Source organism: Flectobacillus longus, assembly GCF_030056705.1.
GTDB classification, from domain to species: Bacteria; Bacteroidota; Bacteroidia; order Cytophagales; family Spirosomataceae; genus Flectobacillus; species Flectobacillus longus.
The window spans coordinates 288,357-346,027 of the sequence record NZ_JASHIC010000001.1 but is presented as its reverse complement, the minus strand read 5'-3'; the positions used below and the strand labels follow the sequence as shown (position 1 = coordinate 346,027).

Annotated in this window: 40 protein-coding genes (1 of these 40 only partly in view); 27 read left to right on the top strand and 13 right to left on the bottom strand. The window is 36.3% G+C overall.

Annotation, left to right across the window (positions count from 1 at the left end; genetic code table 11):
- The 4 genes from QM491_RS01355 to QM491_RS01340 form a co-directional block, all read left to right on the top strand.
- On the top strand, positions 1-519 hold the 3' end of the coding sequence (locus QM491_RS01355) for a DNA primase family protein (protein ID WP_283325459.1). Its footprint begins 1,038 nt before the window's first position; the window shows 519 of its 1,557 coding nt (coding positions 1,039-1,557); its start codon lies off the left edge, out of view; it ends in the stop codon at positions 517-519.
- Between the two features lie 72 nt (positions 520-591).
- Positions 592-1,677 (top strand): DUF6371 domain-containing protein, encoded by a 1,086-nt coding sequence (locus QM491_RS01350; protein ID WP_283325458.1) that lies wholly within the window; start codon positions 592-594, stop codon positions 1,675-1,677.
- Between the two features lies 1 nt (position 1,678).
- Entirely contained in the window at positions 1,679-2,266 is a 588-nt protein-coding gene (locus QM491_RS01345) for a peroxisomal biogenesis factor 19 (RefSeq protein ID WP_283325457.1), read from the top strand.
- 115 nt (positions 2,267-2,381) lie between these two features.
- Positions 2,382-4,553: an ATP-dependent helicase gene (locus QM491_RS01340; protein WP_283325456.1), complete on the top strand. Its 2,172-nt coding sequence runs from the start codon at positions 2,382-2,384 to the stop codon at positions 4,551-4,553.
- Here QM491_RS01340 and QM491_RS01335 read toward each other — a convergent pair.
- The gene (locus QM491_RS01335; protein WP_283325455.1) at positions 4,546-4,959 is read right to left on the bottom strand and encodes a zinc ribbon domain-containing protein; all 414 of its coding nucleotides are present in this window, start codon (positions 4,957-4,959) and stop codon (positions 4,546-4,548) included. The genes QM491_RS01340 and QM491_RS01335 overlap by 8 nt on opposite strands.
- 84 nt (positions 4,960-5,043) lie before the next feature.
- Positions 5,044-6,285 carry a hypothetical protein gene (locus QM491_RS01330; RefSeq protein ID WP_283325454.1) on the bottom strand — a complete coding sequence of 414 codons (1,242 nt, stop codon included), beginning with the start codon at positions 6,283-6,285 and terminating at the stop codon, positions 5,044-5,046.
- Positions 6,286-6,550: 265 nt separating this feature from the next.
- On the opposite strand from QM491_RS01330, the gene QM491_RS01325 reads away from it, so the two are divergent.
- The 4 genes from QM491_RS01325 (at position 6,551) to QM491_RS01310 (ending at position 11,117) form a co-directional block, all read left to right on the top strand.
- Positions 6,551-7,636: a LacI family DNA-binding transcriptional regulator gene (locus QM491_RS01325; RefSeq protein ID WP_283325453.1), complete on the top strand. Its 1,086-nt coding sequence runs from the start codon at positions 6,551-6,553 to the stop codon at positions 7,634-7,636.
- A gap of 82 nt (positions 7,637-7,718) precedes the next feature.
- Positions 7,719-8,690 (top strand): aldo/keto reductase, encoded by a 972-nt coding sequence (locus QM491_RS01320; protein WP_283325452.1) that lies wholly within the window; start codon positions 7,719-7,721, stop codon positions 8,688-8,690.
- Positions 8,691-8,881: 191 nt separating this feature from the next.
- Complete coding sequence (locus QM491_RS01315) at positions 8,882-9,430, top strand: DUF4890 domain-containing protein (protein WP_283325451.1); 549 nt, start codon at positions 8,882-8,884, stop codon at positions 9,428-9,430.
- A gap of 325 nt (positions 9,431-9,755) precedes the next feature.
- Positions 9,756-11,117, top strand: coding sequence for a BNR repeat-containing protein (locus QM491_RS01310; protein ID WP_283325450.1), 1,362 nt, complete (start codon positions 9,756-9,758; stop codon positions 11,115-11,117).
- A gap of 120 nt (positions 11,118-11,237) precedes the next feature.
- Here QM491_RS01310 and QM491_RS01305 read toward each other — a convergent pair whose 3' ends face one another.
- Positions 11,238-12,110, bottom strand: coding sequence for a helix-turn-helix domain-containing protein (locus QM491_RS01305; protein ID WP_283325449.1), 873 nt, complete (start codon positions 12,108-12,110; stop codon positions 11,238-11,240).
- Positions 12,111-12,408: 298 nt separating this feature from the next.
- Between QM491_RS01305 and QM491_RS01300 the strand changes: the two genes are divergently transcribed.
- From QM491_RS01300 to QM491_RS01290, 3 genes are all read left to right on the top strand, one after another.
- Entirely contained in the window at positions 12,409-15,552 is a 3,144-nt protein-coding gene (locus tag QM491_RS01300) for a SusC/RagA family TonB-linked outer membrane protein (protein WP_283325448.1), read from the top strand.
- A 103-nt stretch (positions 15,553-15,655) separates the two neighbouring features.
- Entirely contained in the window at positions 15,656-17,221 is a 1,566-nt protein-coding gene (locus QM491_RS01295; protein WP_283325447.1) for a RagB/SusD family nutrient uptake outer membrane protein, read from the top strand.
- 70 nt (positions 17,222-17,291) lie between these two features.
- Positions 17,292-18,296: an IPT/TIG domain-containing protein gene (locus QM491_RS01290; RefSeq protein ID WP_166549541.1), complete on the top strand. Its 1,005-nt coding sequence runs from the start codon at positions 17,292-17,294 to the stop codon at positions 18,294-18,296.
- A 123-nt stretch (positions 18,297-18,419) separates the two neighbouring features.
- On the opposite strand, the gene QM491_RS01285 is transcribed toward QM491_RS01290, so the two are convergent.
- The 3 genes from QM491_RS01285 to QM491_RS01275 all read right to left on the bottom strand — a co-directional run bounded on the left by QM491_RS01285 (position 18,420) and on the right by QM491_RS01275 (position 21,181).
- Positions 18,420-19,412, bottom strand: coding sequence for a hypothetical protein (locus QM491_RS01285; protein WP_283325446.1), 993 nt, complete (start codon positions 19,410-19,412; stop codon positions 18,420-18,422).
- 74 nt (positions 19,413-19,486) lie between these two features.
- Positions 19,487-20,848, bottom strand: a complete 1,362-nt coding sequence (locus QM491_RS01280; RefSeq protein WP_283325445.1) for a DNA cytosine methyltransferase — start codon at positions 20,846-20,848, stop codon at positions 19,487-19,489.
- Between the two features lie 3 nt (positions 20,849-20,851).
- Positions 20,852-21,181, bottom strand: a complete 330-nt coding sequence (locus tag QM491_RS01275) for a helix-turn-helix domain-containing protein (protein WP_283325444.1) — start codon at positions 21,179-21,181, stop codon at positions 20,852-20,854.
- A 686-nt stretch (positions 21,182-21,867) separates the two neighbouring features.
- Between QM491_RS01275 and QM491_RS01270 the strand changes: the two genes are divergently transcribed.
- The 6 genes from QM491_RS01270 (at position 21,868) to QM491_RS01245 (ending at position 32,516) form a co-directional block, all read left to right on the top strand.
- Positions 21,868-22,983 (top strand): glycoside hydrolase family 26 protein, encoded by a 1,116-nt coding sequence (locus QM491_RS01270; protein WP_283325443.1) that lies wholly within the window; start codon positions 21,868-21,870, stop codon positions 22,981-22,983.
- 182 nt (positions 22,984-23,165) lie between these two features.
- Entirely contained in the window at positions 23,166-24,920 is a 1,755-nt protein-coding gene (locus tag QM491_RS01265) for a sodium:solute symporter family protein (protein WP_283325442.1), read from the top strand.
- Positions 24,921-25,077: 157 nt separating this feature from the next.
- Positions 25,078-26,256, top strand: a complete 1,179-nt coding sequence (locus QM491_RS01260; RefSeq protein ID WP_283325441.1) for a glycoside hydrolase family 130 protein — start codon at positions 25,078-25,080, stop codon at positions 26,254-26,256.
- 210 nt (positions 26,257-26,466) lie between these two features.
- Positions 26,467-27,648, top strand: coding sequence for an AGE family epimerase/isomerase (locus tag QM491_RS01255; protein ID WP_283325440.1), 1,182 nt, complete (start codon positions 26,467-26,469; stop codon positions 27,646-27,648).
- Positions 27,649-27,795: 147 nt separating this feature from the next.
- Complete coding sequence (locus QM491_RS01250; RefSeq protein WP_283325439.1) at positions 27,796-29,751, top strand: sialate O-acetylesterase; 1,956 nt, start codon at positions 27,796-27,798, stop codon at positions 29,749-29,751.
- Positions 29,752-29,804: 53 nt separating this feature from the next.
- Positions 29,805-32,516, top strand: coding sequence for a PKD domain-containing protein (locus QM491_RS01245; RefSeq protein ID WP_283325438.1), 2,712 nt, complete (start codon positions 29,805-29,807; stop codon positions 32,514-32,516).
- 94 nt (positions 32,517-32,610) lie between these two features.
- Here QM491_RS01245 and QM491_RS01240 read toward each other — a convergent pair whose 3' ends face one another.
- Together QM491_RS01240 and QM491_RS01235 are read right to left on the bottom strand one after the other, a co-directional pair.
- Positions 32,611-33,306: a tetratricopeptide repeat protein gene (locus QM491_RS01240; RefSeq protein ID WP_283325437.1), complete on the bottom strand. Its 696-nt coding sequence runs from the start codon at positions 33,304-33,306 to the stop codon at positions 32,611-32,613.
- On the bottom strand, positions 33,303-33,899 hold the full coding sequence (locus QM491_RS01235; protein WP_283325436.1) for an RNA polymerase sigma factor: 597 nt from the start codon (positions 33,897-33,899) through the stop codon (positions 33,303-33,305). Before QM491_RS01235 ends, QM491_RS01240 begins: the two co-directional genes overlap by 4 nt.
- A gap of 357 nt (positions 33,900-34,256) precedes the next feature.
- Here QM491_RS01235 and QM491_RS01230 point away from each other — a divergent pair, with 357 nt between their 5' ends.
- The 3 genes from QM491_RS01230 (at position 34,257) to QM491_RS01220 (ending at position 38,445) form a co-directional block, all read left to right on the top strand.
- Positions 34,257-34,616: a LytR/AlgR family response regulator transcription factor gene (locus QM491_RS01230; protein ID WP_283325435.1), complete on the top strand. Its 360-nt coding sequence runs from the start codon at positions 34,257-34,259 to the stop codon at positions 34,614-34,616.
- Positions 34,617-34,881: 265 nt separating this feature from the next.
- Positions 34,882-35,655, top strand: coding sequence for a hypothetical protein (locus QM491_RS01225; protein ID WP_283325434.1), 774 nt, complete (start codon positions 34,882-34,884; stop codon positions 35,653-35,655).
- Between the two features lie 162 nt (positions 35,656-35,817).
- Positions 35,818-38,445, top strand: coding sequence for a CHAT domain-containing protein (locus QM491_RS01220; protein ID WP_283325433.1), 2,628 nt, complete (start codon positions 35,818-35,820; stop codon positions 38,443-38,445).
- A 48-nt stretch (positions 38,446-38,493) separates the two neighbouring features.
- Here QM491_RS01220 and QM491_RS01215 read toward each other — a convergent pair whose 3' ends face one another.
- Both QM491_RS01215 and QM491_RS01210 read right to left on the bottom strand, forming a co-directional pair.
- Complete coding sequence (locus QM491_RS01215; protein WP_283325432.1) at positions 38,494-39,996, bottom strand: choice-of-anchor I family protein; 1,503 nt, start codon at positions 39,994-39,996, stop codon at positions 38,494-38,496.
- 320 nt (positions 39,997-40,316) lie between these two features.
- Entirely contained in the window at positions 40,317-43,934 is a 3,618-nt protein-coding gene (locus QM491_RS01210; RefSeq protein ID WP_283325431.1) for a GMC family oxidoreductase N-terminal domain-containing protein, read from the bottom strand.
- Between the two features lie 285 nt (positions 43,935-44,219).
- Between QM491_RS01210 and QM491_RS01205 the strand changes: the two genes are divergently transcribed.
- The 3 genes from QM491_RS01205 (at position 44,220) to QM491_RS01195 (ending at position 49,506) form a co-directional block, all read left to right on the top strand.
- Complete coding sequence (locus QM491_RS01205; protein WP_283325430.1) at positions 44,220-44,972, top strand: hypothetical protein; 753 nt, start codon at positions 44,220-44,222, stop codon at positions 44,970-44,972.
- 240 nt (positions 44,973-45,212) lie between these two features.
- Complete coding sequence (locus QM491_RS01200) at positions 45,213-46,175, top strand: YjiK family protein (RefSeq protein WP_283325429.1); 963 nt, start codon at positions 45,213-45,215, stop codon at positions 46,173-46,175.
- A 289-nt stretch (positions 46,176-46,464) separates the two neighbouring features.
- The gene (locus tag QM491_RS01195; RefSeq protein WP_283325428.1) at positions 46,465-49,506 is read left to right on the top strand and encodes a PAS domain-containing hybrid sensor histidine kinase/response regulator; all 3,042 of its coding nucleotides are present in this window, start codon (positions 46,465-46,467) and stop codon (positions 49,504-49,506) included.
- Positions 49,507-49,621: 115 nt separating this feature from the next.
- On the opposite strand, the gene QM491_RS01190 is transcribed toward QM491_RS01195, so the two are convergent.
- On the bottom strand, positions 49,622-51,211 hold the full coding sequence (locus QM491_RS01190) for a T9SS type A sorting domain-containing protein (RefSeq protein WP_283325427.1): 1,590 nt from the start codon (positions 51,209-51,211) through the stop codon (positions 49,622-49,624).
- A gap of 301 nt (positions 51,212-51,512) precedes the next feature.
- Here QM491_RS01190 and QM491_RS01185 point away from each other — a divergent pair, with 301 nt between their 5' ends.
- Together QM491_RS01185 and miaA are read left to right on the top strand one after the other, a co-directional pair.
- Entirely contained in the window at positions 51,513-52,403 is an 891-nt protein-coding gene (locus tag QM491_RS01185; protein WP_283325426.1) for a hypothetical protein, read from the top strand.
- 14 nt (positions 52,404-52,417) lie between these two features.
- Positions 52,418-53,314: a tRNA (adenosine(37)-N6)-dimethylallyltransferase MiaA gene (gene miaA, locus QM491_RS01180; RefSeq protein WP_283325425.1), complete on the top strand. Its 897-nt coding sequence runs from the start codon at positions 52,418-52,420 to the stop codon at positions 53,312-53,314.
- A gap of 397 nt (positions 53,315-53,711) precedes the next feature.
- On the opposite strand, the gene QM491_RS01175 is transcribed toward miaA, so the two are convergent.
- Complete coding sequence (locus tag QM491_RS01175; RefSeq protein WP_283325424.1) at positions 53,712-54,323, bottom strand: beta/alpha barrel domain-containing protein; 612 nt, start codon at positions 54,321-54,323, stop codon at positions 53,712-53,714.
- Between the two features lie 247 nt (positions 54,324-54,570).
- On the opposite strand from QM491_RS01175, the gene mnmA reads away from it, so the two are divergent.
- On the top strand, positions 54,571-55,707 hold the full coding sequence (gene mnmA / locus QM491_RS01170) for a tRNA 2-thiouridine(34) synthase MnmA (RefSeq protein ID WP_283325423.1): 1,137 nt from the start codon (positions 54,571-54,573) through the stop codon (positions 55,705-55,707).
- A 167-nt stretch (positions 55,708-55,874) separates the two neighbouring features.
- A complete protein-coding gene (gene ybiA, locus QM491_RS01165) occupies positions 55,875-56,432 on the top strand; it encodes a riboflavin biosynthesis intermediates N-glycosidase (protein WP_283325422.1) in 558 nt (185 codons plus the stop codon).
- Between the two features lie 128 nt (positions 56,433-56,560).
- Here the strand turns inward: ybiA and QM491_RS01160 are convergent, their stop codons facing one another.
- Complete coding sequence (locus QM491_RS01160; RefSeq protein ID WP_283325421.1) at positions 56,561-57,592, bottom strand: glycoside hydrolase family 43 protein; 1,032 nt, start codon at positions 57,590-57,592, stop codon at positions 56,561-56,563.
- Between the last annotated feature and the right edge of the window lie 79 nt (positions 57,593-57,671).

The window sequence follows — 57,671 nt, the reverse complement described above, 5'->3', positions numbered from 1 at the left end:
TATGGTCAACCCTTTATCTTAAAGCAGTATGCTAAATTGATATTTAACTGTAATGAACTACCTAAAGATGTTGAACAAACAGATGCGTTCTTTAGACGATTCCTAATTATTCCATTTGATGTGACCATACCAGAGAATGAACAAGACAAGCAATTACATAAAAAAATAATCGATTCAGAGCTATCAGGGGTATTTAATTGGATTCTTGAGGGGTTACAAAGATTGCTTAAGCAGAGGAAATTTACTTATTGTGAAGCAGTTGATAAAATGGTACAACAATACAGAATAGAAAGTGATAGCGTACTAATGTATTTGACCGATAATAATTTTGAGCCTTCTCTTAGTAAAATTCTAACCTTGAAAGATGTTTATTATGATTATCGAAATTATTGTTATGAGGGAGGTTTTAAGCCATGTTCATTACGAGAGTGTAGTTCAAGACTGAGAAAAGCAAAATACATCATAGAGCGAAAGACTCAGGGGAACGTTATTTATATTGAAAAAAAAGATTGTTTTTAAGCTACACTTAGTGCATTTGCTACATTAAACAATGTACGAAGTGTAGATAATGTAGCACTAAAATAAACTTTTATGAATGGCAAATATCGTTTTATACTCGACAAAAGCAGTAAGAAATTCTTTTGTAATTGGTGTAAAAGTCAAACTTTAGTAAGATACCTAGATACACAAACGGGTGATTACTTACCACCTGAATTTGGAAGATGTGATAAGGAAGTAAAATGTGGTTATCATTTAAACCCTTACATAGAGGGGTATTCCAAACAAGTTACAAGCCTTGAATATACAAATTATCAGATTCCGCAAAAGCCTGTCAGAGTCAATCAGAAAGAGCAAACACAAACACAGGAAGTTATTTTATTTGATTGGGACAGCTTTTTAGAAACTTTAGTGAAAAATGGATATACAGAGAATAACTTCATTCAAAATTTACTTCAAAATGTACCCTTTCCATTTTTAAAAGAAGATGTTGCTGAAGTTATCAAATTGTATAGACTAGGAACAATTACAAAAGGATATAGAAGAGGAGCTACAACTTTTCCTTTTATAGATTCTGAAGGAGGGGTTAGGGCTATTCAAGTAAAGCAATTTGATAATTTGAATCACACTTTACCTAGAGGTACAGATTTTTTGCACTCAATGTTACATAGAGAGTATGATTTAAAGAAAATAGAGTACCCTAATTGGCTAAAAGAATATCTAACTCAGGACAAAAAAGTTAGTTGTTTATTTGGGGAGCATTTACTTAAAATGTTCCCACAAAATCCAATTGCTTTAGTAGAAGCCCCCAAAACGGCTATTTATGGGACTTTATATTTTGGATTACCTCATAGTTATCATGATTTAGTTTGGTTAGCAGTTTATAATAAAAGTAGCTTTTCATTTGAAAAGTTAAGAAGTCTAAGAGGGAGGAATGTACTTGTATTTCCTGATTTGTCACAGCATGGTAAAACATTTAAAGAATGGAATGATAAAGCCGAAAATATTAAAAAGCAATATCCCGATATTAAATTTAGTTTCTCTGATTTTTTGGAAAAAAGAGCAATAGAGGAGGATAAAATTAAAGGGCTTGATTTAGCAGATTATTTGATAAAATATGATTGGAGATTATTCAGAGAAAGCCCTTTTTGTAACACATTCCTTAATAATTTAGGTTGAAATGTCTAAAATATCACAATTTCCTACTATTGTAGATTCTATCCCATACTTGAGTATTACCAAGCTGAAAAGTATGGGATATTTAAAGCATGAATCGGGACAATCAGGTATTATTACATGGTATAGCAATGGTAAACCTTTTTCGAGTGTATCTATCATTTCCAATTTACTTGAATCTCCCTTTTACCTAGTAGTTTCATACAACTACGGAAACATTGCCAAAAGCGTTAGAATCACACTCGTTTCGAAATTATCTAATTTAGGGAAAGGAGCGTATTTTTATTTTGTTTGTCCTCATTCCAAAAAGCTTTGCAGAAAGTTGTATTTGTGTAGGGGTGAATTTTCTCATAGGGAGCGAATAAAAAACGGTATTTATCGGATTCAACGAATGAGTAAAAAGGAACGCTTGTATGAGTCTAAATTTGGAGCATTCTTTGATTATGAGAAGTATCACAAACAAGCCTTTCAAAAATATCTTAAGCCTTCCTATAACGGGAAAATAACCAAAAGATACGCTAAGATTATTGATAGGCTAAACCAAGCCGAACAGATTTCAATTATTGATTGGGAGAAGTCATTTTGTAAGTAAACTCTAAATCTATTGTCTGGAATCCTCCTCAATACTGGTTTTATAGATTGTGAAATTATTATATTTGAGTTTGAAAATTATTTATTACTACAACTAGAAATTTCATATTCCAGAGATGCAGGTACATTTAGCAGGATTAAATACCGAACAATTAAAAGCCGTTTTAGAAACAGAAGGATACGTTCGTGTAATAGCAGGAGCAGGCTCTGGAAAGACCAAAACTTTAGTGTCTAGGTATGTTCATTTGGTAAAAGATTTAGGCGTGAACCCATCAAATATTTTGTGTGTGACTTTTACAAACAATGCCTCTCGTGAAATGAGAAATCGGATAAAAGCACAACTTGAAGGGTTAAATCTTTCAGAAGGTTACATAACTACCTATCATGGTTTTTGTGTGAAAGTTCTTCGAGAAGATATTTATAAACTTCAGATTCCCCAAAGTTTTACTATTCTTGATTCTGAAGACCAGAAAACTATTTTAAGACAGATTTACGAAGAGCTAAATATCACTTCAAGGGAATATACATTTAAAGATATTATTCGGAGTATTTCACAGAGAAAGCAGGATATTACATACATTGAAGAGTACTTTAGTGTCAACTCTGTTAATCATTATGAGGATAGCTTAAACTCAAATGATTCATTACAAGAAAAAATCTTCAAAAGATACCTTTTTAAGCAGTTAAGAAACTTTTCATTGGATTTTGATGATTTGATGAACTTCACTATTTATCTGTTCATGAGATACGAGGAGCTATTGAAAAAATGGCAAAAAAGGCTTCAGTATATTCAGGTAGATGAGGTGCAAGATAGTTCGGCTAAACAATTTATGTTTGTTCAACTATTGGCGAATTACCATAAAAATCTTTTCGTAGTTGGAGACCCTGACCAGACAATTTATGAGTGGAGAGGAGCAAAACCTGAGATTTTAGTAAATTTTGACAAAATGTTTAAAGACTCTAAAACAATCATTCTCAATCAAAATTATAGGTCAACTCCTCAAATACTTGCCATAAGTAATTCTATAATAAAACATAATACTATTCGTGTAGTTAAAGAAATGTTTACTCAAAACATGAATGGTAATGAGGTTGTTTATTATCATGCACAAGACAATGTTGAGGAGTCTAATTGGGTTTTGAAAGAAATACTTAGAAGAGTAAAAGAAGAAGGATGTACCTATAATGATTTCACTATACTTTATAGGTCAAGTTTTCTATCAAGGGTTATAGAACAAGAATTGATAAAAAAAAGTATCCCTTACTCAATACACGGAGGAATAAGATTTTTTGAAAGAAAAGAAATCAAAGATATTATTGCTTATTTACGTCTTATAGCCTTCAATGATAATACTGCCTTTCTAAGGATTGTAAATGTTCCTTCAAGAAAGTTGGGTAAAAAGTTTGTAACTGACATTGTACGTCTATCAGAGGAAACAAACCAGCCAATATTTAGTACACTTGAGCAAAACCTTTCCAAGTTCAAGCAAAAGGGTGCAAAAGAATTTGTTGAGCTTATACAAGGGTTACGAAGATTGAAAGCTTCAAAAGGAATTTCAGATTTTGTAAAATACCTTTTTGACAAGTCTGGTCTTTCACTACTTTATCGCAATGATGGAGATTATGAGAGGCTTGAGAATATAGCAGAGTTTCAAAACTCACTCATTACTATTGAAAAGACCTCCGATGAGGTTGTTGAGCTTGAAGATTATCTTCAAGAAATCAGTTTATACAATGAGATGAGTAAAGACGAAGAGCAGAAGCATAATAGAGTAAAATTAATGACAATTCACTCTGCCAAAGGATTAGAATTTAAGAATGTATTTTTAATTGGCTTCACAGACGGCATAATTCCAAGTCAACGCTCTTTAAACGAAAGAGGGGGTAATGCACTGGAGGAGGAACGACGATTGACGTATGTTGCAATGACAAGGGCTATGCAGTCGCTTTACATTACGGATTCGGAGGGATATAATTTTAATGTTGGAACTGATAAATTACCATCACGATTCTTTTTTGAGATAGATAAGCAATGTTATCAATTAAAAGGAATTGTTAATTCTGAAGTATTTAATCAGGGGAATTTTCTTTTCAAAAATAAAAAAAGATTTAACCCTTATAAAAAGATAGATTTACAAATTGGAGATTTTGTTAATCATATTCGATGGAATAAGGGTCAAATCGTAGAAATAGATAAGGATTTAAGAATCTATCAAATTCATTTTCCAGAGTTTAATATAATTCGAAATATTCACTTTGATTTTGATGGGATAGAGCCTTTTAGGTAAAAAAATATCCACAATATCTACATAATTTAGCATCAAGTTTTACGGTTTCAGCACATTTTGAACAGGTCTTTTCTTTTTTCTTAGGTCTATACTCGTAGGTTACCATTAAGCCTCCTCTATTTTTAGTTAAAGAATTATAGAGAATAATTAGAGAGGTTAAGAAGATATAACTAAGAATAAATTCAGCGAAACCCCAACTTATTCCTGAATTTAGTTTTATCCATGTCAGGAAGAAAAAAAACAGAAAATATATTAAGATACACAACCCACAGCCTAAAGGTGTACTTATTTTTTGCTGATTAATTGGGGAATATCCTTCAAATAGCATTTGTGGTACATCTTCTTGGAAGGCTTTAAATGCTGTTTCTTCATTTCCTGTATAATGTTTTACTAAAATAGTTTCCATAGGTTAAACTATATTTTTCATGTAAGAAATATTGCTTCATAAACATAAAAATCATGTAAGATATTCACTTCTAATTTGATACCTTTAGTATTGTTTAGGTTTGATACCATAAATTTCTTTAGCCTCCTCATATAAAGACCTCATTTTCTTTAGAGATTTAACTTGATTACTTGAAATGATTTTATCTTTATAATACCTATCTCCTTTAAATCTAATTTTAGATTGTCCACTTCCTGCCAGTAAATGCCAAATAGTGTCAAGTTGTACATCTTCTTCAGGGCTTTCATCTAAGGTTTCCCAAACATAACCAGAGTCGTTATCTCTATTTACTGTTGAACGTGGCTGATAATCTATTACAGAATCATAAATTTTGAAAGAGTAGCTTTTTACGAATAACCAATCATCTCCAAAGTACTGTATTTTTATCCTAGGCCAGAAATTTGATTCCGTCATACCAAAATAAACAAAAAAACCATTTTTAGTAACATTTATAGGGTTTGAACTATCATAAACCCAGTGAATTTTTTCTATATCATCGTATGTAACTTTGTAGTTTTTTTTAACCTTTTTAATAAAGTCCTTTATTTTTTTTTCTTCTACTTGCTTACTTTTACTCTCATTGTATGCCTCTATAGTATCATTTTTTGATAAAACAGAGTTGTTTATAAGCGCTTGATTATCAATTGCGAGTTGGATATTATCTTTTTTTGTAAGTGTGTTAACATAAGATATAAAGAGCATTATAAGTAAAATTCCAACTCCACCTAAGAGGATTCTGTTTGTGAAAGTATTATCGAGAGAACCAATGTTTAAAATGTTTATTCTCTTTCCTTCTTTATTGGGGTCGATAGTATGATTATGAACATCTTCTTTCTCTCTATTTGTAAATGAAGAAAATGTACCCTTAGAACTAGACAAGTCTTTTTCGAGATTCAGAAATCTAATCTTTGTATTTATAACAGCAACCAACTGTTGAGCCTTTGAATATGGGATATTCTCAAAAAGCTCGATTCTATTGCCAATAGATAATTGTATGAATGCTTCGTGTGAAACTGAATTGACAGTTATATTTTGTATTTCGGAAAATTGAAATTCATAAGCATTTAAGCCTTCTATACTATTATCCTCCACAAACACTGCTCTAACATTGGTCACAATTAACAAACCAATTCTCTTTCTGTAACATACTTTGGATGCTACCTCCATAGGTTCGTTTTGAAAGATTAATTTAGGGAGAGCCTTTATTTCATTGAGAATATCCTTATAATCAGTATCTCCAAGTAGTTGAATAACTCGTTGTTCTAGGCTAGTAAAAGAAGATGGCATAGTTTTAAAGTTTTTGTTGCTAAGTAAAATGCAAATTTTGTTCCAATGATGTGTTGATAATTCTCTGAATTTTTAAATTTCTAAAATAAATATTTAAAAGAATAAAAGTTCTCAGTAATCGACCTTTATTTTGCGTTATTTTGTGATAATTATACAGAATTTGTACCCTATTTGTACCTTTTGTTTGTAAGTAATTGATAATCAATTGGTGTTACTTTCTGTATTGGAAAGTAGGCTTGACTTTTATAAGAAAATTCCATAAAAAATGCCCTTAGATATTTCTGAGGGCATTTTTAGAAGAAATAAAACCTTTACTACTATTTCCTTGAAACCCAAAATCAACATCCAAACCCTTGCAAAAGAACTCAATGTTTCGACAAGTACTGTGTCGAAAGCATTAAACGATAGCTATGAAATTAGTGAAGAAACTAAGCGTAGGGTTTTGGAATTAGCTACCAAATACCAGTATTCGCCCAATCCTCATGCGAGTGGTTTGCGCAATAATAAAAGCAAAACCATTGCTGTTGTTATTCCAGAAGTGGGAAATAGTTTTTTTGCCTCGGTCATTAAGGGTATCGAATCGGTGGCTCGTGTGCAGGGCTATCATGTCCTGATTTATTTGTCCAATGAGAGTTTTGAAAAAGAACGAATGATTCTTGAAAGCTTGCAATTGGGACGAATAGATGGGCTTTTGATGTCGTTGGCACTCGAAACACAAGAGTTTTCTCATATTCAAAATCTCCTTTCTCAAGATATTCCTTTAGTGTTTTTCGATCGTGTTCCACAAGAGATTCAGGCTCATAAGGTTGTAACGAATGAGTTTGAATTGGGCTACAAAGCGGTACAGCATCTGTGGGAAAGTGGTTGCCGACAAATTGGTTATTTGTTGAACGGAACATCAAATTCTACCTTAAATCTGCGACTGCAAGGATTTCTTAAAGCTCTTTCAGAAAAAAATATTACTAATCCCGAAACGCATATTGTCGAGATACCCAAGGGGATTTCGGATGCTACTTTTTTTCAATTATTACAAGACAAATCTTTCGATGGGATTATTGCCTCGGTTGAGGAATTGGTGACGCCTTTGTGGTCTGCCTGCAAATCGGGTGGTCTTGCAATTGCTCAGGAGTTGAAAGTTTTGTCATTCTGCGATTTTCCATTAGCTACAGTGTTGAGTCCAACCCTTACCACAGTAAAGCATCCAGCTACAGAAATGGGCGAAAAAGCCACAGAGCTATTGATTGCACAAATTGAAAAACCAAGGAAAACCTTGAGTTTTCAGTCTATTATGCTTCAATCTGAAATTATCCCTAGAGAATCTACTCAACTTTTTTCGAAAACGATTTCGTAAATAAACCTTTCTACTTTCTAATAAACTCTGTAAAAAATCCAAGAAATTTGAGGTATTGATATACAATCAAAACGCTTTGAATATGGAATACAGAAAATTTGGTCGTACAGGCTGGCAAGTGAGCGAGGTAGGCTACGGTATGTGGGGCATGGCCGGCTGGACAGGTTCGGAAGAACAAGAAGTAAATAATGCTTTGGATAAGTCTATTGAAATGGGCTGTAACTTTTTTGATACGGCATGGGCTTATGGCGATGGTCTGAGTGAAGAGATTTTGAATAAAACACTTAAAAGACATGCTGAGAAAAAGTTATACGTAGCTACTAAAATCCCACCAAAAAATAGAATTTGGCCCTCAAAAGCGCATTTCAATATCGCTGACGTTTTTCCTGCTGACTATATCGTTGAATACACCGAAAAGAGTTTGAAAAATCTTGGTGTTGAGGCTATCGATCTACAGCAATTTCACGTGTGGGAAGACGCTTGGGCACAGCACGACGAATGGAAGGAGGCAATAACCAAATTGACTAAAGAAGGGAAAGTATTGTCTTGGGGCTTGAGTGTCAATCGTTGGGAGCCAAACAATTGTTTGGAGACCTTGAGAACAGATTTGATTGATGCCGTTCAGGTGATTTACAATATTTTTGATCAAAATCCAGAAGATGCTTTGTTACCATTGTGTCGTGAAAAAAACATTGCTGTGATTGCGCGTGTACCATTTGACGAAGGAACATTGACAGGCAATTTGACGAAAGAAACCGTTTTCCCAGCAGATGACTGGCGTTCTACTTATTTTGTTCCTGAAAACCTCAATTCAAGTGTAGACCATGCCGATGCTTTGCGTCCATTGATTCCTGCGGGGATGAGTATGGCCGAAATGGCAATCCGATTTATTTTGAGTAATCCAGATATTTCTACGACGATTCCGGGTATGAGAAAAATCCGTAACGTGGAGTCCAATATGGGCTGTAGCGATGGGAAAGGACTTTCGGAACAACTTTTACAAGAACTGAAAGGACATCGTTGGGATCGCACTCCAACGGAGTGGAGCCAATAGATAGACAGATTATTAAGGCTTTTATACAAAAAAGTACCAAGTGTATCAAACATCATCATAGTGTGCCAAGTGTGGCGTTGATTTAGCATAAAAACAATCTACTGAGTTTCGAAAACAAACCTTGACAAAGCGTGCAATTCGAGGTTGATAAACTCCAAAACTCGGTGGGCTAACAATCAATAACCATGAAAATGATGAAGAAAACACTTGGTGCTTTTGCTTTTATTGCTGCTTTATGTTTTTCATTGACAACCTCAGCCCAATTTGGCGGAGGACCTCCTCAAGGCGGTGGAGGCGGTGGTATGCGTCCTGATTTTGAGGGACGAACACCTGAGCCACCAGACCCAGAAAAAATGGTTGAACAGGAGGTAAAATGGATGAAAAAAAAGCTCAAGCTCAATCCTGATCAAATCGACCGAGTAACAGATATTTCGACGAAATATGCGTTGGCACAAACGGATTTTATGCAAAAACAAATGCGTTCTCGTGCAAAAAAATCTTCTGAAGATGGTCGTCCGTCGGAAAAGGATATGCAGAAAAATAGAGAAATTATGGAAAAACTTATGAAGGATAAAGACCATGAAATGAGTGAAGTGTTAACGGCAGCGCAGTATGAGAAATATCTAAAACGTCGTGAAGATATGCGTAAATCTTCTCAACAAAATCAACAAAGCCGTGGAGGAGGATTTGATGGACCTCCAGGAGGTGGTGGATTCTCAAGAGGTGGTGGATCTTTTTAGTTGAGAGGATAACAGAATTTTAATACAAAAAGGCGTTCGAAAACCAATTTCGAACGCCTTTTTTGATACCATATTCCAAAATGATTTTAGACGTAAAGCATTGCGTATTTACAAATGAAATTCATCTCAAAAACAATCACTCAATCAGGATTGGCTCATGAATAGTCAATATATTTTAAGCGTATTTCTTTTTACTTATATTATTTTTCCCCTAAAAATACCTATTTTGTGAGTACATCTTAAGCCTTACATTCCGATGATTAACCGCCAATATTTTATCAAAGGTATTTTTCTTTTATTCTTTCTGAATTTTTTCGGAATAAGCATGGGTCAGCCAAAGCTCGCACCTATACGTTCCATTTTACTAGACGCTAAAGCTTTGACTGTTCAAGGTGATTATGGAATGAATATCAATGGTCAAGCTTTTCAGAAAGAAGCTTTGGCAACTTATAAAAGCTTTCAATATGGAGGATTTTATAATGCTAATCGCCAGCTTTGTATTTTTAGGAGAAACCTTCGCACTAACAAAACAGGTATTCTTAGTTTTCCATACATCCTGAGTAAAGACGATGCTCATAATACCATTTCATTGGGTTTTTGTCAGAAAGATGGTACGCTTCATATTGCTTTCGACCATCATAATAACACGCTTAACTATATCCGTTCGAAAAAGCATTTATTAGATTTTCCTGAAAAAACATCTTGGAAACAAAGCCAGTTTTTACCGCTTGCGCATCAATTGGATGAAGAAATAGAGGAGGTAAGTTATCCAAGTTTTGTGTCTATGCCCGACGGAAATCTGCAGCTTTTTTACAGAAAAGGCAAAAGCGGCGATGGGCAAACTTGGATGGCAACCTATAACGCAAAACAAACCCAATGGCAAGAACGTCATGCAATTGATAGTCCAGAAGGCTATTTTGAAGATGATATAGATAATAGTCGTTCTCGAAATGCCTACTATAATGGTTGGGATTACGACAAAAATGGAGTGCTTTACACTACATTTACTTGGCGAGAAAAAGCAGATGGAGCAAACCATGATTGGATATATGCATTCAGTAAAGACCAAGGAAAATCGTGGAAAAATAATCGTGGTGAAATAATTGCTCATCAAGACTCAAGTCTATTGATGAATCTAGAATCCAAACACTCGATTATTCGAACCATTAATCGTAAACAGTCTTTGATGAATCAGCAGGCGCAGGCAGTAGACTCAAAGGGACGAATTCATGTAGTGTATTGGAGCAAATTACCGAATAAGCCTTTTAAAGAAGGAGCGTTTTGGGATAGAAAAGCCAGCGGATATTATCATTTATGGCGAGATACCAATGGCAAATGGTACGAAAAACTTATCATTGCTCAGGCTGGCACACGCCCGCAAATTTTGTTTGATGCCAATGACCATTTGTATCTTCTTTACTATCGACAATCAGCTAGCGAGAAAACAACGCATCCTATCTATTTTGAAAAAGGAGAATTGGTGATTCTGAAATCTACGAGTGAGAGTCAATGGAAGAAGTGGAAAATTATTGGCATAGATACTCAGCATCCGAGTATTCTCGAACCAAAGCCAGATGTTTCTTGTTTCCAACAAACTGGAATTATATCCTTAATGCAGCAAGCTCCTCCTACCAAAGCTGGAATGTCTTCTCCTTTGAGCATACTAGAGTACCAAATCAAGCCTTAATGATGCACTATAATTTTAGATTTTGAATTGACTATTTCGGAATAAAGATTACCTTCTTGTCTAGTCCAAGACAAAGTCTTGAACTAGATAAGTCTTATAAATAGCAATTCCCATCCGCAATCAAATAAAGGTTCTTGTCCCAGAGAAATCTTCCCTAAACTCTTTGGGAGTGCAGCTATTCCGAGCCTTAAAAACACGATTGAAATAAGACAGATTATTGAAACCAGTTTGGTAGGATATTTCAGCAATGGTATGCGTTGTATCAATCAGCAAACGAGAGGCGTGCCCAATTCTGATTTCGTTGAGACTATCTACAAAAGTTTTTCCAGTACGTTTTTTGATAAATCTACTAAAAGATACTTCTGTCATTCCGACCAATTTTGCCATTTCTTCGAGTGTAATATTTTTGTCATAATTTGACTGCATATACTCAAACGCTTTTTCGATACGACGACTGTTGTATGACAAAGATTCGTTCGAAAATGAGGTATTTGAGAGCGTTCGCATGTTTCTCGAAATCGACAAATCATGTAAAATTGACATCAGTTCGAGAACAGAATCGAAGCCACTTTTTTGGTGTAAATTCAAAAAGCGATGTTTTAAAGCTTGAGCCGTTTCGAGCGAAAACAAGATACCTTTTGAAGAACGTTCTAAAAGCGTTCTGATAAAACTTAACTGATTTCTTTTCAAGAATTTTTCATCAAATAAATCTCGATGAAATTGGATAGTCACTTCATGAATATCTTCACTTTCGCACTGATGTGTAAACCACGCGTGTGGGAGATTACTCCCAACCAATACCAATTCTAAATCTTCAATATTGTCGGAATGGTCACCAATAATGCGTTTGGCATTTTTGGCATTCATGATAAAGTTTATCTCAAACTCCTCATGCGTATGTAGGGGAAAGTTAAACTCTTTTTTTACCCTTGAGAAAAAGGTAAAGCAATCACTTTGTGTCAATGGAGTAATTTCTCGGATAATATTAGTCATAATTTTAAGGAAAAAGAAAGATTATTTGGATAATAATAGTATCTGTAATAGATAAAAAAGTATTGATAAATGGCTAGCTTTATTGCTAAATAATCTTGTCAAAAATAGATAATAATTTGTGTTTTTTCGTTGATAGTCCTGTTTTTTTTAAGTTTATGTTAGAATAAGTCTATTGTGATTTCTGAAAGAGTAGTTATAATGTTATGATTGGATAAAATAGTACTATATAATTCGTAGTAGAGGTATATAATTTTGTCATGTTAAAATATCAATAATTTATTCTCAGATAATAATGAACATGAAAAAACTACTATTCTTTTGTTTTCTGTTCTTGAGTAGCATTTGGTCTACTTTGGCGCAGGAACAACGAACAGTTTCGGGTAAGGTAACCGATGAGTCTGGTGAGGCATTGCCCGGTGTAACTGTAAGGGTCAAAGATGTCCAGAGTGGAACTGCCACCAATGTCAAGGGTGAGTATGCGATCAAAGTGGCTTCTTCTGGTAAAACCTTAGTGTTTTCGTCTGTTGGATACAAACCTACTGAGGTCGCAATCAATGGTCGTTCTACTATCAATATCTCCTTGATTGCCGACAACAAAAATCTACAAGAAGTCGTGGTGATTGGTTATGGTACTGCCAAGAAAAATGAAGTAACTTCTTCTATTGCTTCGATTGGTGAAAAAGACATCAAGAACTTGCCCGTTCCTGGGGTAGACCAAGCCTTGCAAGGAAAAGTAGCGGGTGTAACGGTAACAAGTAATGGTGGACAGCCAGGTGGTGGTGTGTCGGTGCGTGTGCGTGGTATTACAAGTGTAAATGGTAACGAACCGCTATATGTGATTGATGGTGTGCCAATTTTGAGTGGAAGAAGTAGCGTGTCTCAAGACCAATTGGGCGGTATGGCTGGTCAGTCGGTGCAAAGTCCATTGGCTGCGCTTAACTCGAATGATATTGTATCAATTGATATTTTGAAAGATGCTTCTGCACAGGCGATTTATGGTGCTTTGGCTGCGAATGGTGTGGTTTTGATTACTACGAAAAAAGGAAAAAGTGGTGAGGGTAAAATTTCTTACGATGTATATTACGGAATGCAAGAAGTGCCAAGACGTTTGAAATTGATGGATTTACAACAATATGCCAATTATTTCAACTCTTTAGTTCCTGAAATTCGTAATAGTGGTGCTGGCAATTTGGATACTCTGGGCGAATTCAAAAACCCAAAAGTATTAGGTCGTGGTACCGACTGGCAAGATGCAATTTTCCAAAAAGGATATATTCGTAATCACCAATTAGCGTTTTCGGGTGGTTCAGACAAGACAACGTATTATTTCTCTTTAAATAATTTTGAGCAAACAGGTACGGTTATCGGTTCTAAATTCGAGCGTTTTGCTTTACGTGCCAGTATCGATCAACAAGTAAAGAGCTGGTTGAAGGCGGGTGTTAGCGTGAATTTATCCCGTTCGAATCAACGTATAACATTAACCGATGGTTCTGATGCGGTGATTAGTGTAGGTCTTTATAATAGCCCTGCTTCGCCAGTACGTGGGTTTGATGGACAGTATGCATCAGTAGTATCGATTGGCGGTTCAACTTTCGGGAATCCCAACAACCCTGTAGCTTTGGCCGAAATGCGTAATGTAACAGCTATTCAAACTAAAGCTTTTGGAAATATTTTTGCAGAATTGAATTTTACAAATTACCTCAATTTACGTAACGAATTGAACTATGACTTTACCATGAGTCAAAACTCGGCTTTTCAACCTTATGTGCGCAATGACAACACAGGTTTGATTATTCTTTCGCCAAGTAAATTGATAGAAGACCGTGGTACAAGTTTGTATTGGTCTTTGAAAAACTATTTGACTTTTAATAAAGGTTTTGGAAAACATTGGGTAAATGCAGTCGTAGGTCATGAGGTTTCTGAATCTAACTATGATCAAGTAACAGCTTCTCGCCAAAACTTGACTTTAAATTTACAATCCTTAAATGCTGGGGAAGGTGGTACTACTCAGTCGATTAGTGGTGGCAAATATCCTTGGGCAATGGAATCGTATTTTGGTCGTGTCAACTATACTTACAACAATCGTTACTCTATTAGTGCTTCACTTCGTCGCGATGGTTCAGCTAGTTTTGGACCAAACAAACGTTACGGGTATTTCCCAGCAGCATCGGTTGGTTGGACAGTTTCGGAAGAGACATTTGCTAAAAAATGGGATTTGATTAGCTATCTCAAACTAAGAGCTGGAGTTGGTGCAGTAGGTAATTCGGGTGTAGGAGGAAACAACCTTTATACAACCAATATCCGCTTGTTTTCAACGGCACCTTATGGTGCAGGGGGGATTCCACAAAACGTAGGAAATCCAAACTTGGCTTGGGAGTCAGTGGTGACTTATAACGGTGGAGTAGACCTTTCGATGTTGAATAAACGTGTTGATGTGACATTGGATGTTTACAAAAAAGTATCAACCAATATGTTGTTACAAACACAATTGCCTGTTTCTTCGGGTTTAGGAACGGCTTGGAATGATATTAACTCGCCTTGGACGAATGCTGGTAAAATGACTAACACAGGGATTGATATTGGCGTGACGACTTACAATATTCAGAAAAATGGTTTTTCTTGGAAAACTAACTTCGTATTCTCTCACTACAACAACATCCTGAATGAATTGAATGACGCTTCAGCCTCAATTCGTGGATACAAAGAATATGGAGATGCAGTTTTGGTAACGAATACAATGGTTGGACATCCAGTAGGAACTTTCTATGGTTATGTTACAGATGGATTGTTCCGTACAATGGAAGACTTAAATAAAGATGGTGCAAAACAAGGTTTGGACGTAAAACCAACAGGCACGTGGTTGGGTGATGTACGCTACAAAGATTTGAATGGCGATGGTGTAATTGACTCAAAAGACGTAACGATTATCGGAAATCCTAATCCTGATTTTACTTACGGTATCACAAACACCTTTAATTACAAAGGATTTGATTTCTCGATTTTCTTAAATGGTAGCCAAGGCGGACAGATTTTGAATTACACTCGTCGTTTGACGGAGGGTATGACGAATCCCTACTGGAACCAGTTGTCTACGGTTTTAGATAGATACACTTCTACCAATACCAATGCTACTTTACCTCGTTACAACCAATGGCATAACAACAACTTCCGTGTGTCTGACCGTTTTGTGGAGGATGGTTCTTTCTTACGTATCCAAAATGTTTCGTTTGGCTATAATCTTCCAAAAGACCTAATCAAAAAAGCGAAGTTGACTAATGCTCGCTTGTATGTGTCCATGCAAAACTTGTACACTTTTACCAAGTACACAGGCTATGACCCAGAACTTGGTTCGTTCAATAACAATATTCGCTATATGAACGTAGACGATGGTCACTATCCGAACCCTCGTACTTTCACCATAGGAGGTAATTTCGAGTTCTAGTAAGAGTTAAAATGTTGGATGATTTGTATAGAAAAGCGTGGCTTTTTCTTTGATAAAATCATTCAAGACTCAGAATCCTTGAATTTTAATTTTGAATTTTCAGATGAAAAAAAATATAATCGCATTATTATTAGCCGCTTCTGGACTGGTGTCTTCGTGTAAAGAAGACTTTTTGGACAGACCTTCGCAAAATGGGCCAACTTTGGACACCTATTACACTACGGCGGCACAAGTAAATGCAGCAACAGGTTTGTTGTATAATACAATTTGGTACGAATGGCAAGACAAGGCCTATCATGCGATTGGTGAGGTATTGAGTGGGAATATGTACACAGGTGACCCCAAATACAACTCATTTGCCAATTTTACGGTACAATCAACCGACGAACAGGTGTCTCGTTCTTGGTATGCGTTTTATAAAGTGGCAGGTAATGCAACGGTTTTGATTCAAACTTTCGAACAGAAAAAAACTCAAGTTGCCGACCCTAGCTTTTTGACTCAAGGAGTAGCCGAAGCTCGTTTTATGCGTGGAATGGCGTATTTCTATTTGGCTCGTGTATTTGGCGATGTGCCTATTATTTCTGATCCAGTGGCATTAGCCAATTCTGGAGACTACAAAGTACCTCGTTATTTGCAAAAAGATGTGCTACGTTTTGTGGTAGAAGACTTGCAATATGCCGAACAATATCTTCCTGATGCTTCTTATCAAGCAGGGCGTGTGACCAAACATGCAGCAAAAGGGATGTTGTCAAAAGTGTATTTGTATATGAAGGATTATGCCAACGCCAAAGCAAAAGCAACGGAAGTAATGAGTTCTCAAAAATACAGCCTTGTGTCGGATTATGGTGCAATGTTCACTAGCTCAAAAATGAATAATAACCCTGAGTCGTTGGTGGCTTTACAGTGGTTGGCAGCAGGGGGATATTCTATTGGTAACCCTATCCAAGCGTATGTTGGTCCAGCGCCATTATTAAAGCCTACAACAGGCGCAGGTTGGTCGGCTATTATTCCTTCAATAGATGTACTAAATTCTTATGAATCAGGAGATAAAAGACGTAGATGGTCAGTAATGGAACACGGATTTACTCGTACAGATTGGACAAATGTAAACTTCCCGAATGGTTTTAAATATGACACTACTTGGACAAGTAGCACCGACGATGCGACTAAAATCAAAACACCAACTCGTTCAAATGCGCTAAAATATATCGTAGGACCAGGTTCGAATGGAGAAAATGTCAACGGGACATCTACGGACATTTGTACCTATTTGCTACGCTATGCAGATGTCTTATTGATTTATGCTGAGGCAACTATAGGAACAGGTACAAGCACAACAGATGCTTCTGCTTTGGAGGCTTTTAACAAAGTACATACCCGTGCAGGTTTGTCACCAGTAACCTCTTTGACCAAAGATCAATTGTTGAAGGAACGCCGTGTCGAATTTGCTTTTGAAGGAGATTATTGGTTTGATATTCAACGTCAAGGTTTTGATAAAGCCAAACAAATGTTGGCTAGCCAAGAGCGTGGAACTTACAACGGCAATGGAACCATCAACAGTATGAGAGTGTCTATTTCTTCTGCCTCTCAACTGTATTTGCCTGTTCCACAAGCAGAAACGGTTTCGAATCCAAAATTATTAGAACCAGCAATTCCTTATTATAAGTAATAGCGGAAAGGGTAAGGCAAGAATAAAGTCTTGATTACCCGCTTGACAAATACTAAAAATCTTTTTTGATATGAAAAATACATTCTTCAAAATAGCTACAGCACTCTTTGTTACAGGGACGGTATGGTTGTCGTCTTGTACAAGCGACGATGCCGTAAATGCTGTGCCTGTGGCTGATAAATTAGCTCCTGATTCGGCTTCGGGAGGCTCGGTACTGACCTTAACAGGTTCGGGATTGGGCGAAATGAGAACGATTGTTTTTGATAATGGTAACGTTCCTGCTGGACTCAATCCTGCATTTAATACCGACAATGCCATTGTTTTTCGTGTACCAGATACGGCTTTTGGGGGTACTCAAAAAATTATTTTTACCAACAAATACGGTAAATCTGTAGCTGTTCCTTTCAAGGTAATTGCTTTGCCAATCGTAACCGAGTTGTCAAATACCGATTTTACTAAAGGTACACAGGTTACGGTAAAAGGAAATAACCTCAACGATGTAACGAAAGTATTGTTGGCAGGCTCAACAGCAGAAGCAAAGGTGATTTCCAAGACCAAAAAACAAATGGTGATTGAAATGCCTGCTTCTTCTTCGACACGTTCTAAACTTACGATTACAAACTCGTCTGGTACCATTACTACCCAACAAGAGTTGGTGAGTGTCGATAATAACTATGGTTTCTTCAAAGATAACTTTGCAGATGGTCTCGACAACTGGTCATGGGGTGGCGACTTTACGGCTTCTACCAAAAATGTTTGGACAGGTACTCGTTCACTAGAGGCAGCATATAATGGCTCTTGGGGTGGTTTATCTCTTCATTCAAGTGCAGGTATTAGCACAGCAGGAGTAAACTATTTGACATTCTGGGCAAAAGGAGCTGATATAGACCGTCAGGTTTCTATCAAAGTAAACTGGGCGACCGACAAAGTAGTAACGATTCCTGCCAATGTTTGGACTTACTTCAAGATTCCAGCTACAGGGTTTTTGACAATGCCAGTAATCAATGACTTCGTTTTCCAAATTCATGACGATGGCAAAACGATTTATTTCGATAATATTCTTTTGGTAAAATAAGCTTAAACTTATCTTTATTCAAATAGTAAAGCCACCTCAGTTTTGGGGTGGCTTTTATGGTTAAATAACTTATTTGGTTTTATGAATTTAAGAAGGTTCAAATATGCTACCAAAAATACTTTTTTAGTTTAGGATTAGTTCTGCCAATATTTGTTTTATATCTAAATGTTTTGCGTCTTTAATTTTCTTCGCAAGTTCTGCAACCAAGTCTATCCAATCAAACAATTTCGTTTGTTCAGTCGTACAGGTTTGCCAATACTCAGAAAGTTCAGAGGCAGATGTTTGCGTAATTGTTTCAATAATGCTTGGCATATTTTCAAACAAGTTCAAAAAGATTCTTGGTACTTTTTTATATACTTTCTCTCCAATTACACAATCCTGTTTTCCTCCTGCTGTAAATAAGTCTCTAACATTAGGACAAACAACGGCTTCACTAGTTATGAACCAAATGGCTAATCTTCCAAACTTATCATTACTATTTCCAAATAGTTCAGGAAAGTAAGCCATTGCACGATTTTTTAAGTCATGCTTTTCTTTTGAGGATAAGTTATTCCAAATTTTTATGACAATACTGCTTGGTTTACTGTTGTTTTCTGCATCCATCCACCAAAGTTCTTCTCCAGGTTTCAGTTTACTTTTGTAGTAATCAACTATTGGTCTTATCGGATTTACCTCTTTGCGCAAAGTATCGTATGGAATTTTGATTTTGTCAAAAATTGTTTTTCCTTGCTCTAAATTCATATCTATCAAATAGCGAGGGGAATGAGTAACCACAATTTCGGATAATACTTCTTCATAAGGACGACATCGAAATTCGATTGGACTTGCTAATTTGGCAAATAACATGAAAATTCGCTCAACATTATCCACTCTAGTACTTTCTAAAACGCTATTTCCTGTAGTCTTCCAATGGTTTTGTGTAGTGGTCTTTACTTCAATGCCGTAATATTTTTTCGCAATAATATCTGGAAACTTTTGTCCTCCAATTAATTCTATTGAATTTTCAAAAACAGTTCCGACAGCTAAGTCCGTCATTACATCTCTTACGTACGGCTCAAGATTTCTTCCTGAAAGTGTAGCTACATTTTTTGATGAATTTTTAGCATGCAGATTCAACTCGTCAATTGTTGAGCTGAGTAAAATATCAAATTCGTTTCTGTTGGGGTCTGAGTTTACGGAAATTATCATTTCTACTTCTTAAAATATAAGCTCCAAACTTCTTCAATTCTTTTAGCTAAATTGTAAGCCAAAAGTGGTGGAACTGCATTGCCAATAATTTTATATGCTTGTGATGGGCTGACCAAAAATGAACCTTTTCTTCCATTTTTGTTTTCAATTACAAAATCATAATCAGGGGGGAACGTTTGTATTAATGCACATTCTCTTATAGTCAACCTTCTTTCCTTTAACCCTTTGTCTAATTCACTTTCAATTTGCCCTCCGTTCTCTTTTGATAGTCGTCTAAACTCTATATTTCCGTGATGTTCAGAACGAATAGTTGGTGCAATATTTGAAAGCTTTATCTCTGTTTGTCCTTGACAATGTTTTCCCATAAATTTTGCTTTCGAGTAAAACCTTTGAGATAAATCCTCTGTATTTTCAGGCTCTTCTAAATGTTTAAATACATCATTTAATTGAACAAAAAGCTTTAACTTTTCCCCTTTCTTAGTGTACGAATGGGTTGGTTTTGGATAAGGGTTGTATTGATCTGAAATTGTTTCTTTTTCCAATTCAGCCAAAGCTGATTTCTTTAGCTCCGATTTTTTAATGCCAATAAAAATTACTCGTTCTCTTGACTGAGGAACGCCAAAATCAGCAGAATGTAAAACCTGTGGGTCGAGTACGATATATCCATTTCCGTTGGCTGATGAAAAATCACTTTGAATAATTGATTTTACATCGCCGAGATTTACTAAACCTTTTACATTTTCGGCTATGAAAATTTTTGGTTGTGTTATCTCGATTACTTCTTTCATCCACATGTAGAGCTGTCCACGAGTCTCAGCGGAAGCCGTTTTGTCTTCAATTAGTTCTCCTTTATGGTTTTTATGTGAGTTAAAGCCATTTCGTTTTCCCGCTACGCTAAAATCCTGACAAGGAAAACCTCCTGTTACTACGTCAATATCTTTCGGGAAAACGTTAACTCCATTTCGGTACATTTTTACCAAATCAACAATGCTTTCCTTATAAAAATCTTCTGGATTATGTCCTCTTTTTGAAAAGTAGTTTACCCAGGCATTTCTAGCATCAGTTAAAATATCATTTGCAAAAACAGTTTTGAATTTTGTCTTTTTGAGTTGAATGAAATCGTTTCCTAATTTCTTGTCGATAAAATGAGGTGTTAAAAGTTCATTGATTGACTGTTGTAAAACAGAAAACCCACCTTCAAATCCCAAGTCCATACCACCACAACCTGAAAAGAGTGAAAGTACATTTAATGTGTCTTTTTCGTTGTTAATGTTTGGTTTCAACAAAGATTTATGATTATATAAGATGTCTAATTGATGTTCCTGAACTAAATTTAATTCTACATCTAAAGTTTCTGTCCGCATAAGTTAATTTTTTGTAAGGTTAGACTTTAGGTATTTTATCTTTTGCTCTGCTACTTTTAAAACTTTACTTGCACAGTCTTCGTTCGCTATTTCGTACGCAATTTTCTCGCTCATAAATTGAACTAATAAATCCTCTTTGTCAAGCTTAAGTATTTCCGCAAGCTTTATGATATTGTTTCTTGTTGGTGTTCGCTCATTCCGCTCAATTTTGCTCAAAATCGCTTGGTCAATATCGAGATATGATGCCACTTGACGAAGCAACAAGCCTAAACTTTCTCTTTTTGCTCTTATGATTTGTCCAACTGTTTCCATGTGAATAATTTTACTTGACATAATTTGTCAAATGTAATTTGTCATTTCAAATTATACAAATTTCGTAATTGTTTTATTGTGAATTGAAAAATTCAAGCTTTTTATTTTTTGATGGCTCAGTGTAATTAAAGAGCTAAATGTGCTTGAATATACGAATGCGTTGATTAGGGGAGAGTAGAAAACAAAATAGACTAAATATATTAATAGAATATATTTAGTCTATTTTGTTTTCTAAAAGTGTTAAAAAGGTATTATTCCAAATCTCTTTATTTTTACACCTAATAATCAAATATAAAAATCAAAAATTACTATTTATGCGCTTAAATTATCTCATTCAATCTCCTTTTGCTATCCTGAATTGTTTTTTCAGTGTTATAGATTGATAAAATTGTATTATATATTGGTTCTATTTGAAGTGTAATTTTGTATTAGTCAAGGAACGAAAATAAAGCAATTTTTTAACGAAGTTAAAAGCCTTATTTTTCCGAAATACTGAATACAATATAAGTACCCTAGTGGAATAAGAAGGGAGATGAAGATCTATTGCTAATTTCATCTATTTCGATTCCGTATGTCAAAATGAACCCTTTCAGAATATCAATCTATAGCAACCGAAAAAAATGGTTAATGCAGTAATGTTGGGCATGTATTCCTTCAAAAGGCTGTAACTTGCCCAATCATTCTTCACTCAACTTAAATTTTAGTTTATGTACAAGCGTTTATTTTTTTTGATTGGAACATTAACCATCCATTTTTCGGGAATTAGCCAATCGGCGCCCATTGATGCTAAGGCTACTCTAGCGACTCGCCATCTCTACCAACAACTTTGGAAATTACGTCAGAAAGGTATCATGTTTGGTCAGCAAGACGCTCTGGCTTATGGGCTCAACGCCGATAAAACTCGCTGGATAGGCGATGCTAATCGCTCGGATGTGAAAACAGTTACAGGGGATTTTCCTGCGGTAATAGGCTATGATTTAGGAAAAATTGAATTTGACTCTGTACGCAATCTCGATGGTGTGCCTTTCGGCAAAATCCGTCAGGATATTCAAAATACACATCAACGAGGAGGACTCAATACGATTTCTTGGCATTTGAATAATCCTACTGACCCCAATAAAACGTCTTGGGACAAGGCAGACTCTACGATTGCCAAAATCTTCTCAGACCCAAAGGCTTTACAAACGTATAATTCTTGGTTGGATAAAGTTGCCAACTTTTTGGCTTCATTGAAAGATACCAAAGGACAGCCTATTCCTGTGCTTTTCAGACCATTTCATGAGCATACAGGTTCGTGGTTTTGGTGGGGTGCTGGCTTTTGTTCGCCAGAACAATACAAAAAGGTATGGAGATATACGGTTTCGTATTTGAAAGATACCAAAGGTTTACATCATTTGTTGTATGCCTATTCGACCGACAGATTTGAATCTGAAGCTCATTATTTGGAACGTTATCCTGGCGATGACGCGGTAGATTTGATAGGCTTTGACTATTATCATCGTGATGCGCCTAAGTCTAATGATGAGTTCAAAAAGCAGTTATCTCGTATGGTTCATACGTTGGAAGAAATAGCTGACAAAAAACATAAATTAACGGCTATAACAGAGATGGGACTTGAACAAATTACGGTCGATAACTGGTGGACATCCATCGTTTGGGAGACGATAAAGGATTCCCATTTAAGTTATATGTTGGTTTGGAGAAACGGTCGCCCCGACCATTTTTATAGCCCGTATCAAGGACATACGAGCGCCCCTGATTTTATCAAATTTTACAACTTACCTCAGACCTTATTTAGTAAAGACGTGAAGGTTTTGAAATAGTATTTTCACCAGAACAAAGTGTTTAGTTGATATTCTTATAAAATCTTTTCCTATCCCTTTAAATAGAGCGTGGCTTACAAAAGCCATGCTCAAAGAATCAAAAAACGAGAATGAAATTACAGTTAATCGATATACTTATATTACTTACTTACCTCTTAACCATGATATTCATTGGCTTTTATATGAAAAATAAAGCCAAGAAAAATAAAGATAGTTATTTGATGGGAGGGAAGTCCTTGCCTTGGTATATGCTCGGTTTGAGCGATGCCTCCGATATGTTTGATATCAGCGGGACAATGTGGATGGTGAGTTTATGTTTTGTGTATGGTCTCAAAAGTATCTGGATTCCTTGGCTTTGGCCTTCGTTCAATCAGGTGTTTATGATGATGTTTTTGAGCAAATGGCTTAGAAGAAGCAATGCCAACACTGGAGCCGAATGGCTCACTACCAGATTCGGTTCAGAGGGAAAAGGGGTACAAGCATCCCAAATCATTGTCATTGCTTTTGCTCTTATTAGTTGCTTTGGTTTTTTAGCGTATGGGTTTGTAGGGTTAGGAAAATTTGTTGAAATCTTTATTCCCTGGGAAGTTGTACAGCCTTATATTCCTTTTCAGGTTCCAGCGCAGTATATTCCTCATTTTTATGGTGTTGTATTCACTATTATTGCCACCTTCTATTCAGTTTTGGGAGGTATGCACAGCATAGTATTGGGCGATGTAATTAAATATGGCATTATGACTTTGGCTTGTTTGGCGATTGCTTTTATTGCGATGGACCATTTGCAAGGTCAAACCCTCCATTTGCCTCAAGGCTGGAGAACGCCATTTTTTGGCTGGGAACTTGGATTAGATTGGAAGCCTATTTTGCCCGAAGTACACCAAAAAATAGAATCGGATGGATATGGTATTTTCGGAATATTTTTCTCTATGATGTTGCTTAAAGGCGTTTTTGCTTCGTTGGCAGGTCCAGCGCCCAATTATGATATGCAAAAGATTTTGAGTACCCGAAGCCCAAAAGAGGCGAGTAAAATGACGGGCTTTGTCAGTATCATTTTATTGCCTATCCGCTATTCGATGATTATTGGCTTGACGGTTTTGGCACTTTTATATTATGCTCAACTCAATGTAAAGGACGCTTCTGGAAATTATGATTTTGAATTACTATTACCAGGAACAATCAATGCCTTTATGCCTGCTGGAATTTTAGGATTGGTAATCACGGGTTTGATGGGTGCTTTTATGGGAACTTTTAGCGGTACCCTCAATGCAGCTCAAGCCTATATTGTCAATGACATTTACCTCAAATATATTAATCCAGAAGCAAGTACTCGCAAGACCATTCAGATGAATTACTTAGTGGGCTTGGTGGTAGTGGTTATTGGTATTTTACAGGGTTTTATGGCAAAAAGTGTCAATGACATTTTGCAGTGGATTGTCGGAGGATTGTATGGAGGGTATGTAGCAGCTAATTGTCTAAAATGGTATTGGTGGCGTTTCAACGCCAACGGTTTCTTTTGGGGAATGGCAGCAGGAATTTTTGCAGCCTTATTGATGCCTTATTTTACCACAGGTTTACCATTGTATTGGTGGCCATTGTTATTTGTAATTTCCTTAACAGCGTCTATTTTAGGAACATTGGCAGCGCCACCAACAGACGCTAGAGTTTTGAAGAAATTTTATACAACTGTAAAACCTTGGGGATTTTGGCAACCTGTTCTGGAGGCTGTAAAGGCAGAGAATCCAGCTTTTGAAGCAAATAAAAACTTCAAAAAGGATGCCTTCAATGTGGTTTTGGGCATTATATCTCAGCTATGTCTTACTCTTTTGCCTATGTATTGGGTTTTGGGAATGCATCAGGCATTAGTCATTGATGTGGGCATTATGTTGGTGGTAAGTTTTATCTTAAAACGAACATGGTGGGATAAGTTAGAAGATTAACCCGTAGAGACGTTGCATGCAACATCTACAAAAGAATTGGAAATAACGAAAATTAATCGAAGTGAGATGGGAAACTACCTCTAATAACCGATCTACAATTAGCGAATAACATTTTACGAATGTGCTATAAAGTATTAACAAATATAAATGAAAGAAAATGAACGCATTGTTTCAAGAAAGATTAACGCAACTTCAACAAAATTATGAAGCTTTAATTACCAGAAAAAACACGCCAGAAGAGGTCGGAAATGGTATTTATAAGAGATACCAATATCCTATTTTGACGGCACAACACACACCAGTATTTTGGAGATATGATCTTAATCCGGAAACTAATCCGTTTTTGATGGAGCGTTTTGGAATCAATGCAACATTCAATTCTGGGGCTATTAAGTTAGACGACAAATATTTGTTAGTAGTAAGGGTAGAGGGATTAGATCGTAAGTCGTTTTTTGCTGTTGCTGAAAGCTCGAATGGTGTTGATAATTTCAAATTTTGGGATTTCCCGATTGTCATGCCTGAAACCGAAAATCCCGATGGTAATGTTTATGATATGCGTGTGGTTCAGCATGAAGATGGCTGGATTTACGGCTTGTTTTGTACTGAACGTAAAGACCCTAATGCTAAAATTGGAGATGAGTCTTCGGCAGTTGCGCAATGTGGTATTGCTCGCACACGTGACCTCAAAACATGGGAGCGTTTACCCGATTTGATTACCCCTTCGCCTCAACAGCGCAATGTGGTACTTCATCCTGAGTTTGTGAATGGCAAATACGCTTTTTATACACGCCCACAAGATGGCTTTATCGAAGCAGGAACAGGAGGAGGTATCGGCTTTGGCTATTCCGATTCTATGGAAAATGCGGTCATTGAAAAAGAATTTATCGTAGATGAAAAGCATTACCATACCGTTTATGAAGTTAAAAATGGACAAGGTCCAGCGCCTATCAAAACTGAAAAAGGATGGCTTCATTTGGCACATGGTGTTCGCAATACTGCTGCTGGATTGCGTTACGTTTTGTACGTATTTTTGACAGATTTAAACGATTTAACCAAAGTTATTAATAAACCAGCGGGTTATTTTATCGCACCAGAAGGCGAAGAAAGAGTAGGAGATGTGTCGAATGTGACTTTTGCGAATGGTTGGATTGCGGATGAAGATGGGAAGGTTTTTATCTATTATGCCTCATCCGATACCCGTATGCACGTGGCTACTTCTACCATTGAGCAATTATTAGACTATGCGCTCAATACGCCAGAAGATGGTTTCCGTTCGGCAACTTCGGTAGAAACCCTAACAAAACTGATTGAATCAAATCAAGCGGTTTTAATTTAGTAAGGAAGATTGGGTTTTCTAGTGGTGAGTAAAATGAAGTTATTAGTTAATAGTATATCAGTTATTGGATTGTATTCATAATCAAGAAGATACAATTGCGGTTTATTACTGATATCTGAGTGATTTAATCATTCTGGCAACTAATATTATAAGACTTTATACCATTAGAAAACCGAATATTGTAACAAAGTAAAGCTAACACTATTGTAAATGCTTGAATTTAAAAAACAGTTATCTCAGGAGTTAGAAAACATTTTGACTTTTTGGGAAAATAATACCATAGATACAAAAAATGGTGGATTTATTGGAAAAATGAACCATCAAGGGCAAATAGACCCCAACGCCATCAAAGGAGGAGTATTGAACGCCAGAATTCTCTGGACTTTCTCAGAAGCCTACCATTTTACCCACGAGCCAAGGTATCTTACTTTGGCTCAACGTGCTTTTGACTATCTGAAAAATAACTTTTGGGATACTCATCATGGAGGAGTTTACTGGGCTATGGATGCTCTTGGAAACCCTTCGAGTACTCGAAAGCAAATCTATGGTCAGGCTTTTGCGATGTATGCTTTTGCAAGTTTTTATAAAGCAACACAACAGCAGGAGTCTCTTAATTTAGCCATTGCGCTTTTTGAAATTATCGAAAAATATAGTTTTGATACTATCAATGGTGGTTATTGGGAGGCTTTTTCACAGGATTGGCAACTTCTGACAGACTTGAGATTAAGTGAAAAAGACCGAAATGACCCCAAAACGATGAATACGCATTTACATATTATTGAGGCGTATTCATCACTATATTTGGTTTGGCGGGATAAACAATTGGCTTCAAAAATTGAACATTTGTTGGAGATTTTCAACAAACATTTTATCAACCCTAGAGGTCATTTGAATTTGTTTTTTGATGCAGAATGGCATATTCAATCATCTGCTATTTCGTTTGGACATGATATCGAAGCTGCTTGGTTATTGCAGGAGTCTGCTGAGATTTTGGGTAACCAAAAATGGATAGATATTTTTCAAGAAAAAGCAATCCTAATGGCGAACATAAGCCTACGTGCCATTCAGTCCGATGGTAGTATGATCCATGAATACGACCCCGTTTCACATCATGCCGATACACATCGTGAATGGTGGGTAAGTGCCGAGGCAATGGTTGGTTTTTACAATGCTTTTCAGTTGACAAGACACGCTCAATTTCTTGATGCCGTAAAAAATACTTGGACTTTCATCCAGAAAAACCTTATTGATACACAGCAAGGTGAATGGGTTTGGGGAAGATATGAAGATGGAAGTTTGATGGAAACTGAGGATAAAGTAGGTTTTTGGAAGTGCCCTTATCACAATGCACGTGCATGCATGGAATTAATCAAGCGGATAACGGCAGTATAACATAAATAAATTCAAAGAATGTGCTAGCTTTATGTTTATCCAAAATATAAGGATGGTGAATCAATTTGTGATTCTTTTTATCCTTGATAAGTGATGTACAATTAACTAATAACATTGCTCCAAACAATCTTACCCGATAAATATTCTATGAAAAAACTATTTCTTTTTTGTCTACTCTTAACATCCCAATGTCTGTTGGCTCAACTCAAAATAGCCAAAGTATTTACTGATCATGTGGTTTTACAACGTCAAAAATCAATTCCTGTTTGGGGATGGGCTAAACCTAATGAGTCCGTCACACTGACTTTTGCAGGACAAAAGCAAACTGCCCAAGCTAATCAAGAAGGTAAATGGATGGTAAAATTTTCGCCCTCAGAAGCAGGAGGTCCTTTTACTTTGGAGGTTCAAGGTAGCGCAGAAAAAATCGCCTTACAAGATGTACTAATTGGTGATGTATGGCTTTGTTCTGGACAATCAAATATGGAGTGGACAGTAAAGCAAGCGGATAATTTTTCTCAAGAAAAAAAGAATGCTAATTTTCCTAAAATACGCCATTTTTTTGTGGAGCATGAAGTTACGACACAACCTCAAAGCGACCTAAAAACTGGTGAGTGGAAAGTATGTAATAGCCAGAATGTTGGTGATTTTACGGCTGTTGGTTATTTCTTTGCACGTGAGGTATTTCAAAAAACAGGTGTTCCAATTGGGCTATTGCATAGCTCTTGGGGCGGTTCTCAGGTAGAAGGCTGGATTAGTAAAGAAGGTATGGAAACTTTCGACGAACTAAAACCTTATGCCCAAAACCTTCCCCAAAATTGGCAAGAGGCAGATTTACGTTTGGAAGAAAGCATTAAGGAAAAATTGTTAGGGAATGCCAAAGCACCTATATCACTTGCCGATGAACAGCAATATCTAAAAGCTGGCTATGATTTTTCGAAATGGCATACAGGCAATGCTATTGGTCAATGGGATTGGCAAGGTATCTGGGCTTGGCGTGGGAATGGATTTATCGCTAAAACGGTAGAGATTCCATCAGAGATGATAGGAGAGGTAACCACTTTAGGTTTGGCTGAAAGTTTTTCTGAAAATCAGGTTTATATCAATGGAAAGCTTGTTTTTTCTGGTATTTTGAAAGGGATTCGTAAAATCGTAGTTCCTGCCAATACTTGGAAAGTGGGTAGCAATAGTCTCATGATTAAAATGAATAAAACCATTGAGCCTTCGTGGTATGGTGTAGGCATGATGGGCAATGCCGATGATTTGTATGTGAGTTCAGAAAAACAGAAAATTGCGATAGGTGGCAATAACTGGAAATTGATGCCATCTTTTGCAGAGGAGCATTCATTTGCTCATTCAAGCAATAATATCGGAACCTATATCTACAATGGTATGATAGCACCAGTGTTACCTTTTGCGATTAAAGGGGCTTTGTGGTATCAGGGTGAAACTAATGCGGGTCGTTCGTATCAGTATCGTAAGTCATTTCCACTATTAATCAACGATTGGCGTAGACTTTGGAATGATGAATTCCCTTTCTATTTTGTTCAGTTGTCGAGCTATGGACCTTACCAAAATAGTAATCAAGGAAGTGGATGGGCAGAGTTGCGAGAAGCACAAACGATGACTTTGAGCCTGCCCAAAACAGGTATGGCTGTAACTACCGATGTAGGTAACCCCAAAGATATTCACCCAACCAATAAACAGGATGTTGGTAAAAGATTAGCCGCTGAAGCATTGAAAAATACCTATGGATTAAATATCGTTTCGGCTGGACCAATGTATTCTTCTGTCAGTTTTGACAAAGGGAAAGCAACAATTTCCTTCAAAAATGTTGGTAGTGGTTTAATGCTGAAAGATAAATTTGGATACTTGAAAGGTTTTGAAATAGCAGGTGAAGATAAAGTGTTTTACTATGCCAAAGCTGAAATTCAAGGAGATAAAGTGATTGTTTACCATCCAAAAGGCTTGAAACCTGCCTCTGTTCGTTATGCTTGGGCGGATGCACCCGAGGACGCGAATCTGTTCAATCAAGAGGGTTTCCCAGCTTGCCCATTCCGTACAGACCAATGGAAAGGTGTGACTGAAGGAGTGAAATTCAAATAAAAATCTGTTGTAGAGACGTTGGGAGCAACGTCTCTATTTTTTCCTAAAATTTTATGAGAAAACTATTCATTTTCGGACTGGTCATTTTACTAGCCCTTACCGAAGGTTTTGCCCAAACTATTGCCAATTTTGAGGTTGGCGGGCAAATTCCTAGTTTTTATTATGGAAAAGATGCCAAAGTCGTAGATAATCCTGACAAGCAAATGAATACGACTAATAAGGTAGGTTACTATAAAAAGGAGGCAGGCAATTGGAAGTTTGTCAGTTTTACTTTTGGTAAAAAAATCAATACGCAAACAAAAGATGTCTTAAGTCTATGGGTAAGAAGTTCGACTAAAGGACGTGTCTATCTCAAATTGTGGAATGGAAATACCGTGCTGACTGAAAATTGGGTCAACGAATATGCCTTTATGCCGAATCCTAATACTTGGACACAAGGGAAATATGATTTGTCGAAGGTGCCAAATCAAGATTTTGACAGAATAGAATTAGCCTTATCGGTTGATAATGAAGCCGAAGCGGAGGCGTATTTTGACGAATTAAAGCTTTATAATAGTGCATCTCCCAACGATGAGCCAGTAATCATTTTATCGAAAGTAAACTCGAAAGTACAAGTCGGACAGAGCATAATATTGGATGCTTCTAAATCATTCGATGCAAATGGATTACCCTTAACTTTTGACTGGAGCTTTTCGGATGGAAGTCAGCTAAGTGGAAAACAAGTATCAAAAACCTTTAATAAATCAGGTAACTACCAAGTGCAATTGACGGTGATAAATACACTTGGCTTGACGGCTAAACAAACCCTACAAATTTATACTATAGACCCTACGCAGGCTTTGAGTGAACCTCGTTGGTTGAATACTGTTTTTGAAACAAATCAAAAAATAGAAGCAGAGTTTGTTTCGCTCAAAGATTACACAAATCCCTATAATCCTGATGAGGTAACAGTCGACGCGGTAGTTACTCGCCCAGATGGGAGCAAACAAACCGTTCCTTGTTTTTATTGGATAAAAGGCTATTATCAAAATTCGCAATGGCGGATAGATTCTACCCAGCAGGCTTGGCGATGGCGTTATGCTTCTAATCAACTTGGACAGCACCAAGTGGTATTTACTATAAAAGATGCTCAGGGACAAAAGAGCTCTTCGTCCTATTCTTTTACGGTGAAATCATCTTCTCAAAAAGGGATTATTCAAAGAGATAGCGACTCACGACAGCATTATCGTCATCAGACAGGTGAACCTTATTTTCCTTTAGGTATTAATGTAGCTTGGGATTCACAAACTAATTATTTTACCATATTTGAAAACCTAGCCAACGCAGGAGCCAACTTTGCTCGATACTGGCAGGTTCCCTTCAACCGTCAGGCACTTGAATGGAAAAACGATGGGTACACGGGTGGTTTGGGCAAATACAGCCAACAAGCTGCTGCCATGCAAGACTCAATTTTGAGCCATGCCGAAAAACGGGATATTCGATTGCAATTGACACTTTTACAACATGGAATGTTTTCAGAAAATGTCAACTCAAATTGGAGCGATAATCCATACAATGTTGCACTAGGAGGTCCATTGAGTAAAGCGGAGGAGTTTTTTTATAACCCTAACGCTAAGCAACAAATCAAAAAAATGCTTCGCTACAATATTGCTCGTTGGGGGTATTCGTCCAATGTATATGCTTGGGAATTGTTCAATGAGGTACAATTTACAGGAAATCATCCCAATCAGTCTGCCGCTTGGAAAACGGGTGTATTGACTTGGCATGACGAAATGAGCCAATATATTAAATCAATAGACCCATTTAATCATGTAGTAACCACCAGTGCTGATGATCAGCAATGTTTGGCAATGGATAAATTTGTGGGACTCGACAATGTGCAATATCATTTGTATAACACCAATCTGTTAGCAGTTCAAAATCAGCAAGATAAGCACTTTAAAGAAACCCTAACAAAAACTGGAATTATCAATGGAGAATATGGACTTGATGTAAATACTGCCGATGTGCCTTTTGATACCCAAAGAATTGCCATTTGGACAGGCATATTGTCAAGAGTTCCACATTTGATGTGGTTGTGGGATAATTACAAATCCGCTGATTGGGCAAACTTATTTGCTATTCCTGCCAAGTTTTTACAAGGAAAAGATGTAGTAAAAGAGAAGAATCTCAAAGATTGGAATCCAGTCATCAGTACCAATAATTCGAGTTTGGCTACTTTAGGGTTAACTTCTGATAAAGGAGTATATTTGATGGTTTATGATAACCAAAATAAGGAAAATATTTCAGGTGAAAAGATAGATTTGACCACCTTGTCAGCAGGTATTTATGACCTTAAATTCTGGAATGTGTTGACTGGAGAAACAACTACTCAAAGCAATTTTAACAGTGTTTTAAGCGGAGGTTTATTGACCTTACCAACTTTTTCGAAAGCCATCGTAATAGAATTTGTTTTTAAAGAAAAGGTCACAATTACAGGTTTAGAAGGTGAAAAACAAGGTTTTATCAAAGCTTATCCAAACCCTTTTCAACAAGAAATTAACATTGATATAATGTCAGCAGTAGGAGGAGAGGCTCAATTGATTTTTTGTAGTAGCGAAGGAAAAGAATTGGTACAAAAAAGCATAAGTATCAAAGCCAATCAAGAGCAAAAAATGGCTTGGGATATGAGTAATCAAAAGCTTAATACGGGCACATATATTCTGAAACTTCAAATTGGGCAACAGCAATGGAGTCAAAAACTATTGAAGATAACCAATTTCTGAGATATTTAATTTTAACAAAAAAGAGCCGTTGCATGCAACGGCTCGCTGAAAAAGATAGTTGTAATTCGTGTGATCGAAGATAATAAATAGTCGTCTACCAGTTTTTCAATAACTCTTCTGCTTCTAGTTTTCCAAAAATATCTTCTTTGCTTTCTGTAATTTCAACTAAGATATTTTTAGCCTTTCCTTTCTGACCCATCTGCAATAAAGTAATAGCCTCATAGAATTTTCCTTTATTGACTAACAGCTCGTTATTCTTAGCAATCTGTTCAAAAATACTCAATGCACTTGGGTATTGCTTGAGTTGTAAATGACATAGTCCCTGATATTCAAGCGCTTGAGGATTGCTGTTGATTTGTTTAAACAATTCAAGTGCTTTTTCATAAGCTCCTTCATTATAGCAATTTACTCCCTGCGAAAGCATATCGTTTTGATTAGACATCGAGGTGGGTAAAGTGCTCAAGTTTTCCTTTACATAAAGCTGGGCAAATTCTTCGGAGGTAGGTGCCTGATTGATGAAGAAAATACCTGCAATAATCATAACAACGGCTGCGGCGGCAACACTGACGAACTTGATAATTTGACCTCTTTGCTTTTGTTTAATCGTAAAATACAAAGCTTTAAGGCGTTCTTTTTGTTCTAAATCAGATAGGTGTCGCATTTGTAAGTAAAAAGCCACATCCTTGGCAAAAGAAGGATCACTCTGGATTCGTTGGTTTGCGAGAGCATTTTCTTCTGCAGAGAGTCGGTTTTTACAAAAATCTTCAATGTATGCTAAATGATTGCTCATACTTGGGGGGAATTGTGTACTAAATCTTTAAGTTTTGACAAACATCTTTGGCGAGATGATTTTACTACATCGGTGCTATTATAGTCCAAGGTATCCATGATTTCGTCATCTGTAAATCCTTCGTTCCAGAGCTTTAATAGATTTTGGCATTTTTGTCCTATCAAGGCCAACTTCTGATAAATTAATTGAATTTCGGACTGCTGGATTAACTTCTGAAGAATCGTTTGATTATCGGGGATAATTGCCGAAAAATCACTTAAATCCATGGCTTGATGCACAGATGCTTTATTAGTCGTGGTTTTTCGGAAATAGTCAACACATTTATTTGAAAAAATTTGAAAAATAAATGTTTTTAATTCTGAACGTTGCTCAAATCTGTTCTCTTTGACCTGTTTGATAATCGCCAAAATGGTATCAGAGTACACACTGATAGCCTCATCTTGGGTTAGATGGTGTTTTTTTATACCTATATCAACAAGATAAATATATCGCTCGTAAAGGATGTTTTCGTACCGACGATTCTGAGAGGGATTATTTTGTAATCCTATTACAAGGTCTTGGTCGGATAACTTCTTAAATGAGAAAGAAATCATAGCTTTTTAGGGTAATGCACAATAACTGTAGGGTTAGTGTTTTGAACTTCGAAAGTTAATTAAATTTCAGTGTTTGCTCTAAGGATTTTTATAAGATTATGTGAACGGTATAATACCTCTTAAAAAGAATGTATTTGTGATTAGTAAGAAGTTGTAATTTGTTTTGTTTTAAAAACTTTTTTCAGAATATTATATATTGATTATCAGACTGTTCGGAATATTTTTCTAGAAAAATATATTTTTTTTTACATCTCATGTTTACCTCTTTCCATATCTCACGACTAATGTCTATGAAAACCAACACAAACACAAATAATCAGTAAGAATTATCCCCGTTCCATAAAACTTTATAAGCTTATGAATACAGATACCTCGACACACTCAAAACTATATATTGATAGAAAAAAGGTTGCCATTAATTATTCAGACATTATGTATCTTGAAGGAGATGAAAACTATACAATTATCTATCTCTCAAATGGCAAAAAGGTATTGTGCGCACGCACTTTAAAAGATATTACGAATCATATTCAGTCGGTGGAGTTCTGTCGAATTCACCGTTCATATTGCATCAATCTCAACCATATCCGTAACTATAAACGTTCTGACCAAGAAGTAGAAATGACCAATGGACACCGTTTTGGAGTGGCAAGACGCAAAAAATCTTTATTCGAAAAACAAGTTTCTGATTTCTTGAACTTGGACGATAGTCATTGAAAATACAACAATTAAATTAGTGGTTAGGTAATCGTGTACATCCCTCAGTTGATAACTGGGGGGTGTCTATTTAAGTAAGGATCTCGATTTGTGAAATATGGGTTTATGCTCGTTAGTCATACCTGTCATTTTAGCAGAAAATATAGCTCATAGCTATAAATATATTAGGTAAGTATTTGAATATCAGAAAATAAATTGTTATTTAATTATTTGGACAGTTCTAATTATAAATACGTTTTCACAATTAATTTTTACTCTACTATACATGAAATCTCATACCATTAAATCAACAATCGTATTGCTGTTAGCTTGGATAAGCTTCCAAGCAACTGGACAAAGTTGCTGTCCGAGTTATATTCAAAACTATGTCGAAACCACGACTTTTCCTTATGATGGTTTTGGAGCGGATAATGTTCAATCTTTTTTGATTCCTTCGGGCGACAGAATTCCACCTAATATGGGAGCAGCAGCCGAAGCAAACGCCAAAAGATTTTATAGTATTCTTAATCAGTCGTATGTATATGTAAAACCAGATCCCAAAAACTCAGTACAAATTGTTCAGAAAAATACTTTCTTGATTCCTAAATCACCTAATTCACAATTCTTCATGAAGTTTCAACAGGTTAAGACTTGGGGCTTCGATAGTAGATACAATACTTTTGTAGAGTTTAGTGCAGACAGAGGTCAAACTTGGACAACGAAGTTCATGGATTTGAGCTTGATGTTTATGGGCGAAGAAATTTGTATCGAATACCATATCAATTATAAAAGTATATTAGCGGCGTTTCAAAAAATTGACCCAAAAATGACCATGGATAAGCTTTTGACAACACCACTTAATTATCGATATAATTATGTGCCTAAAACTGCCATAGAAAAGAAAACTTTTCTCAAAACACACCCTCGTTTTATAAAACGTACTGCTGGTGCGTCTGTTAAGAATATGAATTTCCTTCACCTACTAATTGACGAAGAAGACGGCACTGGTATCACCGGTGGGAGCACAGGGTCAGGTTCGCTGGCACCACCTCCTCGTTAGTCTCAAATTTGTGGTAACTAAACTTTAATGTGTAATTTGAGTATTTGGTTATACTGACATTTTTGTCGGTATAACCTTTTTTGTTTATGGCTGTCGTATATCTCTCTAATCTTTGTTATCTTTCGAGATAACTCATTGAGTTATCAATTGAAAAAGGAGTATATGAGCAAAATAGTACATTATTTAATAGCTTTTGTCAGTTTTCTTTTGCCTTACTTTACCTTTTCTGCAAAAACACATTTGATTCAAGAAGTTCAGTCCTTTGAACAAGATTTGAAAATAAAAACGCTTAAAAATGTTGAACAAGAGTTTTTATTTTTTAAAAAATCAGAAAAATATTTTGAACAATTAGAAAAGCAGAAAAAGTTTGAGGAGGCTTATAAGTTATGTGTAATTCGTGCGAAGCGTTGGGATAAGCTAGGTTCTTTGCCAGACAAAGATTGGGCTTATGTTTGGTATATTCATGCGTTTTATCAATGGTATTATCTTCATGATATTCAGGCTACTCGTCGCCTAATTTATCAAAAAAATAAAGTCAGAGATTTTCAATTTGTTGATAAGAGTTGGACTTTATACTCACGTATATTAGTAGAAGATGGCTCCTATCAGGAGGCCATCGAATGGTGCACAAAAGGTATTGATAAAGTCAATCAGAAAACCGATACAGAAGTGTATTTGGGACTCCTGACTAATTTGATGAATGCTAAAGTAAAGCTCAATGCCCCCATCGATGAAATCACTGAGGTAGGAGAGAAGCTACGCAAGGCAAGTATCAATCACACTGATAAAATGTTTTATTTCTATGTGTTTACAAATCTTGGCGAGTACTATTATCGAAATCAAAACTTTACAAAAGCAAGAGAATATTATTCGCAGGGCGTTGCTGTGCGTCTCAAATATCATTTAGAAAACCTAGAAGCAGATAATATGCTTGCTTCGTGTTTTCAAAAACAAGGTAATTACCAAGTATCAACTAGTCTTTACAACCAGCTTATTGTATCTATCGAGCGCTCTCCTTTGTTAGCCTACGAAAAAAGTAAATACTACCTGCATCAGGCTGATAATTTTAGACAACAAAAAGAGCTTGAAAAGGCTGAGGTTCATGTTCAAAAAGCAGCAAAAGCACTAGGGTATCAATCGGTAGTTAATACCTATGGTGGCAAAAAATCTGAACTTTTGTACTGGTTTGACTATCGTATTAGGCTGTCTTCGGAGTATGGAAATCTTAAAAAAATACAATATTTTCAATTGCAAGCTGATAGCTTGATTGACTTAATGCGTAAAGAGCATACAGAGATTAGCTCTAAATTATTTTGGCGAAAGAATACCCATCATTTCTACGAAAAAGCTATCGAAGTGAGTTTTAAATTAAAAGATTTAGAAAAGGCTTTTTATTTTATCGAAAAAAGCCGGGCTATTCTTTTACTCGATGCCTTGAAAGACCTAGAGGCCAACGGTCAGCTACCTTATGATGTGAAAGTAAAGAAACAAAAGATTCAATTTGAGATAGAGTCAATGAAGGAACAATTGTCCAAATTGAATACTAAAAGCCGACTTTACCAGCAAATAAACTTAAAGTTGCTCACCTCTAAAGACCAATTAAATAACCTAATTGATTCAACAGAGAAAGCAAATCCTGCCTATCAGAAACTAAAGTATAACCATCATTATATTTCGCTCGACGAACTCCAAGAAAAGCTCAAAGATAACGACCAATCGTTTCTAGAATATTTTGTTGGAAACGAAGCAGTTTATGCTATTTCGGTGACATCCACTCATGTTAGATTAAAAAAGATTGCGCTCAAATCATATCTGGATGCTGTAAATATATATCAAAAACAATTATTGACGTGTAAAACAACTGCCACAAAGAAGGAGTTTAATCACCTCAAAAAAATCTCTTATGCTCTCTATAAGCATATATTTGAGCCCTTTCAATTACCCAAGGGACGAGTAATTGTATCACACGATAATTATTTTGTCTCTATGGCATCGCTATTGCCCGACTGGCGGGTTTCGGAGTTTTTGATTCAAGATTATAGTTTTAGTTATGCGTATTCGGCAAATGTTTTTTTCAAAAACACCAATCGAGTAAATATTGGTCGAACCAAATTGTTGGGAGTTGCTCCTGTCAATTTTGATGAAAAATTAGGTGTTGCAAAACTATATAACTCTGATCATACGCTCGAAAACATTGAAAAAAACTATTTTACGGGTACTCTATTGACCTATCATAAAGCGTCAAAAGCAAATTTTAAGAAAGATGTAGCTGACTACGATATTATTCAGCTATTTACGCATGGCAAAGCAGATTCGACGGAGTCATCGATTTATTTTCAAGATTCTGTTTTTAATCTAAATGATTTACAGCGTTTGCCACAATTACAGGCCAATTTGGTTGTATTATCTGCCTGTCAAACCAATATCGGGAAAAACGCCACAGGAGAGGGGATTATGAGTTTTGCCAGAGGTTTTGCCAATCTGGATGTGCCTAGTACTGTCTCTACTTTGTGGAGTGTAGATAATAATGCTACGTATCAAATCACGGAATTATTCTATAAATATCTATCTGATGGTTATGAAAAAGATATTGCTTTACAAAAAGCTCAAATAGCTTATTTGAGAAAGCCTTTGAATCCTAATTTGCCATTTTATTGGAGTGGTATTATTCTAATTGGAGATTCGGGAAAGGTTGTATTATTTTCAAAATTTTGGCAGTATTCGATTATAGGAATAGGCTGTTTGCTCTTTGGAGTATTGGGTATTTTGGCATATAAAAAACTATTTTAGATTTTGGATTGCGAACCATGTATAGCCGCAATCCAAAATTTTAAAAGACTACATGATTGTTTTCGGCTGAAAAACTTTGATTACACCATCGTTTTCACTACTAACAACTAGTAAACTCTTTTTGGTTGGGCTATCTTTAGCAGGAATAAACATAACACCTTCTGGCGCATCACCAGTTTTTAGTAATTGTAAGAAAACAGGCGCTTTGGGATTAGTGATGTCATAAACTGCCACTGCATCCGAACGTTCCATACCTACAAATACTACTTTTTTGTTACCAACCATTCCTGTTGCAATTCCTTCAGGTTCAACACCTTTGTCGTCACTTCTTGCATCATCATAAAGACCAGCAGTAGCACATTGCGTATCTAATTCTTTCTTGCTATCAAAAATCAATGACCCGTCGTTGCCATTCCAAACGCTGAATGAACGAGCACCTAATGAATATAGTTCATCGTAATCGCCGTCGCCATCGGTGTCGCCCAATGTTGATGTAATATTTAAACGACCCAGCACAGCGTCTGTTTTAAGTGTAGTCGCATTTGGGAAAACGGTCGCGTCTAACTTTGCTTTACCAATACGAAGTGTTTCAACAAATGTGTCATATTCTCTTGCATCGCCTTCGTTTGCTGTAAATAAGTACGGTACTCCGCCTGCCTCATAAACAGCAATAGCATCGGGTTGATACATTCCTTTTACAGGCCATTTCCCAAAAGCAATAGTATTGTCTTTATCGCTTGGGTCAATTTCATTTCCATCTATATTGTAGCTTTTGAAACCTAAAGGGAATACATTGGTGATGGTTTTTGAGGCAAGACTAATTTTGGCAATCGCATTATTTTCTTGCAAGGTTACCCATGCAGCCTTAGAGTCGCCCGAAACGGTAATGTATTCTGGTTCGACATCCTTAGCTAAGCTTGCATTAGGGCCAAATACTCTAAATCCTTTTGCTTTCAATGCAGTAAGTTGCCCTTCGTATCCTGCAAAATCAAGAGTTGTGACAGCATAGTTTTCGTCTATCGAAATAATAGAGATACTGCCTACTGGATCATTGTTATAGCTTGCATTAGGTTCACCTTCGTTAGCTGACAAAATGAATTTGCCGTCAGGAGAGAAAGTAACCATATCTGGTAGAGCACCTACTGTAATCACTTTAACTTCTTTATAATCAGTTGTGTTAAATACTACAACTTTGCCTGGCGCTTGCTTGTCTGTAGACTCAATAGCTGCTGCCAATTTACCATTGCTCACGCTTACGCTATTGACATAGCCACCATAAGGTGTTACAAGAATTGAGGAAATAACTTTGATGTTGCTAGGATCAGCAAAGTCCAAAACATCAATTTTATTCACTGAACTATTGTTAACTACAAACAAACGCTTTGTTTGTGGGTCATAGGCTGAGATTTCAGCTGCACCCGTTTCTCCAATGTCAATAGAACCAACTTCGGCAAAAGTTGCAGCATCTTCATTTACAAAAAAATCATTTTCGGTGGTGGTACAACTCGCAAAGGTTGTGGCGATAAGAATAGAAGTAAAAATTTTTTTCATGTTGAATAATTTAATTGTATGCACTTTTAAAAAACTTGAGTGCAAAATTATTATCGCAGTTTTAGGAGAATTGTACTTAAGGATTAAGGCTATATTAGGATTGTGTGTTTATTGTTAAGTAAATATTAGGAAATGATTGGGTGATTTTGCGAAGAGAAAAGAAGGCTTGATTAGGGTGTTTTTTAATTTTCTTAAAATCAGGATGTTATGTTTTGAGTGGATGCAGATATATAATTAATGTTTACAAACAAAAAATCGGATTGGAGAGAAACCTAAGCTTCTCTCCAATCCGAAATCCAATATATGCTATCTGAAATATTCTAATGGTGTTTAGCAAAAATCTTCTTTGCTGCCAACGAAGCCATAGCCATAATCGTGAGTTGAGGGTTGACATTGATACTGGTAGGAAACACTGAAGCGTCGGCTACATAAACATTGTCGAGCCCAACAACTCCAAAGTTTTCATCAACCACTCTTTCGTAAGTATGTTGAGCATTAGCCATTTTGTTGCCGCCTTGAGGGTGTGCTGTACCCATAAAAAGGTCTGTTAACTGCAAAGGATATGTCTCAAAATGCTCAATAAAATCATTTACCTCATTAGCATCTTGAAGATTCAATAAAATTCCTGGTTTAGTAGGAATAATTACTTTTTTAGCACCAGCGGCTTGTCCTAGTTTAACCAATGTGATAATTGCATATTTAATATTTTCAACATCATTTTCACTCAAGGTCCAATCAAAAGCTTGTCCATTGAGGATATTTGCTTTGGGTTGAATACTCCCCATTGCATCTGAACCAATCAAGCCTCCAAAGTTCAAAAGCTTATCATAGTTTTTCATGAAATTATCTCTTCGCTCAAAAACAAAAGGCATACAAGCCAAAGCAAATGCCGCAGGAGGATTGAAATAGGTTTCGAATACGACCTTACTGTCAGCTTGTTCGCTATGACTAAATAAAGTGATTTGCTCTCCGTCAAAAGCTTTGATAGGTTCGTCAAACTCAAAAGCTAGTGGCATGCCAAAATTACAACTAATCTGCTGTCCAACTTGTGGATTGTTTAACTCACTACGCATCAAAAAATGACTCGAAGCAATTACCCCACCTGCAACAATAACGGCTTTATTGACTTTCACTACACGAATAGCGCCGTTATCGGCACGTAAAAGCACTGAGCTTGCTTTAGTACCAGCTTCGTTTTTCTGAAGACGTAAGGCAGTCCAATTGGCGATTACTTTTACGCCCCAAGCTTCTGACCACGGAATATAAGTTTCGAGCATTGAACGTTTACGAAGTTTTTTGTTGCCCAAATTCCAGTTACCATCGCCAATATTTTCTAAGTGATTTACTTCCAACACTTTTGGTTCGGTGAGTTTTGACGCCCCCAGAGGAGGGTTTTGATTGTAATTCTCGACACCAGTTCTGAATTTATTGGCTACTATTTCATTGATACCTAGCGGATTCAATGGTTTTACATTCAATTCACTTTTTATGGTAGGATATTCTTTGAAAATCTCATCCACTGGAATACCATAAGTTTCTTTCCAGATTTTAGCTACTGATTCAGGCATCTCGAAACATACAGCATTGTTGCTAACTGTTGTACCACCCACACATTCGCCTTGAAGCATCGTCATGGTAAACTGATTGGTTTGTTGCAGACCACCTTCTTTGTAGATTTTCTTCATCATGTCAAACTCGTTATCTTGAAAATCTTGACGTGGTTGTAAGCGACTACCTCTTTCTACAACAACGATTTTACTAGCCGCGTCTCTCACTTTTTGCTCATCTATTTTCCCTGAAGCATCAGTAAATTCTTTTTGAATACACTCGACCAAACGATATGCCGCACTAGCACCACCAGCTCCCGAACCGATAATCAAATAATCTACTTCTTCGGGCAAATCAGCTTCATGCGTTGGCGTAGAAACTCTTGGCGCAGGAATTTTGAGGTCTTGAATTTGCTCATAATTATTGGGGTCACTAGGGGATTTTGGTAATGGTGCTACTTCATGATAAGGAGGATTAAATAAAGCGCCATTGCTTTGCAAGCGGTCTCGTGCGTCGGCAGGCACATAACCAATCGAATGTCTGACATTGGCGTTTGTATAAAAAGCAAACTGTGTCAAGGCATTTAATGAAAGCCCAATTTGATAGGCAAATTCTGAAATAATGGGAACGCTTGAAGATTTTCGTTGCCATTCATTTCTGAAAATATAATGATTCAAAAAGTATCTTTGCTCATCTCGATTCATGGACGAAAACGGAGGTTTCATTCCAAAAAGCGTATTGAAAATATGTTCCAACAAGCTAAACGGAACATTCAAAATCCCTCGTTTTCTACCTTTTATACCAGAAATATATTGGTCTATAGAACTTGTAATCAGAGAAAGATTTTTTTCGTCTCCCAATAACTGATTTTGTTCTGCCCCTAAAGCTTGTACAAGTGCACGAATATTATCTGTTGCCGACGGACTCAGGGTATTGATGCCACAATCAATTTTATAATAGAGCTTACGAAGAAAGGCTAACAAGCCAGCAATAAGTAGGAACACGCAAGCATAAAGTGCTAAGTACCAGTTGATATGCTCAAATATGCCATGTTGATTGATGATTTTTACATCGGCAAAAATAATCCAAACTAGACCCAAAATAGCACCAAGTACCATTGGGAAAATGATAAGATTAGTGAAATGCTGTCTGAGCGAAATTCTGTTTATCAACAAAATACTAATAGCTGCCCATGATACAAAAAGCGTAATGGTATTGCCCAACATAGGGTCTGGAGCCGAAAAAATAAGTCCCCAACCTTCGGTAGGATTCCCCCAGATGCGAAAAGCTAACATACTTATTCCAATCAAAATACAGATAATTGTAAGTCCCGTAAAGGCAATTTTTTGTAAAGTGAGAGGAATAGAAAAGTTTATCGGAATCTCTTTTATTGCTTGAAAATCGCCTCGGTTGGCACGGTACTTGACCATCACAAAGATGAAAATTGACAACAAACTTCCTTCCACAAAAGTAGAAGTGAGCAGGTAGTCACGGTAACTTACAGTACTCGAAGGATTTAGGTAAAAAAGAAGGGTATAAATGGTTGAAAATAAATGTCCTGATACCAATACAACACAAACATGATAACGTAAGGCAATGTTATAAGCTCCCAAAAATGCAAGCATAATCATGAGCCATTCTTTGATATAAGTGTTCATCGACAAAGCCAAGTTGGCATTACCCATATTAATCATGTATTGCAGTGAGTCTGGCCAAGGGCTTGCACCAAGTTGTCCTAAAGCCAAAATTCCCCAAAAACCTAAATAACCAAATCCCGCTAAACGTAATAGCCAAAAACCAATATCTCGTTTGGGTTTGGATATGGTTTCTGTAGCCCAAGACTTTCCAAATAATTGCTCAAATTGTACTTTTGAAGCACCTTTGTCAATTGGGATTCCCCAAAAAATACTAGCAACTACTCTTGCTAAGAATAAAGTAAGAATAGTCGTAATTTTGGAAAGAGAGAGCACCGTAAACACAATTTTACTAAAATGCCCAGGAAGCCAAAATACAAATTTATCAAAATGAAATATCCATGCAGGGTGCGACGCCGTAGCATATAACTCATACTGGTGGATTTCGACAATGAAATAACCAAAGAAAACTATGCTCCATAAAAACCAAGAACTGGATTTTCGGAAAATAAATAATATGGGGGATGTTGTAAGAATAATAATGCTTTCAAATAACCAAAAAGATGATGATTTGAACCCCACAACTGTAATTTTTTCAAACGTTATCCAATCTAAGCTATTGAATAACGTTACTAAAATAGTAACCAGAATCGCTTGAATTACTGCAATACAACCAAGGCTTTTCCAAAGTGGTGTATTGTCAAGTGAATCAGGAGACTGGTATCCTTTTAGGGTAAAGAGAGAAGGAAGTTGCATAGTGCTTTTTTAAAGTGTGTATAAACAAATTGATGTTTGAATTAAAATAATTGCGGTTTGGATGCTCCAGAAGAGTGTTATTCGAACTCTAATGATGAAAGCACTATATTTTTGATAATCAACAAAAATATACAATTTGCTCTTTCAGCAAGTGATTTTATAGAACAAACTATGATTATTAATAAGAATTTTCGAGTAAAAGGCATGAACCCGTAAAATGCCAGACTTAGTTATATATTTTAAAATTGGTGGATTCTTTTCGACCACTTAACGTAAGTTATTATAATGAAAAAACTTTTCCTAGCAGCTCATTTGGTAGTATTATCTATCACACAATCTACATTTTCTTTTAGTGCGGTCATTCAAGCAACAAATGACAAACCAACCAAAGTCATTTTTCACGGGGTCTATAAGATTCCTGATCATGAAATTTATACGATTTTAAAGGGTATCCGTACACCAATTAACGAAAGTTCACAAATCCTGATTGAACCTAATAGCAGTATTATATTGCGTGTAGTTAATCTTAAAACCAATCAGATTGTAGCCAGAGAAAAAATCATGTATATGAATTTGACTACAGACCTTGTTTTTGAGTCATTGCAAGGAGAACATATCTTATACAAACGTAAGGCTTCAACTGGAATAGAGAAAGCTGTAGAAACAACCAAAACACCTGTTGCAATTTCTGTACCCAAAGTAGGAGCAACAGCAACTCTAAAAACAGAAAGTGCAGGTTCATTTGTAAAGCCAAAGCCAGGTACCTTTCCTGAGAAAGACGGTATTCGCTCTGGGAAAGGAGTTTATGACGAAAAAGCACCTCTCAATACAAAAGCAACTAATGCAACAAAAGTCGTAGAAACTGAAAAGCTTGACCCAAGAGCTACTCTGACAAAAGTAAATTATCCTAAACAGAAGGAAGAAGCTGTACAAAAAGTAGGAAATCTAGGCACAATAAATGCCAAGCCGATTATTATCAAAAAGGCAACAACTAAGCCTGCGTCTACTACTAATACCAAAACCAAGGTCAAGCAGTAATACCTTCTAATAAGCTTTGGGTATTTGGCAGAATCGTTTCTTTAAATACCCAAAGTCAAACCAAAACTCATATTTCTCTTCTTTCCCTTTGTTTAATCGCCTGTTTTCTTTACCTATTCTTCTCCACTTAATCAGCTTACTTTTAAGTACTCAAGAATTCTATTTATCTTTAGGGATAAATTTTGCCAGTTACGTCTGTATTTTCGGCGCTTAGTCATTAGTAAACTGCTAACAAAACCCATGAGAATTCGTTTTTATTTACCAATAATGTTCGTTATAGCCTTTATGTCTTGCGACGAAAGAAAGCATCGTGAGGTTCAGTTGCCCATTAGTGACTCTTCATTGTTTGTAAATACCCCGATTAAGCATTGGGTCGAAAATCCCGAAATCGACGAAGCTTCAGGCATTGCTGCATCTTATCAAAATCCACATAAATTTTGGGTTCATAACGATAGTGGTGGCGATAATGTATTGTTTTTGATAGGTGCTAATGGGAAAGGTTTACAAAAACTTATCTTAGAAGGTATCGATAATCGTGATTGGGAAGATATTGCTGTAGCCAGAAATGGTACTTCGTCTTACATTTACATAGCCGATACTGGCGATAATTTTAAATGGCACTCAACTAAATTTATTTATCGATTCCAAGAGCCAGTCATGGGGGAAAAATCCCAAATGACAGTGAATCATATCGAAACTATCGAATTTGAATACCCAGATGGTCGAAAAGATGCAGAATGTATATTGATTGATCCACTTTCAAAAGATATTTTTATTATTTCAAACCGTGAAGCAGAAAAACATATTTATCGACTCAAATATCCGCAGTCTACCCAAAAAGTAAATACAGCAGAACTAGTAGGAATCCTAAATACTTCGAAAGAAAGACCTACAGATGATAAAGCCTCACGACAGGATTTGTTTGTTACCTCTGGTTCTATTTCAAATACAGGAGAGGAAATTATAGTCAAAAATTATAAAAATATTTTTTACTGGAAAAAAACTCAAAACGAGACAATAGCCCAAGCACTCCAACGTCCTGCTCTAATTCTTCCCTACGAAGTAGAGTCGCAGGGAGAGGCTGTGAGTTTCTCTCAAGATTTGTCTGAATACTATACTATAACTGAAAAAGGACACCGTAGTAATTCAGTTTACCTTTCGTGCTACAAGCGTAAAAACAAGCCCCATTCAAACTCTTTTTAGGAGAATATCCAATTATTATATCATTAAATGAAGGGTGATAGATGTATAACAGGGTTAATCGTCAAAAATGTTTTTTTTGTTATCAAATGGTAATTTTCATTTGGTATGATTTTTGTGGTAGTTGTATTGATTCTCTAATATTTTTAAGTAGTGATTATGTTGTTGAAAGTGAGAGAGTTATCGCCTAACCTTACTATTATGATTCTCTTTGCCGTCATTTATACAGACATACACAAGTAGCTTCATATAGTAACTTCCGACCATTAAGATTATTTGTGGACAGTTGCTTATGCAAAATCTGGTAAATCATATATTTGAAGATACATTTGTAGGATATTGGCTTTGGGACGCAAGCACTCATCTGAACTCATGTAACCCAACTTTTCTCAATCTTCTGGCATACCCCGAGGCTGATTTTAACGCGTCGGAGGCTTTTTGGCATGATTATCTTTCTGCTTCGGATTTATTTGATTTCCAAAACGCATTCGAAGAGCTTTCTCAGACGCTTGAATCAAAACATATTTCGTTTAAATGGCGCATGAAATTGCCCAATCACGAAGTACGATATGTACGTGCAGGATTTAGAAATCTCGTCAATGACTTTTCTGTAGAAGCGGTGGTGGGTAGTTTTGTAGACATTACCGAAGAAACACTGCAATTATTAGAAACACAAAAAGAAGATAGACTTTATCAGCACACCTCTCTGTTGGGTAAAAGTGGTGCTTGGGAATTTGATTTTACAAAGAAATCTTTTTATCTCAATAAACCCGCTCAAAAGATTTTGCATTTGCCATCAGCTTGTGTTGATTGGGATGTATTCCAAAATATATTTGCTCATGAGGAGGATTTTCTTTCGTTCAAAAGAAATGTAAAAGCTTTATCCAATTCGCATAATATATTTACTCTGGAGTTTGAGGTTGATAAAACGCTAGGGATTGGACGTTGGTTTAGAATTATTGCAGATTCAAAAACATCGTCAAAAGTCTTAGGTATCATACAAGATATTACAGATTTTAAATTGTTTGATGAACGCCTCAATGTAATTTTTGAGCGTTCTACGGATGCTCATTTGATCTTTGATGAAAATGGCATTATTGATTGCAATGCTGCTGCGGTTCAAATGCTCGGATGTGATGACAAGGCAACCTTATTGAGATACCATCCTGCTTATTTTTCGCCTGATTTTCAGCCAGATGGCTCAACGTCACTCGAAAAGTCGAAAAAAATGGATGCTTTGGCTCGTCAAAATGGCTATCATCGTTTTGAGTGGCTTCATAGACGTCTCGATGGCTCTACTTTTTTAGCGGAGGTTACTCTTAACCCAATTCGCTTAAATCAAAAAGATGCGCTTTTGGTCGTTTGGCATGATATTACAGAGAGAAAGAAAGCAGAAGCAAAGCTAGCCAAAACACAGCTTTTGTTAGCCGAAACACAGTTGCTGACTCATTCGGCTAGTTGGGTTCTTGACTTATCGACCCATACCAATACTTATTCTTCGGCGGCATGTGAAATATTTGAAATAGAAGATGTTTCGAGTTTTCCTAAAATTAATCTGCTTGATTGGATAGACGAAACTACAAAAGCTCAATATCAGAACTTACTAGAGCAGGCTATCCAAAATCATGAAGAGTTTGAGATAGAACTATCACTCAATTTGAGTAACAACAAGAAAAAGATAGTTCGCAAAATAGGTAAGCCAACTGTTTCGGAAAGCGGTAAGGTAGATAAAATTGTTGGGGCTATTTTGGATATCACCCAAGAAAGAAAGAATCAAGAAGCTATACTAATCAAACAAGAACAGTTTGCCAATTTTATTACTAATACCCCTGCTGCTGTAGCAATATTTGATACCAAAATGAATTATCTCGCCTACAGCCAGCATTGGATTAACTCTTTTCAGATTCAGGAACAAGACTTGATTGGACATAATCATTATGAGGTGTTGCCAAATATTCCTCAAAAATGGAAAGCTATCAATGATTTGTGTTTGAAAGGCGAAATACATCATTCTAAATGTGATAGCTACACGCGTGCAGATGGAGAATTAGAATGGGTACGTTGGGATGCTCGTCCATGGTACTTGGACTCGGGCGAGATCGGGGGAATAATTATTTGCTTTGATGTGATTACTGATCAAATTGAAGCAAAAAATATCCTTATTCTTGCTAAAGAGGAAGCCGAACAAGCGGCAGTTGCCAAAACGCAGTTTTTGTCAACTATGAGCCACGAAATTCGTACGCCTATGAATGCTGTAATTGGAATTACACATTTATTGATGCAAAATGCTCGTGAAGATCAAGCAGAATATTTGAAGATTTTGAAATTCTCAGCAGAAAATCTACTAGTATTAATCAATGATATTCTTGATTTTAATAAGATAGAGGCAGGAAAAATTACTTTTGAAGAAGTGGATTTTAGCCTGAAAGATTTGTTAATCAATATCAGAGCAGCTTTGTTGCAAAAGGCTATTGATAAAGGGATTCAGTTAAAGTTGATGATGGAAGACGATCTTCCTGAGGCGGTAAAAGGAGATTCGGTAAGAATAGGTCAAATCCTCACCAATCTTGTATCCAACGCAGTGAAGTTTACGGATTATGGACGTGTTACGATTTCTGCATCGATTCTCAAAAAAGATGCGGATTCTACAACGGTAACTTTTGAGGTAAAAGATACTGGAATAGGCATACCTCAAGATAAATGGAATTCTATTTTTGACAGTTTTACGCAAGCTAGTCCCGAAACTACCCGAAAATATGGAGGAACAGGACTCGGATTGACCATTACGAAGCGATTATTGGAGTTACAAGGTAGTAAAATCCAATTAGAAAGTGCTCCAGGAGAAGGTTCGACGTTTTACTTTGACCTTCGTCTGAAGAATAGTTCCTTCCAATTTAAAAAACGTACTGAACCTGATATGACAATCCAAAAGCACCCAAGTTTGAAAGGACTTAAATTATTAATTGCCGACGATAATCGAATAAACATTATTGTAGCGCAACAATTTTTTAAGCGATGGGATATAGAGAGCGATGTGGCCGAAAATGGTGTTCTTGCTGTTCAAATGGTACAGCAATCAGACTATGATATGGTATTGATGGATTTACAAATGCCCGAAATGGATGGGTATGAGGCTACTCAAAGTATCAGAGCGTTGAGTAATGATAAATTTGCGCATATTCCAATTATAGCACTGACAGCTTCAGCAATGCTTGACATTAAGGATAAAGCGTTTTCGGTGGGTATGAATGATTATATTTCGAAGCCCTTCAATCCTGACGAACTATATCGTAAAATAGCTTTATATAAAAAAGAAAATATACAAGCTGGATAAAATAGTTTGGCAAATATATCCTTTTATAAATGCTCACAAGTTTTTTCGAAAGCATCACTAAATTCGGGATTTGATACTAAATTTTTACAAGCTGATAGCTGACATCTAAAAGCTCTTAAGGTATCTTCAAAACTTTCCCTTGATAAATAGGAGTGATCTTTGTGTTGCCAGTAGTTGGTATTACTGATATCAAATAAAGATTGGGGGGTAAATCAGACATGTCTATGGGTAACAAATTATTTTCTGCTATCATATTTTCTTGAGCCTGCACAAGTCTTCCCAGACCATCAAAAATCTTCAAATTAAAAAATTGATTGACTGCTGGCAAACGGACAAATAGTATAGAGCTACAGGGGTTAGGATAAGTAGGTAGTTCTTGAGCGGGCACAAAGTCGTCTACCGTCCAATTACCTGTATATTCATAACAGCCAATATCATAGGCTCCACCAATAGGTCGGAGTGTATCGATCAAATCTGTTTTAAGATTAAGAAAAGCCAAATCCTTCCCTGCATTTACTAGTGGCGAAGATAACCTTGGTTTATAATTATTATCGTTAGAATATTGAAGCTTGGCGTTGTCTATCGAGTTATTGGTAAAATTATTTGAAGCGGTATATCTTACTGTCGAGTAAGTTTTGATATACTGATTGCTAGCTGTTTTGAGAAGTAAATTATTGTAAATCTCGTAGTGCTGAATGGTACTGTAGAGTTTTATGCTCTCGCCAGTGGTACTTATAATGCTATTGTTCATAATTCGAACGTAGGTATTTTCGCTCGAACGAGGTCTAGTATCCGAAAAAATACCATTTCCTCCTATATTATAAATCAGGTTATTATAAATCTGTTGATTGCCTAATCCACCCAACATAATAATGCCTGTACCATTTACATCATGTATGACATTATTGTAACAATCTCCACCTGCCCCTCCACCAATTTGAATTCCATTTACTTGATATACCGAAAAAGGATTGTAACCAGTATGTTGTAATTCGTTATGATGCACCTTTGCATCGGGAGCACATGCGTATTGAATACCTTCGGCTGCGGTTTTATGTATTTTGTTATGATGAACGTCTAATCCATAAATCAGATGAGGATATGCTAATACCTTGCTGCCATCACAAATAATTTCTTGACCTTCATTCCAAAAGGAACTTCCTATGTACATTCCTTCGCCACCAGTGTCATGAATGTAATTATGGTGTAACAAAATATTGAACATGGCAAAGTTTCCTTCCCAGTTGCTTTGATCACAAATTGGATCAGATTTTACCATAATTCCTGCAAAACCTACATGAGAAATTTCGACGTTAGCAACCTCTATATCGCTACTTGTTCCTTCAATTTTGATACCCATAGAGGCATTAGCCGTTGAACTTATGCCAAAGCCTTCCTGAATACTAGATTCACCAGAGCCTAAAAATTGAATATGGTTACAATCAGAAAATAAAACACCTACATTGTAGCCAGTGATGTTTGCTTTGCCACCACAGTTGATGATTTTGATGGGTGCTGAGGCTGTACCTTTGATGTTCGTAAATCTGATTTCTGAATAATCACCTGCACTAATACAAACTGTTTGTCCAGGTTTAACGGGCAAATTTGAAGGGTCAAAATAGTTGGCCTTGCTAATTTTGACGTCACAATTACAGTTTTGCGAAATAGACTGAAAATTTATAATGACGTTCAAAAAAAATATCATAGCTATAATCAAGCGCATAATTCTATAAACCAAAATGAATAAATTAAAAACTGGCGGATAATTAATCGAAACATTAAACTTAGTAATAGGTGACTTTAACAAAATTATGAAATTTTCGCATTTATGTATCTTTTTGTCCTAAAATGTATTTACTAGAAAGTCTTTTTCTATTTTGAAAGAAAGTGCTTTTACTTTTCATTTGATGAAAACATACCAATAAAAAGGCTTTAATTTAGCAATTGTTGTGCTTGTTGAAGTACCATAATAAGAATGATTATCTTTGTAGTAAAATAGAATAGTAATGGCTGAATGGATAGACGAGCTTTGTCAATGGCTCAAATCACAGGAGATTCCTTTTCAAAGGACTACAGAGAAATTAGAAGGACAAGATTTACCTTCGATATATTTTCCGACCAAAAATATAAAATTGATCCTTTTTGATATTTTTTGCTGGCAACAATCACCACTTTCAGAATCTTATGGAAATAGTTTGAGTCATATTGCTGCGACTACTGGAACTAAGTACATTTGCCTTTGGCAAGATTTATGGCATACCAAGCAATCTCTTTTAAAAGCAAGAATCAGAAGTATCCTAGGCTTTTTTGTCAGATTGCACGCTCGTCATTGTATTGTTGCTAGGATAGACAAACCTCTGATGGATTCTTTTTTAGATATACATCATCTACAAGGGAGTACGCAGGCCAAACTCAAATATGGTCTTTTTCTCAAAAAACAATATATCCCCAAATATTTAGGCGAAAGTTTTCCAAGTCACGAAAATACCCTTATTGCGGTAGCCAGTTTTAGTGGTGGTCGAACTATGAAATGGGGTAATAGACAATATTTTCGTTCGTATGAACTACTACGTTTTGCCTCATTGCAAGGATTTGTTGTGGTAGGAGGTATGGACAAACTTATGCAGGCTTTTATACAAGAAAACCAACCAGACGATATCATGAGCTATGCCGACAAAGATTGGTCTGATGGGCGTAGTTATGATGTGCTTGGTTTTACGAAAATTATTGATTTTGAGATAATTATAAATTATTTTGTAAACGCTGATACTTATGAGCGTTATCCCGAAAACCGTATTTTACAACAATATTCTTTAGAAGAGCTAAAGAGCCAAAATTGGATTAAGATATGTAATTCGGGTAGTTTAAAATACATAAAAACACTTAGAAAAGAATAGTTAAGTTTTATAATATGCAATATGAATTAATAACGATATTAGGCCCAACAGCCTCAGGCAAAACTCGTATGGCTGTGCAGCTAGCGGCACAGCTAGATGCCGAAATTATCAGTGCAGATTCAAGGCAGGTTTACCGTGGAATGAACTTAGGGACAGGAAAAGACCTAGAAGAGTATCGTATAGGCGATAGAGAGGTGCCATATCACTTGATTGACATTGTAAATGCAGGCGATAGTTATCATATTTTTCAGTTTCAAAAAGATTTTCAAAAAGTATTTAATGATATTCGGAATCGAGGTAAAATTGCTATTCTCTGTGGAGGAAGTGGCTTGTATTTGGAGGCTGTTTTGAGGGGGTTTCAATACACTGCTGTTCCTATTGATGAGGAGTTGCGTGCAGTATTGCTTCCTTTGTCACAGGAGGAGCTATTAAAAAGATTTGGATCATTATCTTCTTTTGTGCCCAAAGCAGATACATCTACACATAAGCGTACCATCAGAGCCATCGAAATAGGAGAGTATTTGAAGACGCACCCTGAGTTTGAATTACCTCAGCAACAAGCTATCAATTCTATTATTTTCGGATTAAATCCTCCCTTGGAATTACGAAGAGAAAAAATTACAACACGTTTACATCAACGATTGGAGCATGGAATGGTGGAGGAAGTAAAAGCACTACTCAGTGCAGGTGTGAGCTCTGATAAATTGATATTTTATGGACTAGAATACAAATGGATAACCGAGTATTTACAAGGTACAATAGACTATCAAACCATGTTTGATCGATTGAATGTAGCAATACATCAATTTGCCAAAAGACAAATGACTTATTTTAGGAAAATGGAAAAAGAAGGTTTGATTATCAATTGGTTAGAAGTAGAGCCGTTTACTCAAATTCAAGAGTTTTTATAGGCTTTTTTAGGAGTGTTTTGTTTCTTTGTTTTAGAAAAATCGTATAAATATTACAATTCGATTAGGGTTTGCCTGTTCAAAGTTGTCATTGTATCAAATTAGAGATTTTTTCACACTCTTTTCACTCCTATCCAAAATGTCAGTCGTTATTTTTGCCCTTATATTATTAGGAATGGGACTTTACCTTTCCTATTCTGTGAGTAGTACTCACAAAGAAAAGAAATTTTCAAAATAAGAAAATTTTATCTGTGCTTGATTTGTAGTAAGATGATATAAGTACCAACATATTACTTACTAATTCATAAGTGTTCCTGCTTTGTTAAAGACAATTAATCTGAAGGGTTTGAAATTTGAGGATATGATAAGTACCTTCAAATTTCAAACCCTTTTTTGTAGCTTAAAAATCATCATCTAATACTTCCAAAATATTAATGAGTTCGTCCATATTAGCAAATCCTGGTCTAATCTCTTGTCCACCTTTCAAAGCCAATCCTTTAAATCCTACTTCCTCCAACAATTGATTGGCGTTGTCTTCGGTAACACCAAACCCTAAAATGATGGGGTATTGTGCCGCCCAAGTTTCTATTTGACTAGTAATGGCATCTATTGGTGTAAACTCATCCGAATTTTCTAATAAAAAATAGGTAATATATCCAGCAGTCGATTGAAATAAAGCTGGAAGATTAGCTTCTGCGAAATCAGTTTTGAGAATAATTGGCAAGTTCAACTCTTTCAACGTATCTAAATCAGGCAAATCACTACCTGAATTAGCCGAAATCTGAATAGCATCTGGTAAGAAAACACTTACCATCTCTTGAATATGCAAAGCATTATTTGAGTTGGTTTCACCTACGATTTGAACGCCTGCAAGCCAACCTCTCATTTCTTTGTATTTCTCAAAAGGAACATTGTCCATCGAAAATCCAATATATTCAACGCCCATTCCTGCACAGTAACGAGCATCCGATAAATTATTTACCTCCGAAACCTTAACGATAGTTTTTAACATAATTGTTTTCTGCTTGTAGGGAAAAACGTTTACCCTATAATTTTTGCAAAAGTACAATTTGACTAACTCAGAACCAAAAAGCTAGCCATGGTGTTAGAAAAATATTGTATTTTTGCAAAAGAATATTTGGTTGAAAAAAAATGTCAATCTTTGATTAATACTATTAATGTATTGGCAACAATAATCAGCTTATTATTGAAATATCATATTAAAGAATAACGGAGGACTTTGAATCCTCGCCGAAAACATGAGTAAACACGGAAGAATTTTAGTCGCCATGAGTGGCGGTATCGACAGTTCGGTGGCAGCAGTAATGCTTCACGAACAAGGTTACGAAGTAGTAGGTATGACCATGAAAACATGGGATTATGCTTCCTCTGGTGGTACCAAAAAAGAAACAGGTTGTTGCTCTTTAGATTCAATCAACGACGCACGTAATATTGCTGTTGAGTTGGGTTTCCCTCACTATATCCTCGATATTAGAGAAGAATTTGGCGATTATGTAATCAATCACTTTACGGGTGAATACTTGGAAGGACGTACCCCAAACCCTTGTGTAATGTGTAATACGCACATCAAGTGGGATGCGCTTTTGCGTCGTGCCGATAAACTTGATTGTGAGTTCATCGCAACTGGTCACTATGCTAATATTCGTGAAGAAAACTCACGTTTTGTTATCTCTAAAGGTGTTGATACTTGGAAAGATCAAAGCTATGTATTATGGGGTGTTTCTCAAGAAAGTCTTTCTCGCACCAAGTTACCTTTGGGACATTTGACCAAAAGTACCATCCGAGAAATGGCAAAAGAACGTGGCTTTATGGATTTGGTCAACAAATCTGAAAGTTATGAAATTTGTTTTGTGCCAGACAACGATTATCGTGGCTTCTTAAAACGACGTGTAGAGGGATTAGAAGAACAGGTACGTGGTGGAAACTTTGTAGACACTAGTGGCAAAGTATTGGGGAAACACGAAGGATATCCATTCTATACCATCGGTCAACGCAAAGGTTTGGGTATTGCATTAGGCTATCCTGCTTTTGTGACAGAGATTCGCAAAGAAACCAACGAGGTAGTTTTGGGACGTGACAAAGATTTGGAGCGTGATGGTATGTGGGTTGGACAATTGAACTTATCAAAGTATGCCTCAATTCCTGATACCTTAGAAACCATCACTAAGGTTCGCTATAAAGATCAAGGAACACCAGCTAAAATCATCCAAGATGGCGAAAAAATTAGAGTAGATTTTCATCAGCCTGTATCGGGTATTGCGCCAGGTCAAGCGGCGGTTTTCTACGAAGAAAATGATGTTGTAGGCGGAGGCTGGATTACAAAATCATTCAAACAAGATGCAACTTCAGGCATTTATGCAGCTGTAGTACAATAAAATAGATACATAAATTATTGTGGGCTTTTTTCAAATTTCTTTGAAAAAAGCCTTTTTTTTTACCAAAAAACAAGAAGAAGCAAAGTTTATAAAAGAAGCTATCTTCTTTTTGTTTAACCAATTACTAAAATTTTACTATTTTTGAATTTCTAACCATAATGATAACTATGAAATATAATCAACAATGGCTCTGTGAAAAGTACAACTACGGAGAGCCAATTAAATATCTATTTTTCTGGGGGCATCAATCTGCAAAAGATGGAAGCCTCTCAAAATCGTGTTTTAGCCAGTGGTGGCAGTCACCATTTAAAGTGAATCAAGAGGTATTTGAAACAGCCGAACATTGGATGATGGTGCAAAAAGCTAGGTTATTTCAAGATGAAGCGTCTGCTCAGAAAATCTTACAAGTGAAGAGTCCCGCAGAAGCAAAAAAGCTTGGCCGATCGGTAAAAAATTTTAATTCAAAAACTTGGGATACCTATAAATTTAATATTGTTGTAGAAGGTAATTTTCATAAATTTTCACAAGATATAGCCTTAAAGGAGTTTTTATTAACGACCAATAATCGAGTTATCGTAGAGGCAAGCCCTGTCGATTCTATTTGGGGTATTGGTATGGCATCTGATCATCCAGACGTTGAAAATCCGATGGAGTGGGAAGGCGAAAATCTATTGGGATATGCACTTATGGAAGTGCGCGATAGGTTGCTGAACTTTAGGCAATAGGGATCAGGCATTAGGGAAAGAGTATCTAATTTGTATGAAATGACATCTTATTTCATAGGACATAATTCATAGCATTACTCCTAATTATCTGGAGTAATGCTATTTTATTTTCAAATGGAAATAATTCCCTATTTCAATTTCTTAGGTTCAACGCCTTCGAAAGTCATTTTTACATCTTTAATGGTACCGTCTTCGTTAAAATACAGATGATCGACACATACCACACGATGGTCACGGTCGAGATTAGGAATTGGGCGACGGTGATACACAATGTACCAGTCATCAGACTTAGGAGAATTGATTACAGAATGATGCCCAGCACCAGTGGCAACCTTTTCATCTGCCACTAAGATAGTTGACTTTTTCTCAAATGGTCCCCAAACCGAATCCGCTACGCCATAGGCCACTTTGTACGTTCCATTTGTCCAGCCACCTTCCGACCACATCAAATAATATTTACCCTTGCGAATAAACATAATGGGTCCTTCCACATAGCCTTTTGGCGTGATTTCTTTAACTATTTCACCGTTTTCTAAAGGTATCAAACCTGTAAAGTCAGATTTGAGTTTGGCAATATTACAATGTCCCCAACCTCCATAAATAATATAGTATTGGCCGTCTTTATCTTGAAAAACTGCCTGATCAATAGGCTGAGCTTTGTTATAAAATTGATTGATAAGAGGCTTACCAAGATAATCTTTATAAGGGCCTTCGGGTTTTGAAGCTACTGCAATACCTATTCCGCCCACTTTATCATCCTTATCTGGATTATTGGGACCAAAGCCTTTCCTTTCAGAACTTTGAATATCATTAGCCGAAAAGAACAAAAAAAAATGCTTTCCTTTTTGTACGATTGATGGAGCCCACATAGCTATTTTTGCCCATTTGATGGCTGTGGTATCCAAAATTTTAGGATGTTTTTTCCAATTGACCAAATCTTTTGACGAAAAGGCATCAAAGAAAACCTGGTTTTTGTATTTGGCCGAAAAAGTAGGGAAAACCCAATATTCTTTATTTAAAATGACCGCTTCAGGGTCAGCATACCAACCCTCAAAAATGGGATTGCCAGAAGTCTTTTTAGGAGCTTGAGCAAACACATTTGAGAGGGTAAAAATTAATGTTAAAAAACAGTAAATAGAAAATTGCGATATTGATTTCATAAAATTAGGATTTGATTATTACCCTAATTTATGACCAATAAAAATTGAATCCAAGGTACTAACTTACTTCAGCAGGACA

Bases quoted from the DNA above. Each gene is read 5' to 3' on its own strand.
- mnmA (WP_283325423.1), top strand. From the start codon at position 54,571: ATGAGTAAACACGGAAGAATTTTAGTCGCCATGAGTGGCGGTATCGAC.
- QM491_RS01350 (WP_283325458.1), top strand. From the start codon at position 592: ATGAATGGCAAATATCGTTTTATACTCGACAAAAGCAGTAAGAAATTC.
- QM491_RS01290 (WP_166549541.1), top strand. From the start codon at position 17,292: ATGAAAAATACATTCTTCAAAATAGCTACAGCACTCTTTGTTACAGGG.
- QM491_RS01160 (WP_283325421.1), bottom strand. From the start codon at position 57,592: ATGAAATCAATATCGCAATTTTCTATTTACTGTTTTTTAACATTAATT.
- QM491_RS01225 (WP_283325434.1), top strand. From the start codon at position 34,882: ATGAAATCTCATACCATTAAATCAACAATCGTATTGCTGTTAGCTTGG.
- QM491_RS01240 (WP_283325437.1), bottom strand. From the start codon at position 33,306: ATGAGCAATCATTTAGCATACATTGAAGATTTTTGTAAAAACCGACTC.
- QM491_RS01295 (WP_283325447.1), top strand. From the start codon at position 15,656: ATGAAAAAAAATATAATCGCATTATTATTAGCCGCTTCTGGACTGGTG.
- QM491_RS01205 (WP_283325430.1), top strand. From the start codon at position 44,220: ATGAAAAAACTTTTCCTAGCAGCTCATTTGGTAGTATTATCTATCACA.
- QM491_RS01195 (WP_283325428.1), top strand. From the start codon at position 46,465: ATGCAAAATCTGGTAAATCATATATTTGAAGATACATTTGTAGGATAT.
- QM491_RS01325 (WP_283325453.1), top strand. From the start codon at position 6,551: ATGCCCTTAGATATTTCTGAGGGCATTTTTAGAAGAAATAAAACCTTT.
- QM491_RS01340 (WP_283325456.1), top strand. From the start codon at position 2,382: ATGCAGGTACATTTAGCAGGATTAAATACCGAACAATTAAAAGCCGTT.
- QM491_RS01230 (WP_283325435.1), top strand. From the start codon at position 34,257: ATGAATACAGATACCTCGACACACTCAAAACTATATATTGATAGAAAA.
- QM491_RS01265 (WP_283325442.1), top strand. From the start codon at position 23,166: ATGAAAAATAAAGCCAAGAAAAATAAAGATAGTTATTTGATGGGAGGG.
- QM491_RS01345 (WP_283325457.1), top strand. From the start codon at position 1,679: ATGTCTAAAATATCACAATTTCCTACTATTGTAGATTCTATCCCATAC.
- QM491_RS01185 (WP_283325426.1), top strand. From the start codon at position 51,513: ATGGCTGAATGGATAGACGAGCTTTGTCAATGGCTCAAATCACAGGAG.
- QM491_RS01280 (WP_283325445.1), bottom strand. From the start codon at position 20,848: ATGCGGACAGAAACTTTAGATGTAGAATTAAATTTAGTTCAGGAACAT.
- QM491_RS01190 (WP_283325427.1), bottom strand. From the start codon at position 51,211: ATGATATTTTTTTTGAACGTCATTATAAATTTTCAGTCTATTTCGCAA.
- QM491_RS01335 (WP_283325455.1), bottom strand. From the start codon at position 4,959: ATGGAAACTATTTTAGTAAAACATTATACAGGAAATGAAGAAACAGCA.
- QM491_RS01330 (WP_283325454.1), bottom strand. From the start codon at position 6,285: ATGCCATCTTCTTTTACTAGCCTAGAACAACGAGTTATTCAACTACTT.
- ybiA (WP_283325422.1), top strand. From the start codon at position 55,875: ATGAAATATAATCAACAATGGCTCTGTGAAAAGTACAACTACGGAGAG.
- QM491_RS01310 (WP_283325450.1), top strand. From the start codon at position 9,756: ATGGGTCAGCCAAAGCTCGCACCTATACGTTCCATTTTACTAGACGCT.
- QM491_RS01260 (WP_283325441.1), top strand. From the start codon at position 25,078: ATGAACGCATTGTTTCAAGAAAGATTAACGCAACTTCAACAAAATTAT.
- QM491_RS01245 (WP_283325438.1), top strand. From the start codon at position 29,805: ATGAGAAAACTATTCATTTTCGGACTGGTCATTTTACTAGCCCTTACC.
- QM491_RS01275 (WP_283325444.1), bottom strand. From the start codon at position 21,181: ATGTCAAGTAAAATTATTCACATGGAAACAGTTGGACAAATCATAAGA.
- QM491_RS01175 (WP_283325424.1), bottom strand. From the start codon at position 54,323: ATGTTAAAAACTATCGTTAAGGTTTCGGAGGTAAATAATTTATCGGAT.
- QM491_RS01215 (WP_283325432.1), bottom strand. From the start codon at position 39,996: ATGAAAAAAATTTTTACTTCTATTCTTATCGCCACAACCTTTGCGAGT.
- miaA (WP_283325425.1), top strand. From the start codon at position 52,418: ATGCAATATGAATTAATAACGATATTAGGCCCAACAGCCTCAGGCAAA.
- QM491_RS01300 (WP_283325448.1), top strand. From the start codon at position 12,409: ATGAAAAAACTACTATTCTTTTGTTTTCTGTTCTTGAGTAGCATTTGG.
- QM491_RS01255 (WP_283325440.1), top strand. From the start codon at position 26,467: ATGCTTGAATTTAAAAAACAGTTATCTCAGGAGTTAGAAAACATTTTG.
- QM491_RS01235 (WP_283325436.1), bottom strand. From the start codon at position 33,899: ATGATTTCTTTCTCATTTAAGAAGTTATCCGACCAAGACCTTGTAATA.
- QM491_RS01220 (WP_283325433.1), top strand. From the start codon at position 35,818: ATGAGCAAAATAGTACATTATTTAATAGCTTTTGTCAGTTTTCTTTTG.
- QM491_RS01200 (WP_283325429.1), top strand. From the start codon at position 45,213: ATGAGAATTCGTTTTTATTTACCAATAATGTTCGTTATAGCCTTTATG.
- QM491_RS01250 (WP_283325439.1), top strand. From the start codon at position 27,796: ATGAAAAAACTATTTCTTTTTTGTCTACTCTTAACATCCCAATGTCTG.
- QM491_RS01315 (WP_283325451.1), top strand. From the start codon at position 8,882: ATGATGAAGAAAACACTTGGTGCTTTTGCTTTTATTGCTGCTTTATGT.
- QM491_RS01210 (WP_283325431.1), bottom strand. From the start codon at position 43,934: ATGCAACTTCCTTCTCTCTTTACCCTAAAAGGATACCAGTCTCCTGAT.
- QM491_RS01305 (WP_283325449.1), bottom strand. From the start codon at position 12,110: ATGACTAATATTATCCGAGAAATTACTCCATTGACACAAAGTGATTGC.
- QM491_RS01270 (WP_283325443.1), top strand. From the start codon at position 21,868: ATGTACAAGCGTTTATTTTTTTTGATTGGAACATTAACCATCCATTTT.
- QM491_RS01320 (WP_283325452.1), top strand. From the start codon at position 7,719: ATGGAATACAGAAAATTTGGTCGTACAGGCTGGCAAGTGAGCGAGGTA.